Genomic DNA, 57,671 nt, shown 5'->3' with positions numbered 1-57,671 from the left:
GGGAATAACCACCATAGGTATCGACAATAATTTTGCGTCCGGTAAGACCTGAGTCTCCTTGAGGTCCGCCGATTACAAATTTTCCGGTGGGGTTAACCAAAAAACGGGTTTTCTCGTCCGGCTTGATTTCAATGTCGCCGAATAAAGGTTCGACTACCGCAGACCACAAATCTTGCTTAATTTTTTCCCGTACTGCGGCTTCATCGCTGATATCGCCGATGGTGGGCGCGTGCTGGGTAGAAATTAAGATGGTGTCAATACCCACGGGTTTACCATCTTCGTAGGCAATACTTACCTGAGTCTTACCGTCGGGACGTAGATAAGCTAATTCACCTGTCTTGCGAACTGCTGCTAACCTGCGAGCAATACGGTGAGCAAGGCTGATGGGTAAAGGCATTAGTTCGGGAGTTTCGTCACAAGCGAAACCGAACATGATACCCTGATCGCCAGCACCAATTTTGTCGAATTGTTCTTCGCTGGACTCTTCGCGGTTTTCTTGAGCGGTGTTAACGCCTTGAGCGATATCCGCTGATTGTTCGTCTAAAGCAACTAAAATCGAACAGCTGTTGGAACAGAAGCCATTTACAGCGTCGGTGTAGCCAATCTCAGCTATTTTCTTTCTAGCGAGATTCATGTAGTTAACATTCGCTTTACTGGTTATTTCACCAGTAATTAGCACCAAGCCAGTATTGACCACAACTTCTGCTGCAACGCGGCTTGTGGGGTCTTGTTCGAGTAAAGCATCCAGAATAGTATCTGAAATCTGGTCGCAGATTTTATCTGGATGTCCCTCAGTTACAGACTCGGAGGTAAATAGATAGCGACGAGTCAAATTCAGTTCCTCCTAAAAGAGTATTTAGACTTAATTAATGCGAACATTTTATTAAGTCGCTTTTATCAGCAATCATACCAATTTTTTGGCAATTAATAATGAGTATTGCCTTATTTATCCGAAAATCAATAGTTATCTAAATGACTTGAAAAGAAATAGTTTTTCTGTTAGTTAGCTAATTTTTTGGAAACATTCGGTGTTATAAAATATTTACTTAACTTAATCTAACTTATTCTTAATCTGTATTTTTTTACTAAAAAAGGGACACCATATGGATGCCCCAACAAAAATAACAACTAGTTTTGAAAAATTTTATCAGCCAATTAAAACAATCTCTTAAACCTCAACAGCCATTTTCGCTTCTGTCTGTGTTAAGCGTTCGTAAGCAGCACGCATTTTCAAACCAGTTAATACTTGGAATAAACCCGTTCCATTATTAGAACCTGGATATTCGCGGTGCTGGAGTAACAAATGAGTCATCTCTCCCTGATACTTAGTAGATGTTTTACTCAAATGTGTCTCAATATAAATGACTTCATCGAGGTTATCAAATTGACCATCAACTTCTAATACAGAGACATAGCGACCGTAATATACATCGGAACCGTAGTACATCTGCATACCGGGGTAAGAACAAGTCAGCTTACGTCCGCAAGGAGTCCACTGAATTGTTGAACCTTCGTCAAACAGGTAAACGGGTTCAAAGCCTTCTTTATCTTCCCTTTGCAGCATACGTACCCGCAGTACTTTACGCTCTTTATCATCTTTAATCAGGTTGGTTGGTAATACCTGAAGAACCACATCAGCAAATTCTCTTTGCGGTTCAATATAGTTTTGGAAATCAGGTTTACGAGAATTAATTGCAGCCAAGACATCTTCGTAATCGTGACCTCTTTCTTCCATATCGCGCTGGATTTTCCAGGCAATCTTAACTTCATCGCTAATATCTAAATACACGCTGAAATCAAGCAAAGAACGCACTCGCTCATCATATAAAGGATGTAATCCTTCGATCACAATAATATGATTTGGCTGTATCCTCTCAGAAGGATCTAATTCGCCGGTTTCATGGTTGTAAATCGGTTTATCGATTGCTTGACCTTCTTTTAGAGCTTTCATTTGCTCGTACATCAAGTCAAAATTATTTGCTCTTGGATTTAGAGCCGTAATACCTGTTTTTTTACGCTGTTTGCGGTCTAAACTATGATAGTCATCTAAACAGATGACGGTCATAAATTCTTCGCCGAACAAATCAATTAAGCGACGCAAAAACGTAGATTTACCGCATCCGGAGTCTCCAGCAACTCCAATCATTACAATGCGATCCGGCATATTTGTCATAAATCCCCTCTAATTAATTTCTAAAGATGACTGAATCAATATTTTTTTTACACAGATTTATTACAAGTCAGGAGTCCCCATTACGGTTGCCCTGCGTTCTTGCTACACAACATCAATATACGACAATAAGGGGTAAGTAATGATTTTATTACTTGATCCCTGTTTCGTTAGTCATGATAAGTTGCTGTAAGTATTTAATCCTAGCTATATTTCGGATTGTAACAGAAGCGGCGTATCTTATACAAGCTCTGCACCCGAATAATCGCGATTACCAGGTTGCGCTCAAATTACGAATATTCATTTAATAATCAAAAAGCTATTGCACTAATCAATTTGTTACCTATCATCTCTAACGATAGGTAAGATAAGCAAAGATTATTACATTATATTGCATTATATATAACTGTATCATGTTTTGATCGTTCTATTGTTGCCAGTCGATGGCACAAATGCTTCTCCAATTCTGCGACTGCGGGTTATTTCCATAGTAGCAGAGCAAAAAATAGTGGATAGTAATTATACTATAAAATAACTAATAATTAATTAGATCGAAAGATGGAAAATATAAAATAGAAAAAATATGATTATTTTTGGCTTCTGCTTGTTTCTCTGAAACCTCTGCCAATAATCATCTCTGTGAAGGTTGACAGATGTTTCACATCACGCAAAACTGATTATAGTTGTTTATATAACTTATGGTTGTCGGTAACACATGAGTGCGTATTGATATTGCTACAGTGAAATCTCTAGCAGCAAATTTCTTATTTGTGAATGTCCTTACTCAATTAAGCTCAAGAGTCCTAATGTCACCCACAACTATAATAAGCAGCTAATAACATAAGTCAAATTAGTGGAAAAAGTCTTACACAAAAGGAATATAATATTCTTTTATCAATTATTAATATTGTTAATAGACTCGGCGCGTTGATAGTTTACCATTATCCCGGTAAGTTCAAGCTATCTTAAGGTTCGCCTAATGTCGAAATTGACAAAGAAAAAATTAAATTGATTCATTATTAACATTCTGCGAGCAACTTATCAATTACTTTAGAAGGTGAACAGGTGTGTCTTTAACTAACCCGCAGCCAACTAAGACGAGTGCAAGCAGTAAGACTAATGGCTATATTGACGGCCATTTCCCTGATGAATGTTGCGATTGGTATACCGAAATTCGGTAAACAAAGTCGCAGTGTATAAAAGGGAAAGATATTTTGTCCAAGGGTTAAGTAATCAATCGGAGTGGTAAAAAATATGTATTATCAAGGCGCTATTGAAAGTACTGCTAACTCGGAATCGGGTAGCCGCGTATTTCTATATGAAGTAGTGGGTTTACGTCAGAGCGAAGAGACTGATAAAACAAACTACCCAATTCGGAACAGTGGCAGTGTATTCATTAGAGTGCCTTATAACCGCATGAATCAAGAAATGCGGCGTATCTCTCGTCTAGGCGGCAAAATTGTCAGCATTCAATCTATGGACGCTTTGGAGCAAGCTAACGGTAAAGTTGCTTCAAACGGCAGTAGTGGTGCGAGCAATAAAGGGGGTGTTGAAGCCACATCAGAGTCTAGGAAGAAGGATAAAAAAGGCAACACCATGACTGAAGCGAAAGCCAAGAAGAAGGACGTTCCCGTTAATATTTACCGTCCTAAAGATCCATACGTAGGTAAATGTCTATCTAATGAAGAATTGGTTGGTGAAGGCGGAATTGGTACCGTGCGTCACCTCAAATTTGATATTTCCGGCGGAGACTTGCGTTATCTTGAAGGTCAAAGTATCGGTATTGTTCCACCGGGAGTAGACAAGAATGGTAAGCCTGAGAAACTCAGACTGTACTCCATCGCTTCAACTCAACATGGTGATGACGTAGATGATAAAACCGTATCATTATGCGTGCGCCAATTGGAGTACAAGCACCCCGAAACTGGCGAAACAGTCTACGGCGTTTGCTCAACTCATTTGACTAGTCTTGAAGTAGGAGCAGATGTTAATATTACTGGTCCGGTGGGTAAGGAAATGCTTTTACCCGATGACCCCGAAGCTAAGATCGTGATGATGGGAACCGGAACGGGTATTGCTCCTTTCCGTGCTTATTTATGGCGGATGTTCAAAGATAAAGAGAAGAAAGTAAATACAGATTATCAATTCAAGGGCTTTGCTTGGTTGATATTCGGTATTCCTACTACTCCCAACATTCTTTATAAAGAAGAACTCGAAGAAATACAGTCCAAGTATCCCGATAACTTCCGTTTAACTTACGCTATCAGCCGCGAACAGAAGAACAAAGACGGCGGTAGAATGTACATCCAGCACCGTTGCGAGGAGTACGCTGAGGAATTGTGGAAAATGGTTAAGGACGAAAACACTTACGTCTACATTTGCGGTTTGAAGGGTATGGAAGACGGTATTGATGCCGCACTTGCTGCTGCTGCTGCTAAAGAAGGTGTTGAGTGGAGCAATTACCAGAAGCAACTCAAAAAAGCACACCGCTGGAACGTAGAAACTTATTAAGAAAAGTTGTTGGTCGGAAAGTTAATTTAGTTTACTTTTGACTGCTGACTTTTGACAAAACATTTAGGTAGGGTATATATTGCCCTACCTATATTATTTAGGGAGTAGGGAGTTTGGATTTTAGATTTTAGATTTTAACAACGGATGCTTTTGTTTTAGATTGGGGATTTCGGATTATCCTCTTCTTGAAAGAGATAAAAAGAAATAAGATGCTTACAGGTTTTAGATTTTAAGTTTTTCTACTAAAATTAGAAAATTTATGAATTTTAGATTATCCCCTGCTTTCCTGCTTGAAGGTAGGGACTTGTTTTTATCTAAGATCCGTCTTAAACACTTTGACGAGAAGAATATCTCTTCGTCAAGTTTCCGCAAAATCTAAAATCTAAAATCTAAAATCTAAAATCCAAAATCCAAAATCCAAAATCCAAAATTAGGGGGTGCTATAATCGTGGCTTTTAAACTGGGAATCCTGGGATTAGGTACCGTCGGATGCGGTACGGTGAAGTTATTATTAGATAGCGACGATCGCCATCCTTTATTAGAAGAAATTGAAATATATCGCGTCGGAGTGCGATCGCTTGACAAGCCACGTGAAGTAGAATTGCCCAAAGGAATTATCACTACAGATTTAGAGGCAATTGTCACCGACCCCGATATAGATATTGTTGTAGAAGTCATGGGTGGATTAGAGCCAGCCAGAGAGTTGATGCTCAAAGCCATACGTAACGGTAAGCACGTTGTCACTGCAAATAAAGCTGCTATTTCCCGGTTTGGAGAAGAACTATATACGGCCGCCAATCAAGCCGGAGTATATGTAATGGTTGAAGCTTCAGTAGGTGGTGGAATTCCGGTCATTCAACCGTTAAAGCAATCTTTGAGCGTTAATAAAATTCAAGCCGTTACGGGGATTATCAACGGTACTACCAACTACATCTTGACGCGGATGCAGAACGAAGGTAGTAGTTTCGATGATGTATTAGCCGATGCACAGCAATTAGGTTATGCAGAGGCAGATCCTACAGCCGACGTAGAAGGTTTAGACGCTGCCGATAAAATTGCTATTTTGGCTTCTTGTGCCTTTGATGGAGGCATTAATAGAGAAGATGTGTATTGCGAAGGGATTCGCCAAATTAGTAAAACCGATATTGAATATGCCCGAAAGCTGGGATTTGTAATTAAGTTACTGGCGATCGCCAAAAAAGTTAATCAATCATCGCTTTCAGTAAGAGTGCATCCAACTTTAGTACCTTCGGCACATCCTTTAGCAAGTATTAACGGCGTAAATAACGCAATTTTTGTAGAAGGCGAACCCATCGGACAAGTGATGTTTTTTGGTCCCGGTGCAGGTGCGGGTGCTACAGCTTCCGCCGTATCATCAGATATTTTAAATCTTGTATCTCAACTTATAAGTTTACCTGAAGCCAGCAAGCAAGATTCAAGAAATAAATCAAAATATAAAATTTCTAAATTAGACCCATTATTAGCTAGTTTTCATCAAGAAAATTGTCAATTAGCTGCTTCTGAAGAACTTGTCACAAGATTTTATGCACGTTTCCTAACAAAAGACCAACCAGGAGTAATCGGGAAACTAGGTACTTGCTTCGGTAAAAGTGGAGTCAGCTTAGAATCAATCGTGCAAACAGGTTTTCAAGAAAAGCTAGCAGAAATAGTAGTCGTTACCCACGACGTTACCGAAGGTAATTTTCACAAAGCTTTAGACGAAATTCGCAACCTAGAAGCGATTGATAGCATTCCTAGTTTATTACGAGTGCTTTGATACAGTTGGGAATTGGGGATGGGGGATGGGGCATGGGGAATTGGTAATAGGTAGGTAGTTGGTAATTGCTAATTGGTAATTGGATTTTTCTCCCCATCTCCCCATCTCCCCATCTCCCAATGCCCAATGCCCAATACCCAATACCCAATTCTCAATTCTCAATTCTCAATTCTCAATGTCGAATTAACAAAAAATCTTGAAAAAAGTACTGTAAGGGGATAGTCTATGGCTTAATTCTGTTAGATGCTAATTCTAATACCAACAAGTTAATTATTACCATGACTAACCAACCACCTCCCAATCCGGGTTCGTCTTCAGACTCGGAACTGGGGTTTGATGATTTTATCGGTATACTAGTTGCTTTTTTAACTATCGGTACGGTTCTTTTTTGGTCGCTTTCTCGAAAGGAGACTAACTGGAATTTTGCTAATTTGTCTTCAAATGCTCCCGTCGGTAGCAATGTACCACTAAGATCCGATGACGATAATAATTTGAATGATTTGACGGCTTTGTTGGTTCCTTCCCCAGAGCCTAATAATAATCTGAAGTATCGTCAACCAGTCACTGAGGCTGAACCAAGACGAAGAAATCCAGTTTTATTAGAGAGGAGAACGGATAACGCGGTAATTCCGCCATTCTTGGTACCACCTGTAAGAAGAGTACCACCAGATTATGACAGAGTAACTGGGAATAATACTAATAACGCGGGGCTAAATGTAGGTGAGGATAAGCTTAAGCCGATCGAGGCACCAGTAGTAGTTGAGAAGCCTACGCCAACACAGGCTGCAACACCAACACAAACACCTACCCCACAAGCTAAAGCGACAAAACCACCGACAATTCCACCAGCGAAAGATTTTGATGATGTACCTGCTGGTTATTGGGCTAAGCCTTTTATAGACACACTTTCATCCCGCCAAATTATAGCAGGCAAGGACAAAAATACCTTTGAACCACAACAACCTGTAACTCGTGCCGAATTTGCTGCCATAATCGACCAAGCATTCAAAACTGACCTTACCAATAGCAATAGAAGCTTTGCGGATGTACCTGCTGATTTTTGGGCACAAAACCAAATTAAGAACGCTGTTGATAAAAAGTTCATGAAAGGCTACAACGCAAATACGTTTAGACCTAATCAAAGGATTCCGCGAGTAGAAGTTATAGCAGCCTTAGTTAGCGGACTTAATAAGACTTTAAAAACTCCTGAATCCCAGGATCAAGCTTTGAGTGTCTATAAAGATGCCGACCAAATCCCTGAATGGGCGAGAGAACAAGTAGCAATTGCTACAGCTAACGGTCTAATTGTAAATCATCCAGATCGTAATTTTTTCCGACCCAAGGAAGATGCTACACGTGCAGAGGTAACGACAATGATTTACCAAGCTTTAGTGAAAATGGATAAAGTCGAACCGATCAAATCGCAATATGTGATCAATCAGTAGTCGTTTGTTCTATTGATGATGAGCCGCATCTGCGGCCTCATGATTCGTTTTGCCCGAAACTACTGTGTAGTCTTTTTCATTAGTTTTTATAGGCTCGTAGTAGCGCTTCAGCGCATCCGGATTCCGCCCGGCGCTGAAGCGCTACTACGAACCTTTTCAAAAGTACTAGCAATCAAACAAAATGCAGACCTTTTGGTCTGCACTACAAAATTACCTACATGAAAAATGCTCCCTACCGTATCAGCCGTGTGTCAAATGGCTAATTACTGAGTTTTAAGCATCTTTGCCAACTACTTGTGTTTTGAGGGTTGTGATTTCACTAGTCAACTCATTACGAGTAGAAGCTTTGAGTAAGTAGCGGTAGATAAACCAGGCAGAATAGCCAATACCAATCAATTCAAAGGTAGGTGCTACTAAAGGAATATCATTTAATGCATCCAAAATAGATAGCACGACTTTGACTGCGACTATGGCAGCTATACCTATACCGATATAAACTAAAGGCTGCTTATACTGATTAAAGTAGGTTCCAGCATTATCGGTGAGTTGTTTTAAGAAGCTAGAAAGTTGCTCTCCGTATTTGAGCCATTGCTCTTGAGATTGCGTGGAAGGCTGAATTTTGGTTATAGTTCCAGTAGGATTGTTCATTTCTGGCACTTGTGTTTCTGAGGTTTTAGTTTCCACGGTTTCCGGTTCCTGCATTGGGGCTTCCATAATGGTAGTACTTGTTTTAATTGTTCTGGAGACAGTTACAACTGTTATGTTGTTTGGGTAGGCATTACCGCTTTTTTAGGCAAAGCTAGTTTGTTGCTTTTCCCGATTGTTCTTTAACCGCGACTTCATCAACTGCTAGATGTTGAAATTTTGAAGACAGGGGTTATCAGTCAGAAGCGAGCAGAACATAATGTTTCGAGAACCTTTGACTTCCTAGTTGAAGGAACTAGAATCCCAAAAACTGTAATTGTATCCTGCGCTTACAAGTTGCTAATAATAATAGCCATTTAAGTACGGATTATGCAAAAATCTGTTAAGTTTTTAGTTTTTATTTGAATCGGATGGGCAATAATGCCTTTACCAGAAGAAGCATTTTTATGATTTAGTTTTTATCGCTTCGGGATGGCGGGAGCTAGCCTCACCTCTTATAGCATTTAATAATGAGCAAAAAATCTTCACAAAAGCGATTATTAATTTGTACTTTTCTAGCATTGGCATCAGGCTTTTTTGGCGGTTATATCGGCGGACAAATTAGCGTACAAGCCCACAGCCAAAACTGTCAGAATCAACGCTGGGACTTATTTAAAGCAGGTTGTAAAATTGCGATCGCGCCGGGTGCTATGTGGCAAGGTAGCACTACAGGAATCTGGACTGGAAGCGTGTTAGGTGCCTTTTTTGGTGGTTTAGTAACGCGGAAGGAGTGAGCAGTTAGGAGTTAGGAGTTAGGAGTTAGAAATTATCTACCCCCCCTTCCCCCTCTTCCCCCTCTTCCCCCTCTTCCCCCTCTCTCTTTGTCTTATTAATTAAACCGATGAGAGGTTTGTAGACTATTCCAGTTTTTCCAGGAATTGCTATTGGTGTCAAAACATCGCCACGAACCGTTTTTTGATTCTTGATAACAGAATAAAGTGCGTTCGCTAGCGTAAAGGTCGTCGGTTAAATAATATACTATATCTCGAAAAGGATAAGTTTTGCGACTTAATCGTTTTGCTACAGCTTGATTGGGACATTCGACAATAAACACTGGCTCGGAATCTATATATCCTAAAGAGAAGATACACATTCGTAAGATAGCTCGCAGCCAGCTTTCGGAGTTATCAAAGCATTTATCAACAATTGTATTGCTTAAAGCTCTTTCTAATTTACGGTTTTGTTTGTTATCGGGAATACGATGCTCTGACATAGCTCCACCATATTGCTACAGCATTATTTTGAGATTAAACTATAAGCCTTATAACTGACAAGCGCATACGCGAAATTACTGCATCTAAATGTTCAATTAGAAAATTGGGAATTGGGAGTAGAGAAGAGTGATGATAATTGATAACTGATAATTGACAACTGTTAACTGGTAAAATTCAGTCACGTTAATAAAAATAATTTGCCATGACTGCTGAAGCCGATCAAATGAATGCGTCTACTAAGGGTGCTGATGCTGTTGACGAAGCTATTGCTAAAGGTATTGATTTGGATGGTTCTGCTATTGAACCAGAAAAACTGGATTTATACAACAAAGTTATGGCTTTGGAGGGGAATAGGCAGCGTAGTGGTGTCAAGAATACTATGCGATCGCGCATTGTTAGAATTGGGGCTAAACACCTAACCCAAGATGAACTGAATAAAATGCTTGAAGAAGCTGATTTTGTGCCTTTGAAGGAAAAGGAAATCGCTTTTTATTATGGTGGGAAGTAAGATACAGCAGATTTTCGGCAAGATGAAGTTAATTCGGACGGGCAGGGATGCCCGTACCACAAGAGTTTTAGGATTGTAGGGAAGGCAGTTTGCTGTGTGGATGAACACAACCGCAAAACTGCCGTTGTGTTGTTGCAAAGCGCAACGCACCATGATGATTAAATACTAGAAACTTTTGGCTATATAAATATTTCGGTGCGTTAGGCTGAAGCCATAACGCACCTTACTAACTTTGAATATTTTTTGCAATAAGAGATTAAATTATTTAACGTTCATAGTTAATAAACCCGGCTTTTCCAAAAAAGCAGGTTTTTCAATACTTAAAAAAAATAACTGCTTTTGCGTAAAAGTTGGAGGTAGAGGAAGATACCAGAATATACCTTACAAAACGCATTGATGAACAGTGATTCTCAGCAGAGGGATAATGCTCTCAATCAACAATTAATTGTGTTACTCGAGGAGATTAAGCAATATTCTCAGGCGGATGATAGTGCGATCGTTCGAGTTAAGCGACGGATAGCTTTGAATAACTTTGTCAACGCTATTGTAAATTCTAGACGATTAAACAAACAAACTCAGTGGTTGGGATTAGCTAATTATGAAGATTATCATAATGAAGCATTACAGCTAACTTTTATGGAAATATGCAGCAAAATTGATGAATATAATCCGCAATATCCGGTAATGGCTTGGGTGAATAAAATTTTTCGCTGGCGATTTATTGATGTTGTTAATAAAGAACAAAAAAAAGGACTTACTAAGGTTCCGAAAGGAGAAAAAATATCACCAGTTTTATCTTTGGATGATATCAATAAAGAAATACATCAGTCAAACCAATTATCTCAAGCAGAAGTTATTAAAGAAGTTATCAATAAAGATCCAGGAAAATATTTAATTAGCGAACAGTTAAGAGGACATCCTGAAGCTAATTTAAAAGTGATTTTACTTTTTCTGTTGTCAGGAAAGAAATGGAAAGACATTTCTCAAGAGTTAGATATTCCTTTGTCAACGCTTTCTAGTTTTTATCAACGCCGAATGCATAAAATAATCGACTATCTAAAGAAGTATATATAGAAGTAAAATTAACAGCTCGCCACCAAAATAATTTTGTTATGAACAGTACCACCCAAAAACTCAGCTTTACCGTTCCGTTGTCTTTTGAAGCTCATTCAATTGCTCAAGAATTAGTATCGGAAATTTATAATCAAGAAAAGCGTCAGCAGGTTTATCTAAATAGTTTAACCGTTTATGCAGTTAATAATTATTTGCGCTGCATGGGGTTTGAGACTGATTACTCGGAAGGTGACAGTCGCAATTTTTTGGCTGTTGAATTAATGAATGTTGCTGACTTAATAGTTAAAGATATTGGTAAATTAGAATGTCTTCCGGTTTTAGCTGAAGCCGAAGTTGTGGAAATTTCCCCGGAGGTTTGGGAAGATAGAATTGGTTATGTTTTTGTAGAGTTAAGTGATTCTCTTAAGTCAGCAAAAATATTAGGCTTTACCCCTGAAGCTGCGGATAAAATTTATTTAAGTAAGTTAGAGTCTTTGTCAGATTTTCTAGTTTATTTAACTGAATTGGAAGTAGTAGAATCTGTACAAGCTGAAACAACCTCTAATATTATTAATTTTAGAAAATGGCTAGATGGAGTTGTTGATGCTAGTTGGCAAAAACTTGATGAGTTATTAAAACCTCAACAGTTGGGGTTAGCTTTTAAAAATGAAGTGAGTATAACCAGAGGACAAAAAATTGATTTGGGGATGCATTTGGATAAAATATCAGTTGCTTTGGTAATGAAAGTGATGTCGGAAAGCGAAAGTGAAGGGGTAGATATTTTAACTCAGCTTTATCCTGTGGGAGAAATGGCTTTACCAGAAGGAATTAAATTAATTATTAGGGATGAAACTGGAGAAGCTTTAGAAGTTGTTTCAAGAGAAGAGGATAATTGGATTCAATCTGAATTTAGTGCTGAGTCTGGGGAAAAATTTAATATTACGGTTGCTTATGGTGATTCGGAGGTGATGAAGCAATTTGAAGTGTGATATCAATTTTAGATTTTAGAATGTATTTTTAATAAATTGTTAATCTGAAATCCTTTTTTTATATTAGTTTTTTTGTATAACGATTTAATTGTTTCTTATTCCCAATTTCTCTATACAAGTACGCCAAAGCCAGATAAATTTACGTAAAAATACGAAAATTTTGCGTAAAATACTGCCAAAACTACCGATAACCTAATATAGCTTCCGGTATCGTTGCGGTAACACATATGAAAAAATTAGTTGTACTCAAACTGGATGGTAATTTTGATCGAGGTTTTAGCGTTAGTTTGGAAATTGGTGATGATGGTAAGCGTGGGGATGTTGAGTTAAGTGACAATCAATTAAGATTACCTCCTATTCCCCATCTACCAGATATTTATCAAGAGTGGTGCAGAAGCTATCGCGGTTTAGATGGATATCGAATTAAAATAAAAAAAGATCGAATATCAAATGTTAAATTTACATCTTTAAAGGAAGATTGTAGAAAAAAAGCCGATAATATTAAGCTGAATTTTACTAATTGGTTAAAAGCTGACTCGTTTCGCAGAATTAAGGAAGAATGTTTAATAAATTTATCTCCTGATGATGAAATTCGGTTTATCATTCGCACTACTGAATTTCAATTAAGAAAACTTCCTTGGCATCTATGGGATTTATTTGATAGTTATCCTGATGCTGAGATAGCTTTGAGTTGTTTTTCTGCTCGTCGTTTTACTAGAAGTTATCGCAATCAAGTAAGAATTTTAATTGTTTTAGGCAATAGCGAAGGTATCAATGTTGCTGAAGATAATAAACTTTTAAAAGAATATTGTCGGGATGCGGAGTTAGTTGTTTTAAATGAACCTTCGGTATTAGAGTTAAACGAACATCTTTGGGATGAAAAAGGATGGGATATTTTATTCTTTTCTGGGCATAGTCGAACTGAATCGGCGCAGGGAAGGATTTATCTAAATAGACTTGATAGTTTAACAATCGAAGAATTGAAGGAAAGTTTAAAAAGGGCGGTTAGGAGCGGGTTGCAGTTAGCTTTTTTCAATTCTTGCGATGGTTTAGGAATTGCTGCCGAGTTGGAAAGTTTGCATATTCCGCAAGTCATTGTGATGCGCGAACCCGTTCCGGATAAGGTAGCAAACCATTTTTTAAAATACTTTTTTCAGGAATTTACCAAAGGAAAATCTCTTTATAAGTCCGTTAATATCGCTCGCAGAAAATTACAGGGATTAGAGAATAACTATCCCTGTGCGAGTTGGTTGCCGGTAATTGTGCAGAATTTATTAGAAATACCTCCTACTTGGCAAAATTTGGGTGCAATTAACAACAGCCCGTATTTGGGTTTGGCTGCTTTCAAGGAAGAGGATGCAGCTAATTTTTTTGGTAGAGAATTTGTCACAAGACAGTTGGTTTCGACGGTGAATAAAAAGCCCTTTGTTGCTGTGGTGGGTGCTTCGGGAAGTGGGAAGTCAAGCGTGGTTTTTGCGGGTTTAATTCCGCAGTTGAAGCAGGATAAGAAGCGCGATTGGTTGATTGTTAATTTTCGTCCCGGTAATAATCCTTTTGAATCTTTGGCGATTGGTTTATTACAAGGATTGCCGCATTTTGGAATTGAAAAAAACCTAACCCCCCAGCCCCCTTTCCTACGAGGAAAGGGGGAGGATTTGAATTCAAAACGTTTGACTGAGTTGGAATTAGAAGTTGAGTTAAGAAACGGTAATAAGAGCTTAGAAAATTTCGTTGAACCGTTTATTATTAATAATCAAAACTCTCATTTAGCAATAATTGTAGACCAATTTGAAGAACTTTTTACTTTATGTTTCGATACAGATTCTCGACATCTTTTTATTGATAATTTACTTAATTTAATTAAAGTTCCTGGCTGTACTGTAATTATTACTTTACGAGCAGATTTTTACGCGGAAGCTTTGTCATATCGTGCTTTGGCTGATGCTTTGCAGGATGCTCAAATAAATTTAGCTGCGATGGATGAGGAGGAATTACGAGCAGCGATTGAAAAACCAGCGGGTAATTATAATGTCAGCTTGGAAGAGGGTTTAAGTCAACGGTTGATTGATGCGGTGTTGGAATCTCCGAGTAATTTACCTTTATTGGAATTTACTTTAACTCAGTTATGGGAAAAACAGCGAGATGGTTGGTTAACTCATCAAGCTTATGAAGAAATTGGTGGTGTGGAAACCGCTTTGGCTAATCATGCGGAAGCAATTTACGCTCAATTAAGTTTAGTACATAAGCAAAGGGTGCAGCAGATATTTATTCAATTAGTGCAGCCTTCGGAAACAAGTGCAGATATTCGTCGTTTGGCTATTCGGGAAGAGGTGAGAGATTGGGATTTGGTAACTCGCTTAGCTGATGGGCGTTTGGTGGTAACGAATCGCAATCAAGTTACTGGGGTAGAAACGGTTGAAATTATTCACGAAGCATTGATAAAAAATTGGCGACGATTGCAAAAGTGGATGAGAGAAGATGGGGAATTTCGGTATTGGCAAGAGCAATTGCGGGTTTTTATTAGACAGTGGGAAAATAGCGATCGCGATGATGGAGCTTTGTTGCGTGGTAAGCCGTTAATTGATGCAAAAGTTTGGTTATTACAACGTAAAAATCAAATTAGTTCGGTTGAACAAGATTTTATTAATTTAAGTTTAGATTTACGCCATAGGGAAGCCCGAATAAAGAAGGTAGCGAGAAGACGAGTTATTGTTTGGTTAGTTGGTGGTTTAATTGCTGCTTTAATATTAGCTGGGATTGCGGAATTCCAATCGCAGCGTGCGGAAAATCAACGTCAAAAAAGTGAAATTAATCAAATAAAATCTTTGAGTTTGACTGCAAAAACTTTGTTAAATTCAGGGAATCAAGTTGAAGCGTTGAATTCTACTTTGGAAGCGAATAATAAACTGATTGAATTGAGAGATCATTTAGATGCAGAAACTAAGACAGAATTGTTTAGTTCTTTACTAGAAAATATTAATCCAATTCGTGAATATAATCGTTTATCCGATCATGATGCTTCGGTGATGAGCGTTGCTTTTAATGATGATGGAAGGCTTTTGGCTTCTGGAAGTCAAGATAATACTATTAAGATTTGGCGACAGGATAGATCCCCCCAACCCCCCTTGGGAAAGGGGGCTAATTATTCAAAACCCCCCTTAAGAAGCAGAGTTAATTTTTTAAAACCCCCCTTGAAAAGGGGGGCTAGGGGGGATCTCAATGTGGGTAAATACGAAAATACGCAATTAATCCAAACTTTATCGGCACATAAACAAGGTGTTTTTAGCGTTATATTTAGTCCCGATAATCAATTTCTCATCGCTGGAAGTTTTGATAATACAGTTAGTTTGTGGCGATATAATTCTACCACGGGTTTATTTACAAATCGTCCTGTTGTAACCATATCAGAAGCAGAATCATTGTGGGCGATCGCCTTGAATCCAAATAACAATATTATCGCGACTGCAACCGAAAATGGTAAAGTCAAATTTTGGACAATTAACGGTAAATTAATCAAAACTATTTCCGCTCATAATCAAAAAATTTGGGGTTTAAATTTTAGTCCAGATGGTAAATATTTTGCTACTGCCAGCGCGGACAATACTATTAAGATATGGGATAGTGAGGGAAGGTTTTTAAAAACTTTAACAGGTCATCAAGATGAGGTTTTAAGCGTAAATTTTAGTCCCGATAGCAAACAAATTGTTTCTGGAAGTAAAGACGAAACAGTTAAACTTTGGGATTTAACAGGTAAATTATTGCATACATTTACAGGTCATAAATATGAAGTTTTAGACGTGCGTTTTAGTCCAGATAGTAAATTGATTGCTTCAGCGAGTGCCGATGATACGCTTATTTGGAATGTCGCATCAAAAAAGCAATACCAACATATAGGATATGGTAGCAGAGCAATTGAAGTTAAATTTAGTCCCGACGGTAAAACTTTGGCAGTTGCAAGTGCAGATAATACCGTCAAACTAAGTTATCTCAAGGGCATTTTACCAACATTTATGGGTAGTAGCGTGAGTATTAGTCCCGATGGTAAAACTGTTGCTGTAGCTAATGGTAATACAGTTACTTTGCAACGACGTGACGGAAGTTTGATTCGTAGTTTTGATGCAGAAACAGAAGAAATTATCAAAGTAATATTTAGTCCCACGGGAAGATATTTCGCCACGATTGATAGCGATAATCAAATCAAAGTTTGGAATCTTCAAGGTAAGCTTTTACGAAATTGGCGGGGACATAATGTAAATAAAAATGATATTACCCTTGATGCAATTCAAGATATTACTATTAGCCCAAATGGTAAAATAATTGCCACAATTAGCAGAATTGATAAACAAGTTAAGCTGTGGAATTTGTCAGGAAAATTAATTAGAAGCTGGCAGTTAAATGATAATTTAGTTACGAGTATTAAATTTAGTCCAGATGGAGAAACTTTAGCAATTGCTGGGGATAAAACGGTAAAAATTTGGAATCGTAAAGGGAACTTATTACGTACAATTACGGGTCATAAAGAGAATATTGCAGCTTTGAGTTTTAATTCTGATGGAACAATTATTGGCACTGCGAGTAACGATAAAACGGTTAAACTTTGGCAGAGCGATACGGGTAAGCTGTTGCAAACTTTAACTCATCAAGACAATGTTTATGCCGTTGCTTTTAGTGCTGATGATTCCTTTGTGATTACTGGAAGTCAGGATAAAACATTGAATTTATGGAGCTTGGATGGAAAGTTATTTAATACCACCAAAGGACATCAGGGAGCAATTAAGGAAGTTGAATTTAGTCGAGATAATAATATTTTTGCTTCGGTAGATATGGAAGATAACGTGATTTTGTGGAATTTAGATATTGATGATTTACAACAGCGCGGTTGCGATTGGTTGCGGGATTATTTGATGACGAATCTTGATTTGGATGACAGTCAACCTGGGGTTTGTGATTAGATTTTGACCTAACCCCCTAACCCCCTTCCCTGCGAGGGAAGGGGGGAAAGACTGGGAACGAGGCTAAAGCCTCTCTCCTTGCAGGAGAGAGGTTTGGAGAGAGGTCATATTGCCAATTATTAATTATTATTATGAATTACAAAAAAATAATTTCCCTAACCCTAACAATTGCTACCCTCACAACAATAAATACAATCGTCCCACAAGTCAAAACCCAAGCCAACCAACCGCAAAATAAACAAACAATAACTCAAACAAAAGCCAGCGATTGGTATTATAAAGGGATAATTAAAGTTAACAAAAAAGATTGCCAAGGCGCGATCGAGGATTTTACGAAAGCGATTGAAATTAATCCTCGATATGCATCAGCTTATTATCAACGGGGTTTAATTTATGGTAAATATGCTCAAGGTAAAATATTACGTCCCGATGGTACTTTGCCGGGATGCGTGAGAGTTAATGAATATAGTATTAGCTGTGATGTTAAGGTAACTGCAAATTGGAAACAGCAGAATCAACAACAAGCGATCAAAGATTTTAATCGTGTAATTTCAATTACTCCTCGATATGCAGCAGCTTATCATCAAAGGGGATTGATTCAAGAAAATCGACGGGATAAGTTAAAGGATTTTCAGTTTGCAGCCTTAACTTATTTGAAGTTCAATAATTATTCAGAAGCAGCGAATGTTTTGGAAGATATCGATCAATTATATTTGGAAGAAAATCCAGATGCGGGAATGATAGAACGTCCGACGGGTTCTCCTGGGTTGTCTGCTGAATTGAAAAAATCGCCCCATGAGCTAATGAATGAAGCGCGAGAGGCTTTGAATAAATCGGATGTAAAAACGGCTTTGGAGAAATATAAATTAGCTGCACAGATTTTTAAAGAAAGGAAGAATACAAAAAAACATCAGGAAGTGCAGCAGATTATTAGTAAGCTTGAGAAGAAGGTGAAGTGAAAAGGGTTAGGAATTAGGAGATTGGGTTCCTAATTCCTGGGGTTTATTGTTAGAACTTTTGTATTCGTTGCAAATGATTCATTACCATTTCATAAAGTCTAGTATTGTTTTGAATTTTTGCTAATTGTGCTGCTTTTTCTAAGCCTTCAACGGCTTTTTGCTTATTGCCTTTCATCATATAAACAAGTCCTCTAAGTGAATAAGCACTAGCATATTCAGGATTAATTTCAATAGCTTTGTTGTAATCAGCCAGTGCTAAATCCCATTTTTGCTGGTCAATATAAACAAGCCCCCGATAGTTGTAATATTCATGATTATTGGGCTGAAGTTGAATAGCTTTGTTGTAACTGTCTATTGCTAAATCAAACTTGTTCTGGAGTTGATGATAAATTAATCCTTTATTGTAGTAAGCATTTGCATAATCGGGATTAATTTCAATAACTTTGCTGTAATCAGTTAATGCTAATTCATCTTTGTTCTGGGCTTGATAAAAAATACCTCGATAGTAGTAAGCATTAGCATTACCGGGATTAATTTGAATGGCTTTTTTGAAATCAGCTAGTGCTAATTCATATTGTTTCTGGAGAGAGTAAACAAGCGCCCGATTGAAGTAAGCATCAAAATAATTAGGATTAATTTGAATGGCTTTGTTGTAATCAGCTAGTGCTGATTTCCAGTTTTCTTGGTTAGAGTGAAAAACTCCCCTATTGGAATAAAAAGCTGCACGAGGACTAATCTTAATTGCGTTGTCTATTGCCTCTTTTGCTTGTGCATACTGTTTTAATCTTTGTAAAACTTCCGACTTTTCGTTATACAGATTAGGGTTTTGCGGTTTTATCTGAATTGCCTTGTTTATGGCAACTAATGCTTTATCTGGTTGATTTAATTTTCGATAAACTACACTCAATTGATGCAAAGCAGGAACAAATGATTCAGATTCACCTCCTATTACAGCTTGTTCTAGAGCAGCAGCAGACTCTTTGTAGTTATCTGCTAACGCTAAACCTTTACCATAATAGGCTAAGTAAACAAATGATTTTTGCTTGATTGCTTCATCAAAGGCTTTAACTGCTTCTTGATAACGACGCAACCGAAACAGTTGATTTCCTCTTTCTAACCATTGGAAGTCAGTTGCATTTCCTCCGAAAACATCAGTGGATAATACTGCTTGTTCTATTAACTTCTTATTTTGTGTATTTAGCTGCGGTGGTAGGGTATTTTCTAATTTTTGCGGTTTTACACCTAATCGCGGAACTAAACCTAAAAAGGTACTTATAGGAATGCCTAAGCTATATCCTATCGGAACTCCATCCCCTGCATCAGAGCTTCCGTGAATACCAATTACTCGTCCTAATGAATCTAAAACTGGACCACCACTCATTCCACCATAGGTAATATTGCTGTAAACTAACTCATATCCATTCTTTAAAGAACTAGCTATTTGCAACCTACCAAAATCATTATTTTGAAATTCGGATTGATTAGTATTTAACAAGCCCTTTTCCTTATCAAAAATTAGCCCTGAAGTAAATCTCCAAGGTGAACGATCGCCCAACTTTGGATACCCCGCAGTAAATGTAAAGTCATCTTCATTAGGGTTGTAATCTGCAATAGTTGCTATCTGATAATTCTGCAAACTGTTAAACTTAACTACTGCTAAATCAACTCCTTGTTCTATTTTGATACTGGTTTTATCTACAGGATATTTTTTACCATCCGGGGCAAGTATTTCGTATTTATTATCTTCACATGGTTGATCTGGTTGATTTGGATATATTTTTACTTGTTTTTCACAAACAACATGAGCAGATGTTAAAACTGTGTAAGTATTACCTTCTTTAGCAATAATTATTCCCGAACCATTAGTATTACTGTTACTATCAATTCTTACGGTAAATTGTTTGGCTTTTTGTTCTAATTCTCCTAACCATCCTGTGAGTTTTGGCGATTTGGCTTGTTCTATTCCAGAGGTTTGAGTTATTGGGGAAGATGCGGAAACAGTTTCAATAGTGAAGGTGGAAACTTGTAGAAGCAGTAAGGAGGAAATAACGATTATATTGTGGTTCATTTTAGGAGGTGGATAAATGAAAGATTATTGGAGGGATTGAGGGGAAGAAAAGGTGAGAGAGATTAGGAATTAGGGAATGTTCCTAATTCCTGGGTTTTATTTTTGTAGTTGTTGTAATAAACTTATTGTTTTTTTATAAGCAGCGGTATTACCTTGAGCTTTGAATAGCTGGGCAGATTTTTGTAAATATTGAATACCTGTTTGTTTATTTCCTTTTTGAATTAGAACTATACCTCTATATGGGTAAGCCTCAGCGTAATCAGGTCTAATTTGAATAACTTTGTTAAAATCAGCTATAGCTAAATTCCATTTTTGCTCCCTTCCATAACTATTTGCCCGCTCAACATAAGGTTCAACATTTTGAGGTTCAAATTGAATCCATTTACTGTAATCAGCTATAGCTAAATCCCATTTTTCCTGTGCTACGTAAATACCCGCGCGATGCTCGTAAATATTAGTTTCAGAATCGTAAGGATTGATTTTAATGGCTTCATTGAAATCTGCTAGTGCTAAATCCAATTTATTTTGTATCGAGTAAAAACGTCCCCTCCAACCGTAAGCATAAACCGACTGAGGATTAAGTTTAATGGCTTCATTGAAATCAGCAAGTGCTAAATCCGATTTGTTCTGTAATACGTAAATAGCCCCTCGCAAAGAGTAGTTAATAGAACGAGGATTTAATTTTATGGCTTCCGTCATTGTAGCTTGTGCTTCTTCTACATTGAATATTGAATTCATCAACGCAAGCGCTTTCATTAAATATCCGCTTGAATTTTTTGGCTGAAGTTGAATCGTTTTATTTGCTGCGACTAATGCTTTATCCCATTGTTCTAAATTTATATGCATAAGACCTAGTAATCGCCAAGCAGCAACATAATCAGGTTTGAGTTTTACCGCTTGCTCAAATGCTGTTGCAGACTCTTTACGTTTACCTTGCCTCCAGAAATTAAAACCTTTACCGAAATAAGCTATGTAGGTAAAAGATGATTTACGCTTAATTACTTCATTAAAGGCTTTATCTGCTTCTTCATGCCTTTGCAAACGCAACAGTTGATTTCCTCTTTCTAACCATTTGTCAGCTGTTGTATTTCCACCTGAAACGTCTGCTGTTAGCGCTGCTTTTTTTATAGATTCAACTTGTTGAGAATTCAGTTGAGGTGGTCGGGTATTTTGTAATTGTTGCGGTTTAACACCTAATCTGGGAACCAACCCTAAAAAGGTACTTACGGGAATTCCCAAACTAAATCCTATTTGAATTTGACAAGTAGATCCAGAACCCCCACATTCTCCTGTTTGTGAGTCGTAGGCTTCTTCTCCCTCGGCACGTCCGTGAATACCAATCACTCGTCCTTGTGAATCTAAAACCGGACCACCACTCATTCCACCATAAGTAATGCTGCTATAAACTAACCCATAGCCTCCTGCTAATGAACCTTGTGAAGCTAAAGAACCTACTCCTGATGACGAGAAGTCGGAATCTTTTACTAAAAATAATCCCTCTTCTTTATTAGCAATTTCCCCTACGGTAAACCGCCAAGGTGAATCATTTTTTAATTTAGGAAATCCCGCAGTAAATATAAAGTCTTCATTGTTAGGATTATAATCAGCAAGAGTCGCTATTTTATAATCTTCAGAACTCTTAAATTTAACTACCGCTAAATCAACTCCTTCTTCAATTTTGATACTGCTTCCATCTACAGGATATATATTTCGATCTGGTGCTAATATTTTATAGTTAAATTCACCGCATGGCTTTGTTGCATCTTCTCTTTCGCACAACACATGAGCCGATGTTAAAACCGTGTAAGTATTTCCTTCTTTAGCAATAATTATTCCCGAACCATTAGCATTACTGCTGCTATCAATTCTTACCGTAAATTGTTTGGCTTTGTGTTTTAAATCTCCCAACCATCCTATATATTCCGGTTCCGGTATTGCAGCACCACCTATTGGTAAAGGCAATTTATAAGCAGTCAGAATATCTCTATCAACCTGCGCTAATACAGTTGAAATCGGAATACCCCAACTCAACTTTCTCATTTCTGTAATCTCTGCTTCGCTGGGACGTTTACCGTTTTGATAAACATAACCCGTGTCTAAAATCGGATAAGAACTTTTACCATTTATCCCTACAAGTTCTCCTTCAGTGTTGAGAATTGCACCACCACTCATTCCTTGTTCGATGTTGCTGCTGTAACCGATTTCATATCCTTCTTTAAGGTTAGAAGTCTTTTCAACTTTCCCTTCGCTAAATACAATCTTTCCTGTAGAAACGGAAAAGCCCGCAGCTAAAATTGGTGTATTAATATCTGGAGTAGTTTTAGCAATTTCTGATAAACAATAATTTTGATTACTTTGAAATTTTAATAAGGTAATATCTGAATTTTTAAAGCTTTTTTGCGGTACTATTTCTGCTGAATAGGTTTTACCGTCAGCAGTTTGCAGTTTAATAGAATTAACTCCTTCGATAACGTGAGAATTAGTAAGAACTAAATAATTATTCCCTTGTTTACCGATAAGCGTTCCCGATCCACCGTTGTTATCGCCGATGACTTTTACTGTTATTTTATTGGCGAGGGTTTGTAGTTCTTTTGTTGAATAAAATTCGTCTTCTCGCTCGATTTTGCAGGTTGAATTTTGAGCTACGGAAGGAGGAGCGGCTTTAATCGGAAAGCTAGGGATTTGGAGAAGGAGTAGGGAGGAAAGAAGGATTAGATTACGGTTCATTTTTAGGAGGTGGGTGAATGGATGGCGAAATAATAGCGGGCGATTTTTCGTTATTCCGGTAGATGTAGAGACGTAATATATTACGTCTCTACAAATCAATGCGTGGTTAACAAACAATTGTGTAAAAATTACAAATTTCTCTAATCTTCAACTTTTACCGAAGGTGCATAATCTAATATCGTTTGCACTTCAAGGTGTAATTGCTTACCCGAATTTTGGTAAAGAGGCTCTGATGATTTACCTTCACTTATATTTAAAAGTCTTTGTAAAACTAACTGAGGGTTATTACCTTGTTTGATGGTAAATAACTGATTATTTTGATTACAAGTTTCTCCTGGTTTAGCAGCACAAATGACTGGATATCCGTTATATTTTCCAGTAGTTAAATAAGATAAACGACCTTCTTTGTAAGACTTTTGAAACTTTTGTGTTACCGCCTCACAACGTTTCTTCGGACTCCAATTAGAAAAATATTCAGATTTCCACGCAATAAACAGTACGTGAGTTTGACGTTTGGGAACCCAAACAACTGTAGCTGGAATTTGTTGGTCACTTGCTGGATCTAATATGTCTTTACACATAAAAGTGACGGAATCCCTTTCAGAGTTGTTAGTATTTGCTTGGCTCAAAGTTTCCGCAGCATCTCCCGCAATCATCTGACTAAAACTTGGGGATATGCTACTAGTTAAAGCCATCACAGAGGTTAAAGCAGAAATTCCTAAACGTAGAAAAGATTTGCGTTGCATGGGTTTAATTCCTTGGTTAAATGTTGGTTTTGAGTTGAACTAATGATTAAATACACCCTGGAGAACCTCTCTCCAAACCTCTCTCCTACAAGGAGAGAGGCTTTAATTTCTCATTCCCCCCATTCCCTCATAGGGAAGGGGGCTGGGGGGTTAGGTTTCCGAGTTTTGGGTTAAATATGATATCCAAATTACTACTAAGGGTTAGCAGTCGCTCGCAAGCTATAATCACCCGATTGTCTACCTGTAGAAGATTTTGCTTCTATTACATAAATCCCATCTGCTGGTAAAGTTGTTGCAATTTGAGAGTTAAAATCACCCGCACCCCTATCGTCGTTTTCTGTAATTAAATTTGATTGTTTACCTTCAGCATTTTCGACAAGTTGATATAAACTCAAAAACGGATTCATGGTTTTACTTGTCATTTCAATGATTACTTTTTGACCTGCTTTACCTTGAAAGACATATAAGTTAGCAAAGCCATTTTCTTGACTAAAGTTGCCATTTATGTCTTGTCCGTTAAGCGATATACTCACAATTTCTGACTCTTGGCTTGGTTTCTTTAAAGTAGAAATTGGAGACAAATTGCCTTTTTTTGCAGCAGCTATAAATGAACGTACATTAGATACGGGAATTGCAAAATTCATTCCTGTATTTAACTTTCCGGGTGCGCCAATAATTGATGTATTTACACCAATTACTTCAGCTTTAGTATTAAGTAAAGGCCCTCCTGAATTCCCACCGTAAATAGGTGCATTGTGTTGAATTACCCCATCGCTCTTGTTGATGCGAGTGATGTTTCCTTGAGTAAACGTATCTTTATATCTAGGATCGAGAGGTGAACCAAGGGCAAAAACGCGATCGCCTACTTCAGCACTACCCAGAGTCGCCAATGCAAGTGTCTGCAAGTTGTTCTGTCTGTGGATTTTCAGCACTGCTAAATCCAATCCACCTTTAGCAAAACCAAGCACGTCAGCAGGAAGTTTTCTCCCATCAGCAAATTCAACGGTAACTACACTCGGACTTTCCTCTACAACATGAGCGTTGGTGATAATCAATCCATCTTGACTGACAACGAAACCACTTCCATGTCCTTTTCCATCCTTAACCGTCACAACCGCCGGACTCACTTTTTTATACACACTACGAGCAATCTGTTCTTCTGTGGTTTGTGCTACAGCACGGTTGGAGTACCCTAATTGATTTCCGTTATCGGATAGCAGATGTTCGACTACGGGCAAAGTTAATAAGTTAAATAAAACACACAGTGTCAAACCACTAAATCGAGATAATTTTGCGTTCATAATAAGTTTATATTTACTTCATAGACTCTATATAGGCGGTCAACAAAAAATTAAAAGCGGAATTATACAAGGTGATTTAATTGACCATATAATTTGTGTTAATACCAGTCAATACACTTAACTGAAATTAATTTATGTAAAGTCATCTTGAATCCGCTGAAATTACCTTCCAATCGAATTACTGACTGAGGAGTTGTTTTTTACGCAATTTATTTAATTTTTTTTTAAGTGTTTTATTCTTTTGTAGCGAAATTGTTCGTAGTAAGGACTTCAGTCCTCAAAGCGCTAAAGCGCTTACTACGAACCTGGTTTTAGTCCATTTAAATGGACTTCCGCTATTAGCTTGGGGTTTGCAACCCTAAGCGAGTGAGGATTTATACGAATAATTTGGATTAGGAAAACCGATTAGCAGGTGAGAACAAAGTCTAATTGGTGCGTTACGGCAATTTTTCAGTTACTAAAACTATCAAATCTTTGCATGGCCGTAACACACTCTACATCATATAGATTAGGTGTAATTACAACCCAAAATGCAAAGAGACGTAGCACTGCTACGTCTCTACATTAGTTATCTGAATTATCTATTAATTCGACTTTCTTGTGGGGTGGGCATCCCTGCCCGCCATTTTGGTACCTTATAAAGAAGAAATATGCTGTATCACTTCGACTTCTGCAATTTCTCCTCACTAATCCAATCACCATGAAAACCATAAGGCACTCGGTGCGGAATCAATACCCGCGCAATTGGCTCTGATGTCATATCTTGAGCGTCTACAATTACTAATTCAGATGTATCTTCATTCGAGTCATACACGAAAGTCATTACCCAACCTTCGTCTTCACCATTTCCACGAGGTACAAATACTGCTTCACCACCACAACGCCCTTTGCCAAATTCATGACTTTGGGATTTACCGCTATTCAAATCATATTTAATTACACCAGACATGGAACCTTGTCCCATTTTGCCTGCGTAACCGTAGCGGGTTGGTTGTCCTAAAAAGTTATCGTTGACGCGGGGGAATTCTGATGCTGCGTCGTCTAATCTTTCTTCGCGCACGCTACCGTCTTTCATGTTAAATCGCCAGCGATGCATTCTGGGAATATTATCTGCATCGCTTGCAACATCCTCGGTAGCAAAAATATTTACAGAATTCAGCCGACAAGCCAAAAGTACTACTTCGTCTTTGTCTTCGTAAGCATTCAAAGTATGCCATACGAAACAAGCAGGAGCTTCAAACCAGCGAATATCATTATTATCGCCGTGACGAGGCACAATACCAAAACGACTGGCTCTATCTTTCTCAAATTTTAAACCGGGTTCGCCTTTTTGCATCCGCATGGGATCGAATGTCATCGGCAAATCCATAAAAATTGTATAGTTGGCGGTGATGGCGAAATCGTGCATCATTACTCCCATCGGTAATTCAATGGGTACGGTTTTCAAAAGTTCGCCTTCTGCTGAAACTACGCTGTAATGCAGGTATGGCGGAGCAAATGAATAGCCGAAAAACATCATTTCACCCGTTACCGGATCTACTTTGGGATGTGCGGTAAAGGCAGATTGTAGCTTACCGTTGTAAGTATATTCCCCGAAAGTATCTAATTGTGGAACTTTAATAGAATAAGGCGCACCTCCTTCCCAAAGCGCTAAAAATTTACCTGCGTGCCATACCAGCGCGGTATTAGCAACGTTTTTATATGCGCTGTGGGGATTATCCATTTGCGGTGGCTCTAATAAACCACCCCATACGGCTTTGCCTTCTTTATGTTCTATTTGCCACCCTTTTGTACGCACGTAACGGTTGCGATAACTGGCTTTACCGTTAGAAATCCTGACACCGTGCAACATTCCATCGCCATCAAACCAATGATATTGTCCTTTAGGCTGCCATTGAGGATTGGGGCCATTTCGCACGAACATCCCCGATAAATCGGGGGGTAATTCGCCAATTATTTTTAAGTCATCAGAGGTGATTTCTTCACGCACTGGGGCAAAATTACCGTCGAGAAAAGGATTTACTGCTGCTGCTACCATTATTATTTAAGATTAAAGGTCAATCTATTTTAAGTTTTAAATTTTAAAATAATCTTTTAGATTTTAACAACGGATGCTTTTGTTTTGGATTTACCCAAGGTATGAATCATGAGTGAGAATTTGTGGTATTGAAAAACCCGGCTTTTTAAACAAACCGGGGTTTCTTAATGGTTATGCATGATTTTAAAGTGCTATGGTACCTCCATTAATGGGGTAGGTATAAAGCTTTCCTGGGGTAATTTTACTCTGCCTGTTTTAAAGGAATAGTTGCTTTAGAAAGATTGTTTGATTTGCTTTTAGCCGCAAAAACTGAAGATATGATTTTAGGAGACACAATGCAGATAACAGTACTGACGACAGTTAATAAAAAACCATCTGCTAAACTCATCTTGAACTCTCCATTTTACGAAAAAATGTATATATTCTATTGTTAAACAAAATCTAAATAATTAGATCGGTACAGGCTTTTAAATATCTTCGGATTTATATATTTGACTTTAATGTTTATATGTGATCCAACACTTATTTCAACACTTTTAAAAGCTATTAGCTCCACTGCTGTTAGCTGTTAGCTGGCAATTAGATGGGGATTTAAACCCCAACAAGACGGCTTGCACGCCAATTGACGGCGGGGCGTATTAAACCCAGAGACGGCTAAAAGCTAAAAGCGGTTAGCGCATAAGCTGAAAGCTCGATCAATTATATGCCCTACAGCCATTAGATTTTAGAATTGAGATTATTGATTATTCTCTGCGAAAGCTAAAATAACTTATTTTTGATCTAATTTTTTATCTAAAATACCCAGAGCCAAAATCTATGTATTTGCAAGGCTAGTCAAAGTATATTTTTCTCAAAATTTGATGCATTAATACATAGATGTCATTGATATACGTTTATATAACTCAATTTTTCTAGATATAATTTTACATTTATCTGGAAATTGAATCTGGCTTTAGATAGAAGTAGTTGTATCTATGATAGTTGTCTATTTTCACTAAATGAACGGATATACTTTCAGATATAAATTATTGACTATAAAGCGTGCATATGATGTCTAAAACCGATAGTACAAATAATCAATTTTCTAAGCTTACCGAAAAAGACCGTGCAAATTTAAAAAGTACGGTGGATTACTCAAAAGTAGAATCGCTACCGGAAATTTGGGCGATCGCAGCAAGTCACTTCGGCGATACTACAGCGCTGCACAATCCCCATGCAAAGCCTAAACAGGAAATATTTACTTATAGAGAACTGTTTAATCAAATTCAACAGTTTGCTGCTGGTTTACAGGCATTGGGAGTCAAGCCAGAAGGACGTATTTCGCTGATTGCTGATAATAGCCCTCGCTGGTTTATTGCCGATCAAGGTATGATGACTGCTGGGGCTGTGAATGCGGTACGCAGTTCCCAAGCAGATGTAGAAGAATTGGCGTATATCTTGGCTAATAGCGATAGTACGGTGTTAGTGGCGCAAGATTTAACAACTTTTGAGAAATTGCGTCCTCATTTAGATGATTTACCAATTCAATTAGTAATTTTGTTAACTGACGAAACAGCACCAAGTGAAGAAGTTATTAAGGTGTTGAATTTCAAGCAGTTAATGGAAATTGGTGCAAAACATAATTTAGAACCCGTTAAGCAAAAGCGCGATACTTTAGCCACTTTACTTTATACTTCCGGTACTTCGGGAAAGCCTAAAGGAGTAATGCTTTCTCATGCAAATTTGCTGCATCAAATAACAAGTTTACGCGCAATAGTTCAACCGGAACCAGGAGACGTTGTTTTAAGTATTCTCCCTACCTGGCACGTATTAGAACGCACTGGTGAGTATTTGCTGCTGAGTCAAGGGTGTACCCAAGTTTATACAAATTTGCGCTCGATAAAAAATGATTTGAAACAGTACAAACCTCATTACATGGTGGCAGTACCGCGTATTTTGGAATCAGTTTACGAAGGAGTACAAAAGCAGTTTCGGGAACAGCCAGCTTCTAAGCAAAACTTGATTAATCGATTTTTGGGTATTAGCGGAAAATATATTAAAGCGCGACGAATTAGCCAAAATTTAAGTTTGGAAAATCTTAATCCCTCAATGGGAGAACGAATCGCGGCCAGCATTCAAGAAAAAGCCCTTTCACCACTACACGCTTTAGCTGGAAAAATAGTTTATGGCAAAGTGAGGGAAGCCACAGGGGGAAGAATCAAACAGTTTATTTGCGGTGGTGGTGCATTAGCAAAGCATATAGATGATTTCTACGAGATTATTGGTATAGATATCTTGGTTGGTTACGGGTTAACCGAAACTTCCCCGGTTACTCATGCGCGTCGTCATTGGAGTAATTTACGCGGCTCTTCGGGATTGGGGATACCAGGTACCCAAGCAAAAATTGTCGATTTGGAAACTCGTAAAGAATTACCAACTGGGGAAAAGGGTTTAGTATTGCTCAAAGGGCCGCAAATCATGCAAGGCTATTATAAAAACCCGGAAGCCACACAAAAAGCTATTGATGCCGAAGGTTGGTTTGATAGCGGCGATTTGGGTTGGTTAACTCCCCGTCAGGATATAGTTTTAACCGGACGAGCAAAAGACACTATCGTATTAACCAACGGGGAAAACATTGAACCGCTTCCCATCGAAGACGCTTGTTTAAGGTCCCAATTTATCGACCAGATAATGCTTGTGGGACAAGACAAAAAAAGCCTCGGTGCTTTCATTGTCCCGAATTTAGAAGCATTAGAAAAATGGGCAGAAGCGCAAAATTTGGAATTATGTGTTAAAGAAGACAATGTTACGCCATCTACCAGCCAAAAAATCCATCTTGAGAGTAAAATGATCCAGGATTTGTTTCGGCAAGAGTTGACTCGTGAAGTACGAAATCGTCCGGGATATCGATCGGATGACCGTATCGGACCATTTCAACTGATTCTAGAACCGTTTTCTATGGAAAATGGCATGATGACACGAACTCTCAAAATCAGAAGACACATTGTGATGGAACACTATCACGATACGATCGAGCAAATGTTTGCCGCTAACTAGTTCACTTGTTTATTGAATTCAAAAGGAAAAAAAAGATATTTCTATGGACATCTCCAATCCTCAATTGCTGCTAAAGCGCGTTATTAACGTTAAAGCGATCGTCACCTCTTTATGGAAAGAGGAAGTAACGCAGCAACTACAAGGGCAAATCAATCAAACCGATCAGCAGCTACAGCAAATTGATGTCCAAGGGCAGCGTGCAATTACCGAGATTCAAAAGCAAGGTTTGCAACCGCCAGGGCCTCAAACTTTACAGCAAATTGAGAACATCCAAGGTCAGGTAAACGAGAAAAAAAGCGAGATGCTAGAACAAAAAAACCAAAGCTTGCAAAACCTTCAACAGGTACAAATGCTTGAGTTGGATCAAGAAGTTAATCAATTTCAGTTGGAAGGTTTCTTCCGAGCAGAACAAGGCGATAACCTGATAAGTAAAATGCAGGTCGAAATTGTTCTGCGAGATGGCGTTATCGAAGAAATTCGCGGCGACATTTAAGTCAAATCTGACATCTTATACCAATGTCTCTATTCCCGGTTTCCTTGATAGTGAAAGCATGATTTTTTGATTATGCGACGAGCAAGAAACCGGGTTTCTTTATGCTTAATAGCTCTATTCCCCATTCCCTATATTCAACGACAGCTGGTCCTTGTAATAGCTGTTGTTCCATCTTTCAAACATTGCTCGTAAGAACCAGCCCATACAATTTGCCATAAAGGAGGCGAAGTTACAAACAACGAACGTCCAAAGCTTGTAAGTTCAACTCGATATTTAATCGGCTTTGGCGATTGTGAAGTAAAGTTGGTTTGAGTTATTGTTACCATTGCATGATTGGGTTGAGGATAAGTTACCTCCACTTTACGGTTCGATTTCGATTCCTTAGATTGAGTTGTATCAAAAGCATTTATTGCCAGCGCAGCTGGGTCACTCCCTCTAAGTACCGTCCTGAATCTGGTTAATGGTATTGATTTATACTTACTCCTGAATGATGTTGTTGCAAGCTCTTGACTTGAGATTTGCTTTGCTTGAATTTGCTGTTGCTTTTCGGCGGTATACGACCTATTAGAATGCCATTGTTTAATTTTGTAAACTCCAGCGACAACAGCGGTGGCAAAGACACTCAGTGTAAATACCAGTAAAAATTTTAACTTTACCGACATAAGATTTTAAGAAAATTTTAAAGGGTTTGTTTTTATTTATCTACAATGAATTTTAAATCGAGACATGACTCCTTACTTCATGCTTTAAGTAGAATTTCCGAAAAATTTTTTTAAAAAAGATTAAGTAGGGAATGGGGAATGGGGAATGGGGAATAGGGAATAGGAGAGGGGGTAGCGAGTAGGGAGTAATCTAAAATCCAAAATCCAAGACCCAAAATCTAAAATCTAATACTTTCCTTAGTACGCATAAATACAGATTATTCTAGCAGTGTAATTCTAAAATAGTTCGTCGCGTCCGCGCTCGCGATACAATGCAATCTGGAAAAAACTATTAAAGTCCATAAATTATTAATTCAACTTCTTTTCTTATGAGTATTCACGAAATATTTATGCCCGCGCTGAGTTCTACAATGACTGAAGGTAAAATTGTCTCTTGGGAAAAATCCCCTGGTGACAAAGTTGAGAAAGGCGAAACGGTGGTAGTAGTTGAATCGGATAAAGCAGATATGGATGTGGAATCTTTCTATGAAGGATACATGGCGCATATCGTAGTAGAAGCTGGAAATAGCGCTCCTGTAGGTTCGGCGATCGCTTTTCTTGCGGAAACCGAAGCCGAAATTGAAACTGCGAAAGCCCAAGCTAAATCTAGCGGTGGGGCACCCGCGAAAGCCGAAGTAGCTGCTGCAACAGCCCCCGGACAAACAGCGCCACAAAAAACAGCAACTTCGACGAATGACACTTCTCAAAATGGTTCGGCACGCGGCAGCGGTAGAAAAATTGCTTCCCCCCGCGCTCGTAAATTAGCCAAAGAATTTAAAGTTGATTTGAGCGGTATTACAGGTAGCGGCCCTCACGGACGTATTATTGCTGAAGACGTGGAAACAGCTGCGAGTAAGTCTACATCTGTGAGTTCTACACCTGTAGAGGCTCCAACGGCTCAGCCAGCAGTTGCACCAGCCCCTAGCGCTCCTAAAGTCACTCCTGCGGTGACACCTGCACCTATGCCAGTTGCAGTAACTCCAGGTCAAACGGTACCTTTGAATACCTTACAAAATGCCGTAGTGCGGACTATGAATCACAGCTTGTCCGTACCCACATACCATGTAGGTTATTCGATTGCCACCGACGAATTAAACAAACTTTACAAGCAAATCAAATCTAAAGGCGTGACAATGACAGCGCTGCTAGCCAAAGCGGTAGCAATGACATTACAGAAACATCCATTATTGAATGTGAATTATACAGAGCAGGGAATGGTACATCCTGCCAACATCAACGTAGCTGTAGCCGTAGCAATGGATGACGGAGGATTGATTACACCCGTACTACAAAATGCAGACCAGCAAGACATTTACAGCTTATCGCGTAACTGGAAATCCTTAGTAGAACGCGCTAGGGCAAAACAATTACAGCCAGAAGAATACAACAGCGGCACCTTCACCATATCCAACTTAGGTATGTTTGGTGTAGATACATTTGATGCGATTTTACCACCCAATCAAGGTTCAATATTGGCGATCGCCGCATCTCGTCCGGAAGTAGTAGCCACTACTGACGGTATGATGGGAATACGTACTCTGATGAAAGTTAACATCACTTGCGATCATAGAGTTATCTACGGTGCCCATGCAGCAGCATTCCTCAAAGACTTAGCGAAATTAATTGAAACTAATTCTCAATCTTTGACAATGTAGGGAGTAGGGAGTAGGGAGTAGGGAGTAGGGAGTAGGGGGTAGTTACGAGTAGGAAGTAGGGAAAAGAGCTTTAGGGCTATTCAAGGGCATTACTACATACTTCGTTTTTTAGTGCCTACCTACTTAAATAATATCGCAATAGTAATATGAATAAACTTGGGGTGATAATGCTCCAGGTTTTTTTATTAAGCATTGGGAATTGGTTAATTCTTCATTGTTAATTCTTCATTGTTAATTGATAATTGTTAATTGACGGCAAACGAGGGGGAGAACAATGACTTTTAAGTACAAAGTATTATCAATTGATGGTGGTGGTATTCGCGGTATTATTCCGGCGATAATTCTTAAGGAAATCGAAAAACGCACACAAAAGCGGATTTGGCAATTGTTCGATTTAATCGCTGGAACTTCTACTGGAGGTTTTTTGGCGATGATTTTAACTATGCCAAATCCTGATAATGCAAATACTGCTCGGTATAGCATGGAAGATATCATCAATATGTACCGAGAAGATGGAAAAAATATCTTTCACGAGCCATTTTTAGAAAGCTTAACAGAGGTTGATGATTTATTAAGACCCAAATATCCCTCTGAAGGCAGACAAAAAGTTGCTGAAAAATACTTTAAAGATGCTGCTCTTAAGGATGCATTAACTAATGTTTTTATAACTAGCTACGATATAGAGTTGCGGGTGCCTGTATTTTTCATCAATAATCCGAAATTTCAAAGACATTCAGGAACTAGTTTTCGTAAGCTTTGCAGCGATTACAAAATGGTAGAAGCATCGATGGCAACTTCTGCGGCTCCAACTTTTTTTGAACCTTATAAACTAGCAATGCGCGGTTGCGATAATAATGAGAATAATAATTATGCTTTAGTCGATGGTGCAATGTTCGCGAATAATCCTACAGCATTAGCCATTGTAGAAGCTATTATCTATGCTCAAAATAATCAAGAACAAATACCCTTAGAAGATATTTTAGTTGCTTCCTTGGGTACGGGTTCTCTAACAAGAAAATTTCCTTACGACCAAGCGGTTAATTGGGGTAAACTGCAATGGATACAGCCATTAATCAATATTTTTCTTGATGGTGCCAGCGAAGTAGCAAACTATCAATTAAGGCAGTTATTGCCTGATGCTCAAAATAATCGCAAACAGTATTTTCGCTTTCAAAAAGAACTGACTGAAGCAAACGATGATTTGGATAACACTACTGAAGAAAATATCGAATTGCTAGAAAAAGTTGCATCTACAATTATTCGAGAGCAAAGTAGGGAAATTGATAAATTGTGCGAGCAACTTTTAGCTTAGTTTGTAGTTTATAGCTTGTAGCTTGTAGTAGCTTGTAGGTTGGGTTAGACACGATAATAAATTTCGCTTGTGACGAAAATCGATCAAATCGTGTCGTAACCCAACATGGTTATTTTGAGATAAATAAAAATTATTCTTGAAATATAACTTGAAATATAAAATGTTGGGTTACGGGGCCATGATTCATTTTGCATAAAACTATAACTCTTCGTGCGCCGTGAAGTTAAGCTACTAACTGTTCCCTAACACTCAAGACATATGACTTTAGACTGAGATACTTTTACGAATAAATTCCTTTTGGGTGACGAATTTTAACAATAAACAACGTTAACCTACACTACTAGTGACTTGGCAGCTACTGTTCCTAACCGAGACGGTAACGCCGCTTTATCTATATATAGTTAACTAACCTTCCCATTTCCAGTTTATGAAATTAGAGAGCGATAGCTTTTCTGCTGATGGATTAATTCCACCTGAATTTACCTGCGATGGTGAAGCGATTTCCCCGTCTTTGAAATGGGATGAACCACCCCGTGAAACCCAAAGTCTGGCGTTAATTGTTGACGATCCAGATGCACCCGGTCAAACTTTTGTTCACTGGGTGCTTTACGATATACCGCCGAAAACTCGTTATATTCCTCAAGCGATCGCGCCGGATGCAATGTTAGATGGTAGCGGTATTCACGGTACAAACGACTACGAACAATTTGGTTATGGCGCTCCATGTCCCCCTGATGGGACTCATCGTTATTATTTCAAGCTATATGCTTTAGACATATCTTTAGGTTTAGCGGCAGGTGCGAGTAAGAAAGATGTAGAAGCAGCGATGGAAGGACATATAGTTTCTCAAGCGGAATTAATTGGACGTTATAAGAGACAAAAGTAGTTTTTAGTAGTTTTTCAAGTTGTTATTAAAGGAATAAAAGGAATAATTATGGCTGAAGTACAAAGAAAAGGGCAGCCTGATGATAATATGCCATCGGACTATAAAAAAGACCTAAATCCTCATGAAGGTGCGGGTTTGAATCATGGTTTAGACGGTAAAAATCCGGAAAAAGCAGGTTTGAACGCTTACGATATCAAGGAATTACACGACAAACTCCAAGATTTTACAGATGATGAATTAAAGCAGATTGTAATTATCCCTCACGGTAGTCGCTTGGCACAAACTGCAACTTATATCGATTTAAACGACCCAAAAAGAGAAGAATTTACCGCTATGGGTGCGATAGAAGCGGATGCTGATAATTATTACGTTCCTAAATCGGAAATCGGTTATCAGTTGTGGAATAAATTAATTGGGGTAGAAAATCCAGAACGTACTGGAGAAGCAAATTAATGTTTAAGAAGGAGTAGGGAGTAGAATTAAAGCCCCGAATTTGGAGAAGGAATCTTTTTGGAATTAATCTAAAATTGAAATTATAGTTATTTAAAGTGTGACTTATGTCTTCTCCATTTCCGGGAATGAACCCATATTTAGAAAATCCTGAATTATGGTCGGAAGTGCATCATCGGTTGATTACAGCCATTGCGGATGCCATTGAACCACAACTTGGTATTGAATATCGAGTAGCTATCGAAAAGCGGACATATTTAGGCGATATTGAAGATTCAGTTTTAGTCGGAATTCCTGATGTAGCTGTAACAACTAAAAAAAAGATTTCTACTAAGAATAAAACAGCAACGGCAACTTTACCCTTTCAAGCAGAATCAGTCACTGTAAAACTTCCAGTACCCGAAGAAAAGAAAGAAGCTTATTTAGAAATTCGAGAAGTCGCAACCGGATATGTAGTAACAACTATTGAAGTTCTTTCTCCTACTAATAAACGTACCGGAAAAGGACGAGATGCTTATGAAGAAAAGCGTCGAGATGTATTAAGCACTCCCACACATTTAGTCGAAATTGACTTGCTTCGGGCTGGACAACCCATGCCAATTCTTAGCGAAATTCCTAAGACGGATTATCGTATCTTAGTTGCTCGTGGAAATCGTCGTCCTTTAGCGGAAGTTTTCGGGTTTAATCTTCAGCAAGAAATTCCCCAGTTTTTACTTCCCCTCAAATCTGAAGATAACGAACCTTTAGTAGATTTACAAAGTTTGTTAGCGCAGGTTTACGAACGAGCAAGATTTTATTTAGCAATAGATTATAGTATTGAACCAGTACCAGCGCTAAATTCGGAAGATAAAGTTTGGGCTGGTAATTTGTTGAAAGAGAAAAGTTTGCGTAATTAAGTTTACTTGAAATAGCCCGTATAGCAACATCCAACCTGATTGAAACCTAGAGAATTATAGAGTGCGATCGCCCCAATATTCTCTTCATCTACCCATAGTTTCAATTCTGTATATTCTTGAAGCAATTCTTTAGTTAAAAATGCTAGCAGTTTTCGAGCAAATCCCTGTCTGCGAAACTTTGAAAAAGTGAATGGTGCTGCAACTAAAGCGTAATGATTCACAGGATTGTATCTAACAACTGAAACAATTTGTCCGGAATATTCTAACACTGCTATCTGACGCTTTTTTATTAAACTGTTCCAATCGCGATTTGCATTCCCACTACCGCGTTCGGCAATATACTCTTTCTCATAAGCCATTAGCATAGGTTTATCTTGTAATGATGCCCAACGCCCTTTACCATCAAGTAACGATTGAGTACAAGTCATTACTAATTGATCGTATTCCCGTTCCAGTTCAAGATATTCGAGGAAAAGCGGACGAATCCATTGCTTAACTTCCATTGAAGTGATTATTTTTTTGGGAAAACCACATTTTTGAACCAGGGAAAATAATGATTGAGTGGTAAGTTTATTGCAGCTCTCGAAAGACACCTGAGTGTTTCGATAATTTATCATCATTACTCCTTGAATATTATCTGGAGTTACTTTTTGAGTTATAGATGGTTTGTAGGAAATAGCAATTAATTCTCCAGTTTGTTGCGGATTAATTTTACCTTGAATAACAAGATTGAGAGCGTATTCTAAATCTAGGCTTGAGTGACAATATTTTTGTAGCCAGTCTATTGCGGCTTGAATTTGTTGATAAGAAGGGAATGTAATGATTTTACTGCTATTATTTTTATGCATAGTAAATCAATAACTTTATTAAACCTGATATCTTACACCATTCTTGCGGAACTGCCTTGGAATAAATTCCTAGGCTCACAAACAAAGTCGTCTTAAGACGATTCAAGTTTTTTATCTAACTTTGACCTATTCGAGGTTTTCAATATCAACTTCAATCAGGTTAGACTTCTCTTTAACATTGTGAATAACTTGTAACAAATGTTTTTTATTTGCTTCAGAAGCTAAAAGATAAACAGTTTCATCAATTTTGTATACAACAATTTCAATTATCTTTTATCTTTATTGATTACAAGAAAAAGCTTTCAGTAAAGTATATATTATCAAGATACAGTTGAATTTTAAAGCTTTCTTGAGAGCTACACCGAAAAGAAGGAAGCTGAATAAAATTATCTATGTTTCGAGAAGTCACTTCTTTTAAAATTTCTCCTGAGTCAGATAATATAGATAATTTAATATTTTCTGGCAAACAATTCTGTTCTGAATCTGGATAAATCCTTAAGCGGACACTTATTTGCTCGTCTTCTTCTGATTTCAGCGCTATTAACATTAATACAGATTGATTACCAAGTTCAATCCATTTTACTGCTTTGATAATTTCTTCTGTTTGTAAGTAAGAAGCATCTTTAAAACTCGGATTTAAATTTCCTACTGTTCCAGTATTCAACAGTGATTCTAAATTTTGCCAACCCTGTTGTAAAATATCTTCAAACCATTCGTTTAAGTTGATTAGTGGTGTAACTTGCTGCAAGTATTGGGGAAATTCTTCTAATGTACGCAATTGGTTAAGCGGTAATTGCTCTTTTGCTACTCTTGATGTAAATCCTAATAGGGTTGCAGCTTGTAATGATTCATCAATCTGCACTGCAATATAACCAATTCTTCCCACCCATACTTCTTGGGGAATATAAACAAATTCAGCATTTGGTAAAACAACTCTACATTCTAATTTACCGTAATCTATTACTTCTAAATCGGCAACATCTAGAAAACTTTGCATGATTACATCGTAGCTATTACTTGCTTTCCAATCGTTTGCAAATCCCAGACATTGTAAGTAATGATTCACAGCATAGATAGCTAGAGTATTAAAATAAACTTGTTCTGACTTTTGCAGGTTAGAATGATTGTTGCAAAAATGTTCGGCTAATTGATGCGCTTTTGGGGTTAAATTAACTGTGAAGGTTAATGGCTTCTGTGTTTGATTTATCATGATTTTATTGCCTATTAATATTGAACTTATTCTTGGATATATCTTTTAATTTCTGGTGCAATTTTTTGTAAATGACGCTGGAAAAAGTTGCTCAGTGCGGGAATCTGAATATTGAAGGTTTCCGATAATTCTTTCCAACTGATTCCTTCCAAACGTTTAAGAGCTATGACTTGAAATGTTGCTTCTGGGTGCGCTCTAATATGTTTTTGTAAAAGGTTATTTGGGTCGTTTTCTAAATATGCTCGAAGTTGTTCGGAAAGCGGTTGTTCTAGCTCTGGTTGCGGAATATTTTCTATTTCATCATCTATATTAGCTAACTTTGTAGCATTGGGTAAAGTTTTTTTTGCGATTTCAAATAAAATAGAGTCTGCAACTAAAGGTTTTTGAATTATTAATTGTGATAGCAAAAAGAAAACTATTAATAATAAAAATATTTGTAAGCTTAAAACATCGGTTAATATTTTTTTCATCCGTAAAATCAACCATAGAATTAAATCTTCTCGACTAATACTTTTGATTAATTTAGTTAATTGATATTTTCTTCTGATGATTTTACCGTTAAATTTCTGAATTAAAGGGTCATTTTTATTGGCTTGAGAATTTCGTAATATCATGTCAAAGCGAAAATTCAACCAAGCTATAAACTTACCTTTATCAGGATTGTATGTATTGATGTTTCGATAAAGCCAAAGCCAAAGTTCGTTTTCAGCTTCTTCATAGACATCGTTATAAATATTAGCTTTATGCAATAACTTGTCAGATAGTAAAATTGCATTAGTTAAAATTTGAAAAGCATACTGCCATTCTTTTGTTAAGGGCTGATATTTTTGTATTTCTAATGCTAACTGTTGTAAATATGCTTCGTTGATGACTTTTTTTAAAGTTCGCGATCGCACTTCATTTACCCATACTTTTACAGCGATATTTTTTAACTGGTATTCATCAATATTTTGCACAATATCTTGGTATATTTGCCGCTGTAACGCTTGATGAATGTCCAGATAGACACCGCAAAGTGATTTCGGTGGTGAGGGAAATAAACCGCATGAACATAGTATTTTGTCAACCAGCGTAACTATAGCTTTTTGATGTTCCTCACTTTGGGGTGGGGATTTTTGAATCTGAATTACAAGCTGTTGCTTATTCATGATGCATTTTTGGCAGGAATCTCTACTTGTTAATCTTGCTAATTGTCTGAGAATTATACAAATTTATTACAAAAATTAATATTTAGAGATTTTGTATAAAACTTTGAGTTGTGGATTGATTAAGAAGTAGAAAGGTTGACAAGCAAGCTTAACCTTGAGTTCAAGCATATTAAAGTTAAATAGGAGAATTTTTGAAATGTTAAAACGTTTCGCAGTTATCTTAACTCTCAGTGGTTTATTTTGTAGTAACGCTGCATTAGCTTTACCTCGAATAGAACCTCTAACTTCTCGACCGTCGTTGCTAAAAGCACAATTACCTAGTCGTCAGTTAGTTACTACTGTTAGATCCGAGGGAGCGCCTAAACGAGGACAAAAGCACCGTTCAAGTGGTAATTTCAGCACTGATACTCTGCCTGCTGGCTACAGTCGCTTGTGTTGGGAGATTGGACAAACTACTGCTAAAGTTTCGAGAATCAAATTCAACGTTAAGAAGGATAAATCTTTGAGAGGCGATTCCACAGAATTTAAAAATCTTGGGCATGGTAGTAAAACTAAGATTAAAAAATCTCGACAATTATATATTGCCGATCCTAGAGGAGCTTATGATTCTTTTGGAAATAAGGTAGGCTTTTTGGTTGAGGTCTACGCTTGTAAATAACTAAACTTAGACAAAAATTAAGCTCCAATGTAGCTTAAAGTCACTAAACAAATCAAAAGATTAAGAGAGTTTTTCAAATGTTAAAATCCTTCTTCGCTGTGGCTTTGCTCAGTACGATATCAACAGCTTTTCTTCCCGGAAGTGTTGATGCAGCGAATATAGAATTTAGTAGCTGCAAAGATTTGAATCAGGCGATCGCCCTGCCAAAAAGTGTCGATACCAAATTGGATACTACCCTCATAGCTCGGACGAGACGGCGTTTAAAAGTAGTTGACTACTATAGTGACCGCAGTTTCATAAATCATGTTGGCACAGGGACATTCCGTTGTGATGGCAGATCGACTTTGACAGGGAGAAGCACGCAATTTTCTAAAGTGATACTTAATGAGCCTTGTTGTGGAAATTTTGTCTGTTAAATTCTAGTTAATTTAGGGGAATTTTTAAACCTCTCTGTAGTTTCAGTGCAGGGAGGTTTAATTTATTATTAAATTCGTTGATCCTGGTTATGATATATTTTCAACATAGTTTGAGACTCATATATTGAGTAATTCTGATTGATTAAGAACTTTACCTTATTTATCAAAATGCAAGTTTTGCCAACTCATTCCAACTTCGGCACTATTTTGAAAAATTACTGGCAACCAAGTTGCATAGGGATATTCATCTTCTAAACCTTCTAATCTCTCCCGTGCTTTTCTAACTGCGGTATACAAAGATTCTCCCCCAGCAAAAGCTGTGAGAAAATATTTCAAAAATTCCTGTGCCACTTTATCCGGTACAGGTTCTTTCATAACTATGATTTGAGGAATGTGCAAATCTGCCAATTCTCGCGCTAACCCCAAACCATCGCAGGAGTTAAATATAGCAAGCTGTAAACCACGTTCAATTGCTTTTGTTAAAGCGTGTTTTAATTCTTTAATTGTTAATAATTTCGTTTGATTAAGTAACATTTTTCCCGTACTACCATCTGCTTGAGATGAACTATGTCCAGAAAAACAAAGAATATCCCAGCCTTGTTCATCCCAAAGTTGTTGATGTAATTCTTGAAAGGTTGGTTCAACGAGAAAAACTGTTTCGCTTTGAGGTAGTTGTTCTAAAACTTTTCTATCGGCTTCTACATCAATTCCCGTACTATTACCAAGAATTGTTAAAATTCTAATTTGATTGCGAGTAAACATTGATTTTTCGCTTCTTTCACCAATCGATGATAAGGAAATTTCGGCTTGACGGTAATGTTGGAAAAATTTCCACAAATGCCAAGGAAGTCGTTGTAAATTAATGTCTTTGGTTTGAATAATTACTGGTACTTTTTCGCTTTGTCTCAGGTTGGAGCGTAATTGTCTTTCTATTAGTTGAAATGGCTGTGAATTAAGCCAACTATCAAAACATTTTTCTAATTCACCAGCATAATAATTTAATTCTTGCTGAGAAAAATTGGTAACTGAATCTTCTTCGTCAAAGGTAATACGTCCAAACCATTTTTGAGAACCATAAAGTTGTCGCCATTGCTGATATAGTTGCAGAATATTTGGTTCTGGTGGCAGTTTACCAGTAAAGGTTATCGGTAATGGATGCTCATCGCTGCAAACCAAAGCCGTTATGGGAAAGCCATCATTAAAATTACCATCTCCCAAGGTGAGAATAATTAATTTATTAACTTGAATTTGAGAACGATGAGAACTTTGTTGAGCTAATAGTTTCGCAATTTCTGTCATGTCGGCAGATTGCTGACGATAGATTTCTATTTGTGCTTGTTTTCCTTCTAATTCTGCTTGATACCTAGCTTCAACAATTTTTAGCTGTTGTTGATAGCTTTGTTCTAACTCTTGATGAAGTTTCCCCCTATCTACGTTTTCTGGAACATGAACTTTAACTACAATAAAGCCGTCCCCTTTATTTTCAATACTATTAATAATCAGCTTTTCTGTATTATTTATCGTAGATACTTCTTTAATGGCTAAAATTAAAGCTTCCCAATCTACACCGTTACGGAAAATTAATTCAATGGTATCTACAACAACTTGAAACAACTTTGTAAATTCTCCATCGGCAAATATTCCGCTCGGAGGATGACGTTCTTGCTGTTGATTTTGTAAATAAATATAATCGCAATTGATATTTTCAAGCTGAGTTTTTTCGTTAATATGCCAATTTTCTAAACAGGCTGCGGTTAAATATACTTGTTGAAAATTAGTTCCTAATGCTTGAATTTTAGTAAGATTTGCTCTTGATAAAATTGCCCCTGCAAATGTTGCTTCACTGATATCAGCTGCGGTAAAATCGGCATCACTCAAATCTGCATATTCTAAATTCGCACCCTTGAAATTACAACCTAAATAAGATTTATTAACACCTCTGTGAGTAACAACTAAATCCCTAACATTCGGGTTAGTTAAAATAGTACCGTCAACTCTCGCCAATTTGAGGTTTTTCGCGAGATGAAAACTGGTGCAGATTAGTTTAGCATTGCGTAAATCTGTGCATTTTAAACTTGATTGCGAAAAATCAGCATTTGTTAAATCAGCACCACGAAAACTTGTACCACCAAAAGTAAATAAAGCTCGTCCTATCTGTTGAATTGATGCAAATTTTTGATCTTCTAGTAAACACCGCCAACCAGTATAAATACTAATAAATAATAAAATTATTGTCACACCCATAGCCATTGGTAAAGCTGGCATTTTCAAAGCCGTTACTTCAGAATCGGAAGCTTTGAATACATTTATAGCAACAGCGATCGCAATCAAACCAGCTATAACTTTAAATACTGCGATAAACTTTGGTTTAGACTCAAAAGTTGATGCAAATACTGCGATCGCTCCGGTAAAAGTGGCAATTATGGCCCAAGTTCCAGCGGCTGCGGCTCTCCAAGCTCCTGCACCGATCATTTTTAAGCCTGCTGCACCGAAGTACAAACCCAACACAGTTCCTAATACAACGACAGTTGCACCTCCAATTGCCGCCATAGCTAACAAAGCTGTAATAAAACCCTGCCTAATGGTAGTAATACAAAAAACTGCTAACACTACTAAAACAATCAAGCCAGGAATACTGTTTTCGACGCTGGGTACACCATCATATAAAGGGTTTGATGACTGAAACACCGTCTCAGCAACAATTACCCCTGTCATCCAGGCTGAAAATAGACAAAGTGTTGATAGGAAGAATGAGAAAGCTATGAAAATAATTGTCCAATTGCTTTGTACCCCTGCTTTAGCATGATTAAAATTTGCATTCTGTAAACTTGCTTGTGTAAAGTCAGCACCTCTAATATCCGTATAGCTAAAGTCAGCACCTGTAAGATTTTGACGTTTGAAAGAAATTCCTTGCAGGTTTTGACTGGAGAAATTAAGGGATTTATTTATCTGATGATGATTAGCAACCATAGCAACAAAATTTACAAGCATAGTAACAATATCTACACTTGTAAACTAATGCTATTCCATAAAAATAAAGTTTAATTTAACAAAGCGCTATGTTTGGCGTTTTTAGCAATACATAAATAACAAAGCACAATTCTTTTATAATAAAGTTAAAAATGAAGTCCCACAAAAGACAACAGAGGACTTGATGTCAGTAGAAACTACCGAAGTATACTCTAACCCAACAGACGAGTCCTTGGATTGGCAACCCCCTATGCCACCCACGGATTTAATTTTTGATGACGGAGAACCCTTGGAAAGCAATCGTCACCGCGTCGCGATGAATTTGTTAATTTGTTCGCTCAAACATTATTGGGCTGAGCGTACCGACTTTTTTGTTGGCGGCAATATGTTTGTTTATTACAGTAGCAAACAAGCCAGAAACCGGGATTTTAAAGGCCCAGATTTTTTTGTTGCACTAGATGTACCATCAGATCCAACACGTTTGGGTTGGGTAGTATGGGAAGAAAATGGACGTTATCCAGATATGATTGTTGAGTTACTTTCCGACTCAACCGAAAGTCAGGATTTTGGTGAGAAAAAACAACTTTACGAACAGGTATTTAAAACTAAAGATTATTTTGTTTTTCATCCTTTTAAAGTTAATTCACTACAAGGTTGGCACCTAGATAGCGATAATGGCTACCAACCAATTGAATCAAATCCCCAGGGATGGTTATGGTGTCAAAATTTAAATTTGTGGCTGGGTACTTGGAATGGCATTGTTGAAGATGATAATGCTGTTTGGCTGAGGTTTTACGATGCAGATGGTAATTTAGTTTTATTGCCACAAGAAGCAGAAAAACAACGCGCTGATTCCGAACAACAACGCGCTGATTCCGAAGGAAAAGCAAGATTAAATGCTATACCGCAACTGCGAGAAATGGGATTAAGTGTAGAACAGATTGCACAAGCACTTAGTTTGTCTGTGGAAGAAGTAGAACAGTCTTAATAAGATAAAAAAGCAGTAGTTCCGATCAATGGCTACTGCTTTAAACTATTATTTGATTAATTAATTATTAAACTTGCTTTAATCCTTCTGCTCTCAAAATAACTTTACCATTTTGACGAACTGTTAAAGTTGAACCTTGAGTATCGTTTCCATCTTCAGTAATCGCACTTTCTATAGCGTAATTATATTCTCCATTTTTCCAACCAGTTGCACACAAACCATCCCGACAAACAACTTTACCATCTGTAAGTTCAAGACAATTCCCTTTAGAATCGCAACCGTAATATTTAACGTTCCCGGTATTATTAACACCGTTCCAAGAATCGTAATTGCTAATTTTGATAGTCCATTCACCGTTACTTAGAGTTTGAGTATCTCCAGAAGATTTTCCAGTTTTAGAACCACCAATTACTTCCATTTTCACAATTGCGGATTCTTTTTTCGTCTTTCCGCAAGGTTCAATACTTTCACAGTCGTTGAAGTTTAAGATGTCGTAGCTGAGTTTAACTTTTTTATTAATAAATTGTTCTTTTTGAGGACAGATATCAAAATCAGCACTAATATTATGCTCTTTTCCTTTTTCGTCGATTAAAGTTACGTAGCAAGCTAAATCACCTTGAACTATCTCTTTAATAGTCCCAACTTTTGGCTGTCCCTCTCCTGCTTTGGGAGTTGTAGAAACATTTTTAACTGGGTTTTTTGTAGTGTTAGAATCTTGATTATCACTAGTTGAAGTAGAATCTTCTGTTCTATCTTCATCAACTGAATCTACTTCGGAATTATCTGTTTGCTTGTTCTCAGATGAAACTACTTCGGAATTATCAGTTGGAAGTTGATTATTGGTGTCAGAATTATCTGCTTTAACGTTATTACAACTAACCATTAATAAAGAAGCAATTAATAATGCAGTTGTGAAGATAGACTTTTTCATGGGGTTTAGCTTTGTTATTTATTAAAGATAAAAGATAGATTATCAGCCTCCGTTAAATTAAATTTTAACTTTAGCTGGGGATAGTTTTTTATACAAGCTTCAATCTATATATTCCGAAAATTAACTTTCAATTAAATATGTTTTTTTATTCGTAAGTAATGGCTTTAGCTTTAAATCCAAGGATTAAAGCCCTTACTACGAATTTTTACTTTTTCACAATCCATAAACCCGATTCCCATCACCAGGTAAAATAGTCAAAGAACGAGGATTTATCTTATTACCTACAGTAACTTCGGTTTCTCCATCCCAAAGTTCAATTGAAAGCACTTTATCATTAGAACCTTCGTAATCAAAGTATTGACAGCGTGAAGCTTTACGTCTCTGTACGGTACCTTCACGAGTCATACTCGCAATCCCAGAGTCAACGCATTTATAATTTTCATCCGCAAAAGTTAATTTTTTAGGTGGTGGTGTTTCGCTAATATCTAATCGATCGGTAGCTTCGAGTAACGCAACTTCTACCATGTCATCTTCATCCACGCTCAACCATCGAATGTCATTATTATCTTGCAGCATATATTCACACCAGGAATACTCATCAACTGTATAGGTAAGTTTCCCTTCTACTACCCAATCAATACCCATATGTTGAACAATATCGCCGATTTGTAAATTAAATACATTGCGTTTGAGCGACGGTAATTCTTTCGGTTTACTACCAGGTAATGCACCTCGCTGTTGAAGCACTAGTAAATAAGCTCCACCTGCGACTATTACAATAACTCCTAGCCAGATTAGTAGTGTCATAATGTTTTTTCGTTTTAGTTTTTTTTATAGATAGAGGGGGGAGAGGGGGAAGAGGGGGTAGCGGAATTCTATTTCATGGCAAAATTCAATGGGTTTTGATCTCTTCTATGCCTGGTGGGAAGGGGTTCTGGCTGTCCATCACCGGCGAGGGCTGCGGTTTTTTCCAGGGATTCCCTTAAATGCTTGGCTGCATAAATGGACATATCACGGGGTACGTTAATGCGATCGCGCAAATATCGTAAACCAACATCAGAACCCTGTGGAGGTACGCAGTCTTTACCAGTCATCATGTTTGTTAAAGCACAACGTAATGCTTCCTCAAATAATTTATCTTCGGCGGGGTTGACTCGGATAATATTGGTATGATGTTTAAGCATATTTTGCAGGGCTTCCTCGCGAGAGTTTTCGGGTTCTGGATAACCAACATCTGGTAGCCCAAACCAAGGGCCGTTATTTACCCGCACTTTATTGATCCGCATTTGAGGTTCGCCGTTTTCCCAACAGCCTCCCATCTGTGGCGGTAAATCGTGTACGTGAGTATGAAAGTCGCTTTGGGTACCGCGATAGGTAGATCGAGTTTCCATTGCGTCAAACCATGCGCTAAAACGAGGATTTTCTTCCCGCATTGAATAACCTTTGTAGTAGTAAAGGCTGGCATTCATCCGTTCTACATAAGGTGTAAAGATAACGTCAACGATGCCAAATTCATCTAAAAAGTAAGGGGCTGGAGTGCTTGCTAAAGCCTTTTCAACTTGAGCTATTACTTGTATAAATTGTTCGCGGTTGCGTTGTTCTTGTCGAGAAGAACTTGCTGGGTAGCACAGCCAACTACACCAAGCTCTAAATAAAAGTCTTTCTAATTGACGTAGAGGAAGCACGGCGCTGTCTTTCATTCCTTGATTCAACGGGCCAAAAACTTTTTCTAAAGCGATTAAAATGTCATCGCTTTCTTTGATAATTCGCCCATCTAACTCGATCGCAGGCAGCATTCCCGATGGTACTTTACGTTTGTACCAGCTTTCTTTCTCGCCATAGCAGAACATTGTTACTTTTTCGATGCGGTAGGGAATTTGTTTTTCTTCTAACCATAACCAAATTTTTTGACAGTAAGGGCACCAAGCGTGATTATCACGGTAAAGCGTTACCCGCACATCAGATTCAAGATGTCCAAATAAGCGCAACCTGGCTTTAGCGTTGGTGGGGCCATTTACGGGATCTATTTGATAGTCTGTGAGGGTTTCTAATTCTTGCCAGCTAAGGGGTGCAGTATTCATAGGAGAAGTTGCTTAATGCTTAAAGTAAGGACTTTTCTTGACTCTACAATATTTTTAATTACGTTAATAAGCTATTTTTTATCAATTACCAATGATCAATTATCAACAGGATTTACGCAACCGCAACCAAAAAGCAGGCATTCCCAACTCTAAGATCCCCCCAACCCCCCGCTAATTTGGGGGGCTTTGCGTAACTATCGATCAATTACCAATTACCAATTATCAATTATTAATAATTCAACCATCTTGCTTTCATTTGATAACCAACGATTACCGGATGGGAAAGTCGATTTATTTCGACGTTTCCTAACTCTATATCTTTTGGTAGTTCAAATAAATGATGTAATAAGCTTTCTGTTAAAAAGCGCGTTTCTACGGGAAGCTGTAGTTTTTCTGAGTTTAATTCATAACGCGATGCTAAAACAAAACCCCAAGGCCCAAAACTGGGAACGTCTACGGTATAAGGATTCACTTTTAATCCTACTTCTCCAAGTGTCGCGGCGATACAAGCAATAACTTTAGGAGCAAAAAATGAGCTTGATGCTTGCGTGACGAAAACGCCTTTATCTGTAAGTCTTCCTAACAAACGTCGATAAAAACCTTCCGAGTAAAGTTTTGCAAGTGCATCTTGGTCTGGGTCGGGAAAGTCTGCAATAATTACGTCGAAGCTGTCTTTAAGTTTGGGTACGCTTAAAAATGCATCGGCGTTGATTACTTCTACACGAGCATCTTTTAAGGAGTTACCGTTTACGGCTTTTAATTGCGGATGATGGCTTGCTAATTTAACTACTTCCGGATCTAATTCAATTAATACTACCTTTTCAACTTCTTTCCATTTCAGTACTTCTCTGATTGCCATTCCATCCCCAGCACCCAACACCAAAACCCGCTTTTTATCGGGTGTTGCACTCATCGCCGGATGTACTAACCCTTCGTGATAGCGGTATTCATCTATGGTGGATAGTTGCAAGTCACCATTGAGAAACAATCTAGCGTCTTTACCTTTACGAGTTAATACAATTCTTTGATAGGGAGACTGTATTCTTTTAACTATAGGTGCTGAATATAAGTTATTTTCTAATTTATTACTAATGGGAATGGTTGCAGGTGCGAGAGCTAAAAGCATTATACCCAAAGCTAAACCGATATAGCTCCAACGGCGTAAATGGGAAAAATTCCGTCCAATTAAAAACACCATCAAAGCCGGTAATGCACCCAAAATAAAAGCAGTAGGAAACATTCCGCACATCGGTAGTAAAATCACCGGAAAAGCCAAAGAGCCGAAAAGCGCTCCCACATAATCCAGCGCCAACACACCAGCCAACGCTTCCCGCACCCCTTCCTCCATTTCCAGAATGCGCGTCAAAATTGGCACTTCCAAACCAGCGAGTATTCCCAGCAAAATCGTTACTAAGAATAACCCCAGCCAAATCGAACTATTCATGACGAACAAAGCGAACAAACCCAGAGGTAGTAAAGCTGTTAGAGGTGCGATCGCCAATTCCACGCCAACGAAAGCCAACAACAATTTACGTTGCAGCAATCGACCTTCCATTTTAGGTGCAATAAACCGACTCAAGTAAGAACCAGCACCCATTGCCGCTAGGAATACACCGATAGCAATACCGAAAGCAAGAGCTTGGTTTCCCACCAAATAGCTAGCTAAAGTACCTAAAAGTAACTCCACGGCAAGTCCGCAACCAGAAGAAACAGCCGCCGCAGCCAGTAATAATTTACGTTGAGTACTGCTTAAAGAATAACTATCCTTGACAGTACTTTCCCCGATGTTAGATAGATTATTCGCTTCCATTATTTCAGTGAAAAGTTATTAATTAAGTTTTAGAAAAAAGCACTCTTTCAAAAAATCCAGATGCAATTAATGCTATAAAAATTAAGCCTGTAGCACCCAAAGCAACATAAAGCGCTGGATCTATAAAACGATTTGTTTTCTTAACATTTATACTTGCTGACATAATATTTGCCGCTTTACAGTATTTTTAACAACATTATGTAATGATAACCTTCCGGAAAAGGTTAAGTAAGTTTATAAAACTACCTAAGTCAGATTTTACAAAGGATTTAGCTTTTTTATAAATGTATCAAATCTATTTTTAGCAAAAACAAAATGAGGATTTTACGGAGAATAAAGGAGAACAAAGGGTAAATCAGTATCAAGGCTAAGTATTCTTACTGTTCTTGTAATATAAAGTTGTAATAAAGTAATTAAGAAGATATGTTATGGCTTCTATTTGGGTTGCTTTCAAAACACTTTAACGATCGGACAAAGACTTAAATATATAGCAGCAGGCTTCCTTCTTACGATCAAATAAATTATTGCAAGCATTTACCAATGTAAATCATTTTAAGCATCTATAAATACATTTTTTTATCAATGGCATGGCATCATTATTGTTAGATAATTACATTACGAGTTTCATTAATTGTGATCTGTGGATAAAGAATGTTGATGTGCAAAATTAAAACCATTTATCAAGGTGTTTTAGTTGATGTATAGTTGATGTTCACTACAGGTCTATTGAAGTCGATAACTGTTTAATAAAAGGGGGCGATATTATTAATTAAAATGTCTCAAATAACTACCATTTCATGAAAAACTAACTTCATGGTAACGAGATTTTAACAAAATATATCTTTATTTAGACTGTCTTATAGGATTTTCAAAACCGCCAGAGAATGCAATTCCCAGGCTAATAAACGAAGTCCTATAAATTTCACATCTTGCACCATTTTCAACAACTACCTTGGAATAAATTCCCAGGCTCACATACAAAGTCTTCTAAAGAATACTAGGCAAGATTTTTAGTACGTTTGGCGGGCATATAAGCTTAACGACATTGGTGCAAGATTTGAGATAAATACGACTGAATCAAAAATTTACTTGAGCTATTAGCCGCATCAATTAATTCCAAGGAGATTTTGACAACTAAATGAGAATGGTGCAATATCTGAATTCAAATAGAGATAAATTAATCTCAATTGTTTAAATAAAGGGAATTTTCCCCACTTTATCTATATCTTACATAATGACTTTTCAAAACAACACAAAAATGGCTGATTACGATGCAATTATTATTGGCACTGGTGCTGGTGGTGGTACTTTAGCCAGAGTTTTAGCTGCAAGTGGTAAGAAAATATTAATTTTAGAAAGAGGTAGTTTTTTACCTAAAGAAAAGGCTAATTGGAATGCAACAGAAATATTTCGCAAGGATTGTTACCGCACCCACGAAATTTGGTACGACAAACAGGGTAAACCCATTCATCCCGTAACCCATTACAACGTCGGTGGTAATACTAAATTTTACGGTAGCGCTCTGTTCAGATTGCGCGATCGCGATTTTGAAAACGTCGTGCATCATGATGGTATCTCTCCGGAATGGCCGCTAAAATACCAAGATTTCGCCGATTACTATACTCGTGCAGAGCAAATGTATGAAGTTCACGGTAAGCGCGGTTTGGACTCTACCGAACCAGAGGTAAACAGCGATTATCCATTTCCCCCCATCACCCACGAACCCTATATTCAGACAATCAACGAAAAGCTTAAAGATAAGGGTTTGCATCCATTTTATTTACCCTTGGGACTAAAGTTAAACGAAAAAAAATCATGGGCTAGCAACTGTATTCGCTGCAATACTTGCGATGGTTTTCCTTGCTTGGTTGATGGTAAAGCTGACGCTGATATCAACGGTGTACGTCCGGCGATCGATCACAGTAATGTAACTTTAATTACTCAAGCCAAAGTTATAAAATTACATACCAATCCATCGGGAACAGAGGTAAGTAGCGTAGAAGCGGATATTTTAGGAAAGCTCTATCATTTCAGCGCTAATATCGTTGTGGTTTCCTGCGGTGCGATCAATTCTGCGGTACTGTTATTGAAGTCTGCTAACGATAAACATCCGAATGGATTGGCTAATAGTTCCGATCTGGTAGGACGTAATTATATGGCGCATAAATTTGGTGTAGTAGCAGCCTTATCCAGCAAAAAAAATCATACTAACTTTCAAAAAACTATCGGTTTAAATGATTTTTATTGGGGAGAAAAAGATTTTCATTATCCAATGGGTAGCGTACAATTATTAGGCAATATTCCAGAAGAAAGGATTGAAGAGGATGCACCATTATTCATCCCCAAATTTATAGCTAAAAATATTGCCAAACATACCGTGGGATGGTTTTTGATGACAGAGGATTTACCAAACCTTAATAACCGGGTGCGGATTCATCAAGATAAAATATTTCTCGAATATACCCGTAATAACGAAGTGCCATTTCAAAGATTAATCAAGCGTTGGGTACAAGTTTTAAAATCAACTAATACCCCAGGCAATTGGCATGATTTTTCATTATATTCTGCCCAAAAACTGACTATAAAAGAAGTTGGTCATCAATGCGGTACTTGTCGCTTTGGAGAAGATGCGAAAACTTCAGTTTTAGATATTAGTTGTCGCACCCACGATGTTGATAATTTATATGTAGTCGATGGTAGCTTTTTCCCTTCTAGTGCTGCGGTTAATCCTACATTAACAATTATTGCCAATGCAATACGTGTAGGCGAACATATTTTAAAACGGTTGGGAGTAGAAAGTTAGGAGTTAAGAGTAGGGAATAGGGAATAGGGAATAGGATTTACGTAAAGCCTCCCTTTATAAGGGGGGTTGGGGGGATCTAAACGGCTGAAATACTTAATTTATCGTTGCGGTTGCGTAAATCCTGAGTCAATAACGTTTCTGTGTTTGAAATATTAAAGTAGTGCTTTCTATAACTAACATTCAGAAACTAATCTCATCTTTCTTAACTACTCCCTCTTTTATAACTATTAATTCGCATCACTTATACGGCTTTGCAATTCATTTCCGCGCTAATACAAAGAAGCTTGTAATATCATGCCAAACGCCTTTATCTGTAGCCAAACCTTCAATAATGCGGGCAAATTCAGCTTTTAATTGTTCTTTTTTTTCTATGGGAAGTTGCAATAAAGGGTTTTCAGGATGAATCCAAGTACTTCCATCGAAAATCTTCTTCGCATCATCAACCAACATATATTTACCAAATTGCTCGGTTGTAACTTCAATATTATCAAATCCAGCTTCTGTTAAAAGGTTTTCGCATTTTTGCACGGTACCTAAAGGCTCGTGTATATTCGGTAGAGAAATACCACAGTTAGAACAAGATTGAATAATTGCAGGTGTCATCAAAGAAGTTTCCGCATAAGCATTAAAAGCGACGATTCCACCTGGTTTTAGAAAACTATACCAATCTTTGAAGGCAGCAGGAATATTTTTAAAAACCATAAGAGCGGAACAACATAAAACAGCATCAAAACTATTTTCTTTAAAGTTCAGGTATTCTGCGTCTACTTCAATTAACTCAATATTTCTTGAATTTAAGGCATCAATTTTCTTTTGTGCTTGTTTGAGTAAAACAGCAGCGATATCAACTCCGACAACTTTACCCTGTATACCTACAATTTCAGCCGCAGGAATCGCAATTAAACCCGTACCAGTTGCAATATCAAGTACTTTATATCCTTTTTCTAATGGTAATAACTCTAAAAAATGATTGGCACGACGGTTTACAAAGTCACTACCATCATAATTGCTTCTAGCATTGAAGTAATCAGCTACTTGCTGCTTATATTTATTAAGTTTTGTATAATTAGACATTTACAAAATCTCTTTTATCAAGTATTTTAATTAGATTAATTAATTAATTCAAGTCTTACTATCAAATAGTTACCTTAAAGCATCTATACAGTCAGACTCAATTTGTACGGGTAAAAGCATCTACAACTGCATAAGCTAATTATTTAAACCCCATATATATACAAGACGAGGTAGTAGGAAAAGTAGGATTGTCATATATGTTGTGTTTGTATGTTCAAATTGAATACGAAATTAAATTTACTATGAAGTAACTTTAAATACATTAGTAAATGTGCTAATAAAGCATAAGACTATAGTGTCATTTTAAACAGAGCTTATATATAAATTATTTTTTTGGAGAGAGAATATGATCAAGCTGCTATCAATGGATGCTAACAACGTTATAGGTGTTTCAATCAAAGGAAATGTAAAGACTAAAGACTTTGAATTAGTGAAAAATTTTATTAGTGAAGTAGAGGTGCATTACGAGTTTTTACGGATATATGTTGAGATTCAAGGTATTGAAGGTTTTTCGCTAGAAACTTTACTGAAAGAATTAGAATTTACTTTAAGTCAGTTTCACAAATTTGAAAAAGAAGTGATAGTAATCGATCAAAAATTAATTCAAAGTCTTGAAACTATGAAAAGTTTGCTTGTTGCAGGTGTAAAAGTCAAGTGTTTTACTTTTGAAGACAGATGCGAAGCACGTTGTTGGATATTGAATTGATTTAGTCTTATTCTTATTTAATCTTTATGTGCAACGACAAAAAAAGTTGTCTTATCATTCCAAACACCTTTATCTGTAGCTAAGTTTTCAATAGCTGCCTCATATTCTGCTTTACAATGTTTTAATTCTATCTGTGAAAGTTCTTTTAAAGGATTACTTCGAGGATGAAACCAATTCCCATTCCAGGATTTCGCATCATTAAGGCTAATGTAACTACCAAATTGTTGGGTAGTGATAGAAATTCTTTGAAAACCAACTTTTTGTAATAAATCACGGCATTTTTCGGGAGTACCCAAAGGTGCATTAATATTTGGTAGAGAAATTCCGCAAGCTGCTTCACAAGCTTGAATAATAATTGGTGTCATAAAAGATGTTTCTGAAAAACAAGAGAAAGCCAACGCACCGCCTTTATTAAGAAAACGATACCATTTTTGTAGGTTGTTCGGAATATCACTCAACCAGACGAAAGCGGAAGAACAAAAAATTGCGTCAAAACTTTTATCTTCAAAGTTTACATAATCCGCATCAGCTTCAATCAATTCAATATTTTGCAAACCAGCTTGCTCAATCTTTTCTCGTGCTTGATTTAGCATAGTAGAAGAGATATCCACACCGACTACTTTTCCTTGATTGCCGATGATTTCGGCAGCTGCCATTGCCACAATTCCGGTACCAGTTGCGACATCTAATATTTTCTGTCCTTTCTGAAGCTGTACTAAATCCACTAAAGCAAGCGCTAAACGAAAGCGGAAATCATCATCATACTTAGTTCGTTGATTGAAAAAATCAGTTACCTGCTGTTTATACTGTTTCTCGTATTGGGAATTATTCACGATTTTTTATCCCTGTGTTGGTTAAAGCTAAATATAAACAGCAAGCAATATAGTTGTCTTCTGAAAACTTGCTCCGAAGTATATTGAAATCTTGCAATCAATTATGATTTATTTGTGACGTATCGTTTTTACCATAATCTCGTGATGCGTTACGGCAATTTCAAAATTGTAATCTCCAACAAAATTATTCGCGCCGTAACACACCCTACAAATAAATTATTCGTAACGTATTGTTATTATCATAATTTTGCGGTGCGTTAGGGCAATTTCAAAATTGATTTTTATACGCTCTGGGTGTAATTCCCATATGCTTACGAAACAAAACAGTAAAATTAGTTTGGCTGGAGCAACCAATATTTAATGCTATGTCAACTAAAGGTAATTTAGTATAGGCAAGTAAATACTTTGCTCGTTTAATCCGACATTGAATAATATATTGATGTGGAGAGATACCCATTGAATTTTTAAACCAGCGACAAAAATTATAAGAACTCATACTTACTAAAATTGCAAGCTCCTTTAAACTTAACTTCAGCGCTAAATTGTCATGGATGTAATCAATTACTTGCTGTAATTGTTGCTGGGAAAGTTGAATTTCGGATTTAGTAATTTTTATATTAACTGAAGAATAATTTTTCAGAATACGAATAGCTAAAGCAGTTGCAATTGATTCAGCAAAAATATTACCAGATGGACATCTTGCCGTAATTTCTCCCTTCAAAGCCATTCCCAAATGGAAAATTTGCGAATCATCAACACCTCGCTGGGGAATAATTTCAATAGAATCGCAATCAATGGAATCACCGTATACTTTATGAAAAAGATTTGAATTAAGAGATATTAATAAAAAATCAACATCTTCAAACCAGCGTGCTTGAGTTGGAACACTTTTAGGAGTAATACCAATTACACCTTTTCTCATTTGAGTAGTATGTAGTTTTCCTCCTGCTAAACGCCAATCTATTTGATAACTACTACCAAGTTGAATAGCAATGCTATGTTGCTGCAAACAAATTTCCGGAGATTCAAAAGCTGGTAAATGATGTTGCTCAACTGAAATATCTTCCCAACTTGAAGCACCCGAAATAATTGGAGGTTTGTAAGCAACGGGAATTAGATTTCCGCTTACAACTTCAATCGCTGAAAGTCTTTCGGATTCCATTCTTAAAACTCAACTCCTAACTCTTAACTGCTCACTGCTCACGGTTATTAGTTTAAAGCGAAAGTGTACCAAGTAAATAGGTAATCGGTAATGGGTAATTGGTAAGGGCAAGAAGCTGATTTTACTGCATTTCTATTTAACTGCCCGGATAAAAAATATCGGCGCATCGCACCAAACGCCTTTTTCTGTTGTTGGTAGATTCCGCATTTCTCTAGCATATTCAGCTTTACATTGCTCTAATTTATCTGCTGAAAGCTGAAATACTTGATAGCCGAAAACGTTTTTTGAATTTCCCCGCCAACTACCTTCAATTGCGCTATCATCTATCTGAAAATACCAACCAAACTGCTCGGTTTCTATCTGAATATCTCTCAAACCTATTTCGCGTAATAATTTATTGCGTCTTTCAGTTGTTCCCATCGGCGCGTTAGGATTGGGAATATTTATACCATACCTGCCTGCAACTTCTCTGAATAAAACAGAAGGTGGGAAAGCGTTTTCCTCCCAGACATTAAAGGCTACAAATCCATCTTTTTTGATTAATCTATGCCAATTTCGCAAAGCTGCGGGAATATCGGTTAAATAACAAACAGCTAAAGAACATAATACAGCATCAAAACTATTGTCGCTAAATAAGACAGTTTCCGCATCTGCTTCGATAAATTCAACATTTTGCAAATTAGTTTCAGCTAACTTTTGTTTGGCATTGTTTAACATTCCCGCAGAGATATCAACACCGATAACCTTTCCTTGGCTCCCAACTTTTTGGGCAGCATTCAACGCAACTATACCGGTACCCGTCGCTATATCTAATATTTTTTGTCCGTTTTGTAAATTCGCAAATTCAATTAACCGATTGGCAATCGCTTGATAAAATCTACCATTATCGTAATTAGTTCTGGAATTAAAGTCGGTTAATAGCTGTTGTTTGTAAGCTGTTTTATCGTTGGTTGACATTAGAATTTATATTAAACTTAAAATTAAACTTAAAATCCGAATTCTCTCTATTTTATCTTGCTCAGAGGATCTTTCAAAAGTATCCTTCTTAACTCAATTATTGCTTCGATCCCCCCTTCCCCCCTTAAAAAGGGGGGTTAAAGTCCCCCTTTCTAAGGGGGATTTAGGGGGATCTCGAAAATCGGTCTTATTTGTGACTTCCCCGCGCATCCTCTCAGCGCCTCTGCGGTTTAATATCTTTACCATAAATTATCGTCGGTGCATGACGCGATCAAAATTTTCTCCAACGTCACACACTAGGCTGTTGACTTTGTACCTTTTTAGAGGTTAAAAATTCATGCAAAAAACGTGTTCTTATTAAAGATAAATCCCTCTCCCCCAACCCCTCTCCCAAACTTGGGAGAGGGGTGCCCTTCAGGGCGGGGTGAGGGCGGGAGATGGTGTGGCATAAAAGCTGTATGAATTTTAAGCGCGGAAATCCTATCAAAGTCAACACCCTAGTCAC

General features: G+C 37.5%; 44 protein-coding genes (1 of these 44 only partly in view). 20 read left to right on the top strand and 24 right to left on the bottom strand.

Features of this window, described 5'->3' with window-relative positions; genetic code table 11:
• On the bottom strand, positions 1–832 hold the 5' portion of the coding sequence (gene metK / locus ACM03V_RS06540; protein WP_414619952.1) for a methionine adenosyltransferase. It extends 458 nt beyond the left edge of the window; only the first 832 of its 1,290 coding nucleotides appear in the window; it begins with the start codon at positions 830–832; its stop codon lies off the left edge, out of view.
• A gap of 336 nt (positions 833–1,168) precedes the next feature.
• Complete coding sequence (locus ACM03V_RS06535; protein ID WP_414619951.1) at positions 1,169–2,173, bottom strand: phosphoribulokinase; 1,005 nt, start codon at positions 2,171–2,173, stop codon at positions 1,169–1,171.
• A gap of 1,251 nt (positions 2,174–3,424) precedes the next feature.
• Between ACM03V_RS06535 and petH the strand changes: the two genes are divergently transcribed.
• The 3 genes from petH to ACM03V_RS06520 all read left to right on the top strand — a co-directional run bounded on the left by petH (position 3,425) and on the right by ACM03V_RS06520 (position 7,903).
• The gene (petH, locus tag ACM03V_RS06530; protein WP_414619950.1) at positions 3,425–4,681 is read left to right on the top strand and encodes a ferredoxin--NADP reductase; all 1,257 of its coding nucleotides are present in this window, start codon (positions 3,425–3,427) and stop codon (positions 4,679–4,681) included.
• A 448-nt stretch (positions 4,682–5,129) separates the two neighbouring features.
• Positions 5,130–6,458: a homoserine dehydrogenase gene (locus tag ACM03V_RS06525; RefSeq protein WP_414619949.1), complete on the top strand. Its 1,329-nt coding sequence runs from the start codon at positions 5,130–5,132 to the stop codon at positions 6,456–6,458.
• 278 nt (positions 6,459–6,736) lie between these two features.
• Positions 6,737–7,903, top strand: coding sequence for an S-layer homology domain-containing protein (locus ACM03V_RS06520; RefSeq protein WP_414619948.1), 1,167 nt, complete (start codon positions 6,737–6,739; stop codon positions 7,901–7,903).
• Between the two features lie 273 nt (positions 7,904–8,176).
• Here the strand turns inward: ACM03V_RS06520 and ACM03V_RS06515 are convergent, their stop codons facing one another.
• Entirely contained in the window at positions 8,177–8,617 is a 441-nt protein-coding gene (locus ACM03V_RS06515; RefSeq protein ID WP_414619947.1) for a CAAD domain-containing protein, read from the bottom strand.
• 440 nt (positions 8,618–9,057) lie between these two features.
• Between ACM03V_RS06515 and ACM03V_RS06510 the strand changes: the two genes are divergently transcribed.
• On the top strand, positions 9,058–9,321 hold the full coding sequence (locus ACM03V_RS06510) for a hypothetical protein (protein WP_414619946.1): 264 nt from the start codon (positions 9,058–9,060) through the stop codon (positions 9,319–9,321).
• Positions 9,322–9,416: 95 nt separating this feature from the next.
• On the opposite strand, the gene ACM03V_RS06505 is transcribed toward ACM03V_RS06510, so the two are convergent.
• Complete coding sequence (locus tag ACM03V_RS06505; RefSeq protein ID WP_414619945.1) at positions 9,417–9,800, bottom strand: hypothetical protein; 384 nt, start codon at positions 9,798–9,800, stop codon at positions 9,417–9,419.
• 203 nt (positions 9,801–10,003) lie between these two features.
• Between ACM03V_RS06505 and ACM03V_RS06500 the strand changes: the two genes are divergently transcribed.
• The 5 genes from ACM03V_RS06500 to ACM03V_RS06480 all read left to right on the top strand — a co-directional run bounded on the left by ACM03V_RS06500 (position 10,004) and on the right by ACM03V_RS06480 (position 18,262).
• Positions 10,004–10,309, top strand: coding sequence for a DUF4090 family protein (locus ACM03V_RS06500; protein ID WP_414619944.1), 306 nt, complete (start codon positions 10,004–10,006; stop codon positions 10,307–10,309).
• A gap of 396 nt (positions 10,310–10,705) precedes the next feature.
• Positions 10,706–11,383: a sigma-70 family RNA polymerase sigma factor gene (locus tag ACM03V_RS06495; protein ID WP_414619943.1), complete on the top strand. Its 678-nt coding sequence runs from the start codon at positions 10,706–10,708 to the stop codon at positions 11,381–11,383.
• Between the two features lie 38 nt (positions 11,384–11,421).
• Positions 11,422–12,351 carry a DUF1822 family protein gene (locus ACM03V_RS06490; RefSeq protein WP_414619942.1) on the top strand — a complete coding sequence of 310 codons (930 nt, stop codon included), beginning with the start codon at positions 11,422–11,424 and terminating at the stop codon, positions 12,349–12,351.
• Between the two features lie 227 nt (positions 12,352–12,578).
• Complete coding sequence (locus tag ACM03V_RS06485; protein WP_414619941.1) at positions 12,579–17,303, top strand: eIF2A-related protein; 4,725 nt, start codon at positions 12,579–12,581, stop codon at positions 17,301–17,303.
• Between the two features lie 131 nt (positions 17,304–17,434).
• Complete coding sequence (locus ACM03V_RS06480) at positions 17,435–18,262, top strand: tetratricopeptide repeat protein (protein WP_414619940.1); 828 nt, start codon at positions 17,435–17,437, stop codon at positions 18,260–18,262.
• 49 nt (positions 18,263–18,311) lie between these two features.
• Here ACM03V_RS06480 and ACM03V_RS06475 read toward each other — a convergent pair whose 3' ends face one another.
• The 6 genes from ACM03V_RS06475 to ACM03V_RS06450 form a co-directional block, all read right to left on the bottom strand.
• A complete protein-coding gene (locus tag ACM03V_RS06475) occupies positions 18,312–20,330 on the bottom strand; it encodes a tetratricopeptide repeat protein (RefSeq protein ID WP_414619939.1) in 2,019 nt (672 codons plus the stop codon).
• Between the two features lie 96 nt (positions 20,331–20,426).
• Positions 20,427–23,057 (bottom strand): tetratricopeptide repeat-containing serine protease family protein, encoded by a 2,631-nt coding sequence (locus tag ACM03V_RS06470; protein WP_414619938.1) that lies wholly within the window; start codon positions 23,055–23,057, stop codon positions 20,427–20,429.
• Between the two features lie 140 nt (positions 23,058–23,197).
• A complete protein-coding gene (locus ACM03V_RS06465) occupies positions 23,198–23,803 on the bottom strand; it encodes a COP23 domain-containing protein (RefSeq protein WP_414619937.1) in 606 nt (201 codons plus the stop codon).
• Between the two features lie 194 nt (positions 23,804–23,997).
• Positions 23,998–25,104, bottom strand: coding sequence for a S1C family serine protease (locus ACM03V_RS06460; protein WP_414619936.1), 1,107 nt, complete (start codon positions 25,102–25,104; stop codon positions 23,998–24,000).
• A 658-nt stretch (positions 25,105–25,762) separates the two neighbouring features.
• Positions 25,763–27,142, bottom strand: coding sequence for a carotenoid oxygenase family protein (locus ACM03V_RS06455; RefSeq protein WP_414619935.1), 1,380 nt, complete (start codon positions 27,140–27,142; stop codon positions 25,763–25,765).
• Positions 27,143–27,383: 241 nt separating this feature from the next.
• On the bottom strand, positions 27,384–27,530 hold the full coding sequence (locus tag ACM03V_RS06450) for a hypothetical protein (protein WP_414619934.1): 147 nt from the start codon (positions 27,528–27,530) through the stop codon (positions 27,384–27,386).
• A 662-nt stretch (positions 27,531–28,192) separates the two neighbouring features.
• Between ACM03V_RS06450 and ACM03V_RS06445 the strand changes: the two genes are divergently transcribed.
• Complete coding sequence (locus ACM03V_RS06445) at positions 28,193–30,178, top strand: AMP-dependent synthetase/ligase (protein ID WP_414619983.1); 1,986 nt, start codon at positions 28,193–28,195, stop codon at positions 30,176–30,178.
• A 43-nt stretch (positions 30,179–30,221) separates the two neighbouring features.
• Positions 30,222–30,671: a YlqD family protein gene (locus ACM03V_RS06440; protein ID WP_414619933.1), complete on the top strand. Its 450-nt coding sequence runs from the start codon at positions 30,222–30,224 to the stop codon at positions 30,669–30,671.
• Between the two features lie 134 nt (positions 30,672–30,805).
• Here ACM03V_RS06440 and ACM03V_RS06435 read toward each other — a convergent pair whose 3' ends face one another.
• Positions 30,806–31,333 (bottom strand): hypothetical protein, encoded by a 528-nt coding sequence (locus ACM03V_RS06435; RefSeq protein WP_414619932.1) that lies wholly within the window; start codon positions 31,331–31,333, stop codon positions 30,806–30,808.
• Positions 31,334–31,701: 368 nt separating this feature from the next.
• Here ACM03V_RS06435 and ACM03V_RS06430 point away from each other — a divergent pair, with 368 nt between their 5' ends.
• From ACM03V_RS06430 to ACM03V_RS06410, 5 genes are all read left to right on the top strand, one after another.
• Positions 31,702–33,027: a dihydrolipoamide acetyltransferase family protein gene (locus tag ACM03V_RS06430; RefSeq protein ID WP_414619931.1), complete on the top strand. Its 1,326-nt coding sequence runs from the start codon at positions 31,702–31,704 to the stop codon at positions 33,025–33,027.
• 274 nt (positions 33,028–33,301) lie between these two features.
• Entirely contained in the window at positions 33,302–34,339 is a 1,038-nt protein-coding gene (locus ACM03V_RS06425; protein ID WP_414619930.1) for a patatin-like phospholipase family protein, read from the top strand.
• Between the two features lie 427 nt (positions 34,340–34,766).
• On the top strand, positions 34,767–35,225 hold the full coding sequence (locus ACM03V_RS06420; protein ID WP_414619929.1) for a YbhB/YbcL family Raf kinase inhibitor-like protein: 459 nt from the start codon (positions 34,767–34,769) through the stop codon (positions 35,223–35,225).
• Positions 35,226–35,273: 48 nt separating this feature from the next.
• Positions 35,274–35,678, top strand: a complete 405-nt coding sequence (locus tag ACM03V_RS06415; protein ID WP_414619928.1) for a hypothetical protein — start codon at positions 35,274–35,276, stop codon at positions 35,676–35,678.
• Positions 35,679–35,782: 104 nt separating this feature from the next.
• A complete protein-coding gene (locus ACM03V_RS06410; protein WP_414619927.1) occupies positions 35,783–36,571 on the top strand; it encodes a DUF4058 family protein in 789 nt (262 codons plus the stop codon).
• A 2-nt stretch (positions 36,572–36,573) separates the two neighbouring features.
• Here ACM03V_RS06410 and ACM03V_RS06405 read toward each other — a convergent pair whose 3' ends face one another.
• The 3 genes from ACM03V_RS06405 to ACM03V_RS06395 form a co-directional block, all read right to left on the bottom strand.
• A complete protein-coding gene (locus tag ACM03V_RS06405; protein ID WP_414619926.1) occupies positions 36,574–37,419 on the bottom strand; it encodes a GNAT family N-acetyltransferase in 846 nt (281 codons plus the stop codon).
• A gap of 286 nt (positions 37,420–37,705) precedes the next feature.
• Positions 37,706–38,629, bottom strand: a complete 924-nt coding sequence (locus tag ACM03V_RS06400) for a DUF1822 family protein (RefSeq protein WP_414619925.1) — start codon at positions 38,627–38,629, stop codon at positions 37,706–37,708.
• Between the two features lie 26 nt (positions 38,630–38,655).
• Positions 38,656–39,777: a hypothetical protein gene (locus tag ACM03V_RS06395; RefSeq protein WP_414619924.1), complete on the bottom strand. Its 1,122-nt coding sequence runs from the start codon at positions 39,775–39,777 to the stop codon at positions 38,656–38,658.
• Positions 39,778–39,973: 196 nt separating this feature from the next.
• On the opposite strand from ACM03V_RS06395, the gene ACM03V_RS06390 reads away from it, so the two are divergent.
• Positions 39,974–40,435 carry a hypothetical protein gene (locus tag ACM03V_RS06390; protein WP_414619923.1) on the top strand — a complete coding sequence of 154 codons (462 nt, stop codon included), beginning with the start codon at positions 39,974–39,976 and terminating at the stop codon, positions 40,433–40,435.
• A 572-nt stretch (positions 40,436–41,007) separates the two neighbouring features.
• Here ACM03V_RS06390 and ACM03V_RS06385 read toward each other — a convergent pair.
• A complete protein-coding gene (locus ACM03V_RS06385; protein WP_414619922.1) occupies positions 41,008–43,842 on the bottom strand; it encodes a pentapeptide repeat-containing protein in 2,835 nt (944 codons plus the stop codon).
• A 163-nt stretch (positions 43,843–44,005) separates the two neighbouring features.
• On the opposite strand from ACM03V_RS06385, the gene ACM03V_RS06380 reads away from it, so the two are divergent.
• Entirely contained in the window at positions 44,006–44,809 is an 804-nt protein-coding gene (locus ACM03V_RS06380; RefSeq protein WP_414619921.1) for a Uma2 family endonuclease, read from the top strand.
• 67 nt (positions 44,810–44,876) lie between these two features.
• On the opposite strand, the gene ACM03V_RS06375 is transcribed toward ACM03V_RS06380, so the two are convergent.
• The 5 genes from ACM03V_RS06375 to ACM03V_RS06355 all read right to left on the bottom strand — a co-directional run bounded on the left by ACM03V_RS06375 (position 44,877) and on the right by ACM03V_RS06355 (position 49,794).
• Positions 44,877–45,740 (bottom strand): hypothetical protein, encoded by an 864-nt coding sequence (locus ACM03V_RS06375; RefSeq protein WP_414619920.1) that lies wholly within the window; start codon positions 45,738–45,740, stop codon positions 44,877–44,879.
• 213 nt (positions 45,741–45,953) lie between these two features.
• Positions 45,954–46,547, bottom strand: a complete 594-nt coding sequence (locus ACM03V_RS06370; protein ID WP_414619919.1) for a DUF4178 domain-containing protein — start codon at positions 46,545–46,547, stop codon at positions 45,954–45,956.
• A gap of 68 nt (positions 46,548–46,615) precedes the next feature.
• Positions 46,616–47,821, bottom strand: a complete 1,206-nt coding sequence (locus tag ACM03V_RS06365; protein WP_414619918.1) for a glutathione S-transferase family protein — start codon at positions 47,819–47,821, stop codon at positions 46,616–46,618.
• Between the two features lie 229 nt (positions 47,822–48,050).
• Complete coding sequence (locus ACM03V_RS06360; RefSeq protein WP_414619917.1) at positions 48,051–49,631, bottom strand: polyamine aminopropyltransferase; 1,581 nt, start codon at positions 49,629–49,631, stop codon at positions 48,051–48,053.
• Positions 49,632–49,653: 22 nt separating this feature from the next.
• A complete protein-coding gene (locus ACM03V_RS06355; RefSeq protein ID WP_414619916.1) occupies positions 49,654–49,794 on the bottom strand; it encodes a hypothetical protein in 141 nt (46 codons plus the stop codon).
• Positions 49,795–50,889: 1,095 nt separating this feature from the next.
• On the opposite strand from ACM03V_RS06355, the gene ACM03V_RS06350 reads away from it, so the two are divergent.
• A complete protein-coding gene (locus tag ACM03V_RS06350; protein WP_414619915.1) occupies positions 50,890–52,434 on the top strand; it encodes a GMC oxidoreductase in 1,545 nt (514 codons plus the stop codon).
• A 258-nt stretch (positions 52,435–52,692) separates the two neighbouring features.
• Here ACM03V_RS06350 and ACM03V_RS06345 read toward each other — a convergent pair whose 3' ends face one another.
• Positions 52,693–53,508: a methyltransferase domain-containing protein gene (locus ACM03V_RS06345; RefSeq protein ID WP_414619914.1), complete on the bottom strand. Its 816-nt coding sequence runs from the start codon at positions 53,506–53,508 to the stop codon at positions 52,693–52,695.
• 346 nt (positions 53,509–53,854) lie between these two features.
• On the opposite strand from ACM03V_RS06345, the gene ACM03V_RS06340 reads away from it, so the two are divergent.
• Positions 53,855–54,214 (top strand): STAS/SEC14 domain-containing protein, encoded by a 360-nt coding sequence (locus ACM03V_RS06340; RefSeq protein WP_414619913.1) that lies wholly within the window; start codon positions 53,855–53,857, stop codon positions 54,212–54,214.
• A gap of 17 nt (positions 54,215–54,231) precedes the next feature.
• On the opposite strand, the gene ACM03V_RS06335 is transcribed toward ACM03V_RS06340, so the two are convergent.
• The 3 genes from ACM03V_RS06335 to ACM03V_RS06325 form a co-directional block, all read right to left on the bottom strand.
• The gene (locus ACM03V_RS06335; RefSeq protein WP_414619912.1) at positions 54,232–55,047 is read right to left on the bottom strand and encodes a class I SAM-dependent methyltransferase; all 816 of its coding nucleotides are present in this window, start codon (positions 55,045–55,047) and stop codon (positions 54,232–54,234) included.
• Between the two features lie 268 nt (positions 55,048–55,315).
• Positions 55,316–56,209, bottom strand: coding sequence for a helix-turn-helix domain-containing protein (locus ACM03V_RS06330; protein WP_414619911.1), 894 nt, complete (start codon positions 56,207–56,209; stop codon positions 55,316–55,318).
• A 132-nt stretch (positions 56,210–56,341) separates the two neighbouring features.
• Positions 56,342–57,166, bottom strand: a complete 825-nt coding sequence (locus ACM03V_RS06325; protein ID WP_414619910.1) for a class I SAM-dependent methyltransferase — start codon at positions 57,164–57,166, stop codon at positions 56,342–56,344.
• Between the last annotated feature and the right edge of the window lie 505 nt (positions 57,167–57,671).

Origin of the sequence: Calothrix sp. CCY 0018, from assembly GCF_963920925.1 — a bacterium.
Classification (GTDB): domain Bacteria; phylum Cyanobacteriota; class Cyanobacteriia; order Cyanobacteriales; family Nostocaceae; genus Rivularia.
The sequence above is the reverse complement of the archived record's forward strand: the minus strand, read 5'-3'. Positions and strand labels throughout refer to the sequence as shown.

Excerpts from the sequence above, each read along its gene's own strand:
- ACM03V_RS06535 (WP_414619951.1), bottom strand. The coding sequence starts at position 2,173 with ATGACAAATATGCCGGATCGCATTGTAATGATTGGAGTTGCTGGAGAC.
- petH (WP_414619950.1), top strand. The coding sequence starts at position 3,425 with ATGTATTATCAAGGCGCTATTGAAAGTACTGCTAACTCGGAATCGGGT.
- ACM03V_RS06520 (WP_414619948.1), top strand. The coding sequence starts at position 6,737 with ATGACTAACCAACCACCTCCCAATCCGGGTTCGTCTTCAGACTCGGAA.
- ACM03V_RS06515 (WP_414619947.1), bottom strand. The coding sequence starts at position 8,617 with ATGGAAGCCCCAATGCAGGAACCGGAAACCGTGGAAACTAAAACCTCA.
- ACM03V_RS06510 (WP_414619946.1), top strand. The coding sequence starts at position 9,058 with ATGAGCAAAAAATCTTCACAAAAGCGATTATTAATTTGTACTTTTCTA.
- ACM03V_RS06505 (WP_414619945.1), bottom strand. The coding sequence starts at position 9,800 with ATGTCAGAGCATCGTATTCCCGATAACAAACAAAACCGTAAATTAGAA.
- ACM03V_RS06500 (WP_414619944.1), top strand. The coding sequence starts at position 10,004 with ATGACTGCTGAAGCCGATCAAATGAATGCGTCTACTAAGGGTGCTGAT.
- ACM03V_RS06495 (WP_414619943.1), top strand. The coding sequence starts at position 10,706 with ATGAACAGTGATTCTCAGCAGAGGGATAATGCTCTCAATCAACAATTA.
- ACM03V_RS06490 (WP_414619942.1), top strand. The coding sequence starts at position 11,422 with ATGAACAGTACCACCCAAAAACTCAGCTTTACCGTTCCGTTGTCTTTT.
- ACM03V_RS06485 (WP_414619941.1), top strand. The coding sequence starts at position 12,579 with ATGAAAAAATTAGTTGTACTCAAACTGGATGGTAATTTTGATCGAGGT.
- ACM03V_RS06480 (WP_414619940.1), top strand. The coding sequence starts at position 17,435 with ATGAATTACAAAAAAATAATTTCCCTAACCCTAACAATTGCTACCCTC.
- ACM03V_RS06475 (WP_414619939.1), bottom strand. The coding sequence starts at position 20,330 with ATGAACCACAATATAATCGTTATTTCCTCCTTACTGCTTCTACAAGTT.
- ACM03V_RS06470 (WP_414619938.1), bottom strand. The coding sequence starts at position 23,057 with ATGAACCGTAATCTAATCCTTCTTTCCTCCCTACTCCTTCTCCAAATC.
- ACM03V_RS06465 (WP_414619937.1), bottom strand. The coding sequence starts at position 23,803 with ATGCAACGCAAATCTTTTCTACGTTTAGGAATTTCTGCTTTAACCTCT.
- ACM03V_RS06460 (WP_414619936.1), bottom strand. The coding sequence starts at position 25,104 with ATGAACGCAAAATTATCTCGATTTAGTGGTTTGACACTGTGTGTTTTA.
- ACM03V_RS06455 (WP_414619935.1), bottom strand. The coding sequence starts at position 27,142 with ATGGTAGCAGCAGCAGTAAATCCTTTTCTCGACGGTAATTTTGCCCCA.
- ACM03V_RS06450 (WP_414619934.1), bottom strand. The coding sequence starts at position 27,530 with ATGAGTTTAGCAGATGGTTTTTTATTAACTGTCGTCAGTACTGTTATC.
- ACM03V_RS06445 (WP_414619983.1), top strand. The coding sequence starts at position 28,193 with ATGTCTAAAACCGATAGTACAAATAATCAATTTTCTAAGCTTACCGAA.
- ACM03V_RS06440 (WP_414619933.1), top strand. The coding sequence starts at position 30,222 with ATGGACATCTCCAATCCTCAATTGCTGCTAAAGCGCGTTATTAACGTT.
- ACM03V_RS06435 (WP_414619932.1), bottom strand. The coding sequence starts at position 31,333 with ATGTCGGTAAAGTTAAAATTTTTACTGGTATTTACACTGAGTGTCTTT.
- ACM03V_RS06430 (WP_414619931.1), top strand. The coding sequence starts at position 31,702 with ATGAGTATTCACGAAATATTTATGCCCGCGCTGAGTTCTACAATGACT.
- ACM03V_RS06425 (WP_414619930.1), top strand. The coding sequence starts at position 33,302 with ATGACTTTTAAGTACAAAGTATTATCAATTGATGGTGGTGGTATTCGC.
- ACM03V_RS06420 (WP_414619929.1), top strand. The coding sequence starts at position 34,767 with ATGAAATTAGAGAGCGATAGCTTTTCTGCTGATGGATTAATTCCACCT.
- ACM03V_RS06415 (WP_414619928.1), top strand. The coding sequence starts at position 35,274 with ATGGCTGAAGTACAAAGAAAAGGGCAGCCTGATGATAATATGCCATCG.
- ACM03V_RS06410 (WP_414619927.1), top strand. The coding sequence starts at position 35,783 with ATGTCTTCTCCATTTCCGGGAATGAACCCATATTTAGAAAATCCTGAA.
- ACM03V_RS06405 (WP_414619926.1), bottom strand. The coding sequence starts at position 37,419 with ATGCATAAAAATAATAGCAGTAAAATCATTACATTCCCTTCTTATCAA.
- ACM03V_RS06400 (WP_414619925.1), bottom strand. The coding sequence starts at position 38,629 with ATGATAAATCAAACACAGAAGCCATTAACCTTCACAGTTAATTTAACC.
- ACM03V_RS06395 (WP_414619924.1), bottom strand. The coding sequence starts at position 39,777 with ATGAATAAGCAACAGCTTGTAATTCAGATTCAAAAATCCCCACCCCAA.
- ACM03V_RS06390 (WP_414619923.1), top strand. The coding sequence starts at position 39,974 with ATGTTAAAACGTTTCGCAGTTATCTTAACTCTCAGTGGTTTATTTTGT.
- ACM03V_RS06385 (WP_414619922.1), bottom strand. The coding sequence starts at position 43,842 with ATGCTTGTAAATTTTGTTGCTATGGTTGCTAATCATCATCAGATAAAT.
- ACM03V_RS06380 (WP_414619921.1), top strand. The coding sequence starts at position 44,006 with ATGTCAGTAGAAACTACCGAAGTATACTCTAACCCAACAGACGAGTCC.
- ACM03V_RS06375 (WP_414619920.1), bottom strand. The coding sequence starts at position 45,740 with ATGAAAAAGTCTATCTTCACAACTGCATTATTAATTGCTTCTTTATTA.
- ACM03V_RS06370 (WP_414619919.1), bottom strand. The coding sequence starts at position 46,547 with ATGACACTACTAATCTGGCTAGGAGTTATTGTAATAGTCGCAGGTGGA.
- ACM03V_RS06365 (WP_414619918.1), bottom strand. The coding sequence starts at position 47,821 with ATGAATACTGCACCCCTTAGCTGGCAAGAATTAGAAACCCTCACAGAC.
- ACM03V_RS06360 (WP_414619917.1), bottom strand. The coding sequence starts at position 49,631 with ATGGAAGCGAATAATCTATCTAACATCGGGGAAAGTACTGTCAAGGAT.
- ACM03V_RS06355 (WP_414619916.1), bottom strand. The coding sequence starts at position 49,794 with ATGTCAGCAAGTATAAATGTTAAGAAAACAAATCGTTTTATAGATCCA.
- ACM03V_RS06350 (WP_414619915.1), top strand. The coding sequence starts at position 50,890 with ATGGCTGATTACGATGCAATTATTATTGGCACTGGTGCTGGTGGTGGT.
- ACM03V_RS06345 (WP_414619914.1), bottom strand. The coding sequence starts at position 53,508 with ATGTCTAATTATACAAAACTTAATAAATATAAGCAGCAAGTAGCTGAT.
- ACM03V_RS06340 (WP_414619913.1), top strand. The coding sequence starts at position 53,855 with ATGATCAAGCTGCTATCAATGGATGCTAACAACGTTATAGGTGTTTCA.
- ACM03V_RS06330 (WP_414619911.1), bottom strand. The coding sequence starts at position 56,209 with ATGGAATCCGAAAGACTTTCAGCGATTGAAGTTGTAAGCGGAAATCTA.
- ACM03V_RS06325 (WP_414619910.1), bottom strand. The coding sequence starts at position 57,166 with ATGTCAACCAACGATAAAACAGCTTACAAACAACAGCTATTAACCGAC.